Below are 56,641 nucleotides of genomic sequence, written 5' to 3'. Positions count from 1 at the left end.
ATTTGGATGGCGACACGAAGTCGTCTAAATAAAAAAAGCACCTTATATATAAGGTGCTTTTTTTATTTATCCATTATGGTTTGAATATCTGGTTTAAAATAATTCGGTCCCTTTAAGACTTTTCCATCCTCACGATAGATAGGTTTTCCGTCAGCTCCAAGCTTGCTCATGTTACTACGTTGGATTTCCTCGAAGACTTCTTCAATCTTATATTGCATTCCGTGTTCCAAGATGGTGCCGCAAAGAATGTACAGCATGTCTCCCAATGCATCGGCCACTTCAATTAAGTCACCTTCATTAGCGGCCTCCAGATACTCTTTATTTTCTTCATCCATTAAATTGAAACGCAGTTGATTCTTTTCCGGGCCTAAATCCGCAATAGGCTCTTGGGCAACACCAAGCCCAAAGGAATTGTGAAAGAGTTCTACCGCTTTTATTTTACTTTCCATTACACATATTTTGATTTAGCTTTGCGTAAAAATATAAAATATGTTCAGCACCGGGCAGTTAATTTTTGCAGCGCTTTTTGTCATAGTTTTTATTGTAATCATCTCGTTATCATATAAAAAGGATAAAAAATTGCATAAAAAAAATTATAAAGGTGTTGCATGGGTGTTAATTTCTTTTGTGACTTTCATAATAATCTTGTTTTTGATCAAACACTTTCTCAAAAATTAACGCTGGCCTTGCATTCGCAACAAAAATGAAGCCTTTCACAACTAAAATGTTGCTTGAATACGTAAACTATAGGAAAAAACGTACTTTTGCTTAACATTAACCTAGCGCAACAAATGACAACATTTTTCAGCCTTCTTTTCATTTTGCTTGCAATTAATGCAATTCTGTTGATTTTTAGTGTCAATGGAGCTGGTGAAAGGTTTAAAAAACCAATTCAAAGAATTTCAGAGACCTCGATTACAAAACTTCTCCCCCGCGAAGCCTCTGAAACTGAATACAAGGAAGCAGTTTAGTTTGTACCTTTAGGGTATGAAACAGGCTTTTCTTGTTTTTTTGGGTGGGGGATTTGGCAGCGTTCTTCGCTTCTTAATTTCCAAACCCTTAAACATAGTATCCCCTAATTTCTTCTTTGGGACTTTTTTGGTAAATATTTTTGGTTGTCTACTTATAGGGCTCATTTTAGGTCTGTCCGCCCGAGGAAATGTCCTATCCACTAACAGCACTTTATTTTTGGCCACCGGCTTTTGCGGTGGGTTCACCACATTCTCTGCGTTTGCTTTTGAAAAACACTTTCTTTTAAGAAACAGCGAACTCCTACATTTCTCCATTTATATGATTTCCAGCATTGCCGTAGGTGTTTTGGCAGTGGTTTTGGGATTATGGCTCTCTAAGTTGGGAGAATAGTTATAATTTTCATTTTTATAGTTAATTTTTGTTAAAATCTAAACATAAATCACCAAAATCATTGATTTAGGTGCAAAATCATAATGCGTTTAATCTAAACGTTAAGAAAAAAACAAAAAATTTTTAACAAACCATACTTTAAAATCCGATACCCCTAAAATATGAGGGGTATTTTTTTTATAACGATAAAAATCTAATCAATACCCTCCTATTTTATAAGGCCTTGGTTGAATTACTCTATATTTGGGACATCAATTAACTACTTAATTATGAAAAAAGTCGAGGCAATTATTAGAAAATCCAAATTTGATGAGGTGAAAAAAGCCCTCCATCAAATTGAGGTTAATTTCTTCAGCTACTGGGATGTAACCGGAGTTGGGAATGAGAAACAAGGGCATGTGTATCGAGGTATTTCTTATAGTACCAGTGATATACAGCGAAGGTATTTGGTTATCGTGGTATCCGATGACTTTCTGGACAAAACTGTAAATGTATTATTGGACACAGCCAGTACAGGCAATGTGGGAGATGGAAAAATTTTCGTCTCAGATGTGATTCAAGCATACAGAATAAGGACCAAGGAAAGCGGAAGTGCTGGAATCAACTAAAGTATAACCAAAAACTTAAAAACTTAGATTATGATTGTACAAGAACAAGAAGCGATAGATAAAGCCGTTGAAGCAATCACCGGCGATATGGGTGCTTTGTGGATTACCATAGCAGCCGTTTTGGTATTCTTCATGCAAGCAGGGTTCACTCTATTGGAAATAGGATTTACCCGCAGTAAGAATACCGGTAACATTATTATGAAGAACGTAATGGACCTCGCCGTAGGTTCCGTAATGTTCTGGGCCGTTGGATACGCTATTATGTATGGCAGCGATTTAGTTGGTGGTGGATTTTTCCGCAGCAGTCCAAGTGATCAGGGCTACCTATTTTTTAGTGCCGATGATTGGTATAACCTATTCTTCCAAACGGTTTTCTGTGCTACAGCTGCAACCATTGTTTCTGGAGCCATCGCTGGAAGAACAAAATTTTCAACGTATTTAATTTTCTCAGCAGTATTGACTACTCTCATTTACCCAATCTCAGGTAGCTGGTACTGGCCTTTTGATGACGATGCTTGGTTAAATGTTGCCGGGTTCGTTGATTTTGCCGGTTCTTCCGTGGTACACGCCGTAGGTGGTGCTGCTGCTTTGGTAGCTGCCATATTGGTGGGCCCGCGAATTGGAAAATATGTGGATGGAAAAGCACAGGCTATTCCTGGTCACAATATGGCTTTTGGCGCCTTGGGTGTGTTCATCCTTTGGTTGGGATGGTTCGGATTTAACGGAGGATCTCAATTAGCTTGGGGTGGAAGTGATACCGTTGGTGCAACCAGCGTAATCATCAACACTAACCTAGCTGCTGCTATTGGTGCCATAGGAGCCCTATTCTTTACATGGGCAAAATATGGTAAGGCTGATATTTCCATGACCTTGAACGGAGCCCTGGCCGGGTTGGTAGGTATAACCGCCGGTTGTGGTGCTGTTAACGCATGGGGCGCGTTGGCCATAGGACTTCTATGTGGTATTGTAGTGGTATTGTCCATCGAGTTCATTGATAAGAAATTGAAAATCGATGATCCTGTGGGTGCCATTTCAGTACATGGTGTATGTGGTTTCTTAGGAACTGTATTAATTGGACTATTTGCTTTGGATGGTGGATTGTTCTACGGAGGAGGAGCAAAACTTCTTTGGGTACAGACCTATGGTTCCTTGTCCTACATCTTATGGGCCGCTGCAGCTTCATTCATTGTATTGTTCATCTTGAAGAAAACCATCGGACTTCGCGTTTCTGAGAAAGAAGAAGTTGAAGGATTGGATATTCATGAGCATGGTATTGAAGCTTATCCTGAGCACATTTCCCAAGACAAATAAAATTCAAACACAACTCATTATAAAAGGAAACGGAGCGTTTGGCAGAACGCTCCGTTAAATAACCTTTTCAAACACAACTCACTAGTAAACATCACCGTCCTAAAACAAGGACAACTTAAAATGATTATGATATGAAAACGATTATAAAAACAAATTTCGTAAAAAATTTAGCTTTCGCCGCATTGGCATTGATTTCTGTTAGTGCTTTTGCACAGGAAGAGGAAGAAACTCCAAAATTTAGTTTCAGCGGTTCCGTTGATGCCTATTATAGAACTAATTTAACGGCCCCTAACGGAGAGGATGCCATAGCACCTGGGTCTTCTTTTGCCAATCTTGATGGTTTTGCCCTTGGTATGGCCAACATAATTGGAGCTTATGAAGGTGAAAAAGTAGGTTTTGTTGCTGATTTGGTCTTTGGCCCTAGAGGTACGGACGCTATTTTTGCTTCTCCCATGTATTCTGCAACCGGTGACATTGTTAACCAATTGTACGTGTACTGGAATGTAAGTGATGCTGTAACGTTGACATTTGGTAACTTCAATACGTTCTTGGGATACGAAGTTATTTCTCCCGTAGCCAACTTTAACTACAGTACCTCTTATCTATTCTCCTATGGTCCTTTTAGCCACACAGGGTTAAAAGCTGATTTTGATTTGGGAAGTGATTGGTCTGCTATGTTAGCCGTTATGAATCCAACTGATTTGACTGAATTGAACGGAACTGGCGATTATGCCGTAGGTGCCCAGTTGGGATATTCAGGACAATTCTTGAACTTCTTGTACAGCCAAGGTGGATTTGAAGTAGATTATACAGGTGGATTTGATGTTTCGGAAGATTTCTTCTTGGGAATCAATGCCGCCCACTTTAGCCAAGAGGATGATGGTGGAAGCTTTACAGGTGTTGCCCTTTACCCACAATTGGCCACTTCTGAAAACTTCACTATTGGTCTAAGAGGTGAATATTTTATGACCGGTGATTTCTTTGGTGATGCTGCTGGAATTGGTTCCGATGCTGATGGAGATGGAAGCGTTTTTGCCGTCACTCTAACAGGTAGTGCAACTATCGGAGATTTGATTCTTAAGCCAGAAATTCGTTTGGATAGCTCTGCTGAAGATGCATTCATTGACAATGACATGGACCCAACCGGAAGCTTGGCCTCTGTATTGTTTGCTGCAATCTACTCTTTCTAGGCCCAAGAAATTTAAATTTTAATGCTAATAGAAAGCCTTACTCCTTCGGGATTAAGGCTTTTTTAGTCTTTTAAAAAGTTTTTCACTCCTGCTCTCACATTAGTTCTCAAATAATTTTGCCTTGGCACTAGAGGGCAGGAGTACTTTTTATTATACACACAATACGGATTGTAGGCCTTATTAAAGTCAATGACCAAGGTATCGCCCTCGGGAATGGTCAAATCAATATAACGCCCACCGCCGTAGGTTTCATTTCCGTTGGTCTCATCCAAAAAGGGTAAAAACAGATAATCTTCATATTCGTCCTGATCTAGCAAATCCAAACTTTGGTATACTTCCAACTGGTGTTCGGCCCCATTCAACGTAAAATGGGCAATGCCGTAGACCACTTCCTCTGTTTTTCGTTCAGTTGTAGTGGGATTTAAAAAGGGTACCGCATCCGGAGTGCGCACAAATCTAGCCTTAACCACATAGGACGTATCCGGCTCAAAAAAATCCAGGCTCTCAAAATCCTTACGAAATCTATCCGGTAACGGAGAGGTTTCAGGGTCTTTAAAACTTTCGTTTTGTTCATTCTGATATGCTAAAATATCAGCAATCAATTCAGATTCCGATTGTTCTGCTACTGTTTCATCATGATATTTCTTCCCTCTTCCGCAGGAGAGCATTATCAAAACTAAAATCAAAAATGGATATTTCATGCGCGTGATTTTACAACAAAATTAGTAGAAATCATTCTTAATGCTACCTTAGCAACATGATGATGAAAAAAGTACTCCTATTTAGTTGCCTCGTACTCCTTTCTGCCTGTTCAGAAAAGAAAACAGCCGATGAGCCCACCAAAACTGTTGCGCGAACGTTGCCCAACTTACAACCCAACCGTTACAACACGGCATTTTTGATAATGGACGGCGTCTTCAACACCGAATTCACTGCTCCTTTTGATATTTTTCAACACACCCAATACCGGGAAGGCATCAAGGCCATGAATACCTTTACTGTGGCCAATACATTGGAGCCTATCACCACGTTTGAGGGGGTTAGAATCCTTCCTGACTTTGATTACACCCAAGATTCCATCCCTGATATTGATATTTTGGTCGTCCCCAGTGCGGAGCATCATTTGGATTCAGATTTACAGGATACCCTTATGCTGAATTTTGTGAAAAAAGTGGCCAAAGACGCCCTTTTTGTCACTTCGCATTGCGATGGCGCCTTTGTTTTGGCCAAAGCTGGACTCTTGGATGAGGTGGCTTCCACTACGTTTCCAAGCGATATTTCAACTTATAGGAAGATGTTCCCCCAACTGAACGTGAAGGATAGTGTGCTATTTGTGCACGATGGCAAATACATCACTTCCGCGGGCGGAGCCAAAAGTTTTGAAGCTGCTCTTTATCTCTGCGAGTATTTATACGGTAAAGAAATTACAGAATCCATCGCTGGCGGATTGGTCATCGATTGGAATTTGGAGGATGTTCCTAAATTTATTGCTCAATAATTTCGTATCGGGAATCCTCAAGATATTTTTCAACCACTTTATTGAACTCTGGCGTGATACGTAACAGGGCAGTGTCTTGCAAATTGTACAACTTGTCCTTATCCTTGAACCCCCGTTTGAGGGCCTCTTCCAAATAAAACAAGGCCGTTCCAAAGTCCTCGTTCTTGGCGCTCAGAGAAACCGTTTTCAGGTAAAACTCAAAATCATCAGGGTCCAAGATGGTCTTGAGCATATATAAAAAGGCCAAAGCATCCTCATCAATCATCTGACCAGACTTCACTAGAGCAATATTGTCCTCAGCCAAAGCATTCAAGAAGCCCACTAGACGATAGCCCATTTCCTGTTCATGGATATTGGAACCATTAATCAACTTATCCAACTCATCCATCTGGTAGTTCCACCACCCCAAATTCTTAAAGTTATGGGCAAACATATCTTCCTCCATGTCGTACTGATAATTCTCCTTCATCAATATCTCCTTGGAAAAAGCTGCATTCTCAGCACGGCGCATAGCTCTAAACTGTTTGTCCCTACGCAATTCTTTTTGGACTTCTCGAAGAGAATCCAGATTCTTGTGGGCGCCATACATGGACATCATTTCTCCCATATATTGTTCGGCCCAAATCAACTCTCCCGAATTTTTCAAGAGATTTACTTTGGACAAATCTTCATTAAAGGCATTTTCCACATACATGGAATCTTTGGGAATCAATTTTCTGCCCATGGCGGCCAAGGTGAACAGTTGTAGTCCTTTTTGCAGAAAGGCGACATCGGGCCAGGCACTATTTTGATCATGCAACAATACTTGATTGGGAAATTTATATCGATCCAACAATTTCTCATCATCCAACATGGTGGTATAGTTGAAATCATTTTTACTGACCATACCAATAAAATGGAATGGACGTCTCACATTCAATAGGTCGGTATTGGTCAAGGATGCTCCCATGGAAATGGCACCATTTACCCCTTTAATAAAAATCGGTACCAGGCCTGCAAAACGCCCCCCAGCGGAAGCACCTGCAGTATATACCCGACCCGCTTGAATGGGCAATATATTTACTATTTCTTCCAACACATTGTTGGTCATAATCATATTGGTGGTCAATGATACCGTGTCCTTTACCTTTGGTGCTGCCAAAATATAGCCCTCCTCCTCGGCAGGACCCACAAATATGGAAACTGCCTGTCTTTCTCTGCCCTCCATGTCGAAAATAAGAAGTAAAGGCCATTTTTTATCCGTAGTAAAATCACGGGGCAAGTACAAGGAATAAGCACTGGATAAGGAATCTTGAACAGCAATGGAGTCCATAATCTCTCCCTTTTTAAGTACCCTTTGTTGTGCTGAAGTCGAAGCCAAACAAACCAGGGAGAGAAAAAATAGTAGATGTGTTTTTTTCATAATTCTTTCATAGCAAAAATCTGGCCAAAACAATTCTTTGTTCCAGTCCCCTAAAGTTAATGGATTTTTACTTGCTTTTAATTCCACTCTTTATGGGCGCGTGGGCAACCACGTTTGATAATACAATGTGTGTTCTGCACTCGCCATAGACAATAAGCTCATCGATAAACTTTTCCAAGTGGGATTGATCCCGAAGCACCACCTCCATAATTATGTTCTCGTTCCCAGTAATTCGATAACAATTAACCACTTCTTCAAGTGATTTCACCTTATCCAAAAAGGGTTTCAGTTTTCCCATAAAGGCCCGCAACATGATGATTGCCTTAAACTGATGTCCTGCTTTCACATAAGAGATCTTTGCCCCGTAACCTTCAATAATTCCAAGGTCTTCCATCTTCTTTACCCGTTCGGCTACAGCGGGCGGTGTAAGGCCAACTTCGCGGCCAATATGGGAAAAAGACTCCCTTGCATTCTTTTGCAAATGACCCAAGATTTGCCAATTCAGCGCATCTATCTTCATATTAAAGGAAATTACACGTTAAAATTTTAATTTTAAAGGTATAATCTATTTTTCAATTTCAAAACAAAAGTTGAAATATTCAATTCATATGTAATTTTAGTATTCAAAATTGCTTTGAAAACATGGAGAGAAACTCTCTAAATTCCTTGGTCGTTTACCGCAAATCGTTGGCCCTTCGCGATATGAGCGAAGCTGTGGCCGCTTATTTCTCGCACAATCGGGAAAAATTGTCGTGGCGAAAAATTGATAGTTTTCGTGATGACATCACTGCATCCTTGATGAATGATGCTTCCCTAATCACAAAAGAGATAGAGCAAGCAGCGTTAAGCAATTCCTATTCTGTTCGGATGCGAAGCTTGACCTTCATCAATATAATGACCCGAAATATTTTGGCCTATTGCAATGGTTTGGAGCGTGATGGTGTCAAAGAAAAAGAGTATCTGAACCTACTCCGAAGGGAAATCAAAATCTTCAGAACTTCCTTTAAAAAATGGAGAAAGTCATTTCACAACAGAAACGATTAAGCTCTTTTTACATATTTCTTCTATATTGCCCGCCAACCTCGAATAGGGCTTTGGTGATTTGCCCCAATGAACAATATTTGGTCACTTCCATCAACTTCTCGAAGATATTTTCATTGTTGATCGCCGTTTGCTGCAATTGTTTTAACTGCTTTTCGGCTCTTTCTTTTTCTCGCTGATGCAAATTTTGAAGGGTCCTGATTTGATTTTTCTTTTCTTCTTCTGTCGCCCGAATGACCTCCGCAGGTAAAATGGTCGGAGAACCTTTTGAGCTTAAAAAGGTATTCACCCCAATGATTGGATAATCCCCCGAATGCTTTAAAGTCTCATAATGTAAACTTTCTTCCTGTATTTTGGAACGCTGGTACATGGTTTCCATGGCGCCCAACACACCACCGCGTTCCGTGATTCGGTCAAACTCCAACAAAACTGCTTCTTCCACCAAATCGGTAAGCTCCTCAATAATGAATGAACCTTGAATGGGGTTTTCATTTTTGGCCAACCCCAACTCCTTATTAATGATCAATTGAATGGCCATCGCCCTACGCACTGATTCTTCCGTTGGTGTGGTTATAGCTTCATCATAAGCATTGGTGTGCAAGGAATTACAATTGTCATAGATGGCATACAGTGCCTGTAAAGTCGTTCGGATATCATTAAAATCAATTTCTTGGGCGTGCAAGCTTCTGCCCGAAGTTTGAATATGATATTTCAACATTTGTGCCCTTGGGTCGGCCCCATACTTTTCTTTCAGAGCCTTGGACCAAATTCTTCGTGCCACCCTACCGATAACGGCATACTCAGGATCAACCCCATTGGAAAAAAAGAACGAAAGGTTCGGACCAAATTTATTAATGTCCATGCCCCGACTCAAATAGTACTCCACATACGTAAAACCATTGGAAAGGGTGAACGCCAATTGCGTAATGGGATTCGCCCCCGCCTCAGCGATGTGGTAACCCGATATGGAGACAGAGTAAAAATTCCGGACTTGCTGTTCAATGAAATATTCCTGCACATCTCCCATCAACTTCAAAGCAAATTCTGTTGAAAAAATACAGGTGTTTTGTGCTTGGTCCTCTTTTAAAATATCAGCTTGCACGGTACCTCGAACTTGATTTAGGGTTTCGGCCTTGATTTTGGTATAGGTCTCTTCAGATAATACCTGATCACCCGTAACACCTAGAAGCATAAGTCCCAATCCATTATTCCCTTCGGGAAGCTCTCCGTAATATACTGGTCTAGTTGTCTTTTTTTCTTTAAAAAGCGCTTTAATTTTTTCCTCAACTTTTTTCTCCAAGCCATTTTCTTGGATATACTTCTCGCAGTTTTGGTCAATGGCCGCATTCATAAAAAAGGCCAAAAGCATGGGCGCAGGACCATTGATAGTCATACTCACCGAAGTCATGGGATTACTGAGATCAAAACCAGAATACAATTTTTTGGCGTCATCCAAACAACAAATGGACACCCCAGCATTTCCAATTTTGCCGTAAATATCCGGTCTATGGTCTGGGTCACTTCCATAAAGGGTAACCGAATCAAATGCCGTGGACAGTCTTTTGGCCGGCATATCCAAACTCACGTAGTGAAATCGTCGGTTGGTTCGTTCGGGGCCTCCTTCACCCGCGAACATTCGGGTTGGGTCCTCACCTTCCCTTTTGAACGGGTACAATCCAGCTGTGTATGGAAACTCTCCCGGGACATTTTCTTGTAAAATCCACTGGAGAATATCGCCCCACGCCTTGTATTTGGGCAATGCCACTTTGGGTATCTGGCTATGGGACAACGATTCCGTGTGGGTTTTAATATTCACCTCTCTATCGCGTACGTTAAATGAGTACACATCAGATTTATACCGATTTACTTTTTCTTTCCATTTTAAAAGGGTGTCCCAATGCTGGGGCAGCAAATTCATTTTGATTTTATCGAACTCTTTGATCAATAAACCCACCAAACCCTGTTCCTCTTCTTTCTTGATTTTGGAAAGAATCCAATCCTCATTCAATCCGGACTTATCCACGAGTTGTTCCTCAGCCTTCCCTGAATCCAGTTGTAAAATTGAAGAAATGGTCAAGAAAATACCATACAGCTGTTGTGCAATTTTGGATTGTTCTTTAGCCTTGTCATCATAAGACCTGTTGTTTTCAGCTATTTCGGATAAATATCGTGTTCGCGAAGGTGGAATGACAAAGATTTTCTCCGCCATTTCCTCACTAACTTCAAAAGTGGAGACCAATTTGGAGTTTGCTTTTTCCACCAGCGTATCCATCACCTTTCTGTATAGGTTGTTCATCCCCGGGTCATTGAATTGCGAAGCAATCGTACCATAAATAGGCAACTCATCATCCTTGGCGTGCCACAATCCATGGTTCCGTGCGTACTGTTTTTTTACATCTCTAAGCGCATCCAAAGCTCCCCTTTTATCAAACTTGTTGATGGCCACCAAATCCGCAAAATCCAGCATATCAATTTTCTCCAATTGGGTTGCCGCGCCAAACTCGGGTGTCATTACATACAGTGAAACATCGCTATGTTCCAGGATTTCGGTATCGGATTGCCCTATTCCCGAAGTCTCCAAAATAATTAGGTCATAATTAGCCGCTTTGAGCACTTGAACAGCTTCGGAAACATGTTTGGACAAGGCCAAATTGGATTGTCGGGTGGCCAGTGAGCGCATGTACACCCTTTCATTGTTAATGGAATTCATCCGGATGCGGTCTCCCAACAATGCACCTCCCGTTTTTCGTTTAGAGGGGTCTACGGATATGATGCCCACATGCTTTTCGGGAAAATCAATCAAAAAACGGCGTACAAGTTCATCCACCAAACTGGATTTTCCAGCACCGCCGGTACCTGTAATTCCAAGCACGGGAACCTCTTTTTCCAAGCTGCTTATTGCACCTACATACTTTTCGAATTCCTCATGTCGGTTTTCAGCAAGGGAAATCAAACGGGCAACGGTATTGGAGTCTTTTTCAGGCAGCAAACCTTCCAACCTTTCGTCTTTAGGTATTTGCAAATTGGGAACGGCAGTATCGCATCTTTCCACCAAATCGTTAATCATCCCCTGCAACCCCATTTCACGGCCATCATCTGGAGAATAAATCCGTTCGATGCCATACTCCATCAGCTCCCTTATCTCCTCAGGAAGGATAACCCCGCCACCACCACCAAAAATTTTGATGTGGCCTGCACCTCTCTCCTTCAGCAAATCGAACATATACCTGAAATATTCGTTGTGCCCCCCTTGGTAAGAGGTCATGGCAATAGCATTGGCATCTTCCTGAATGGCGCAATCCACCACTTCCGCTACGCTTCTATCGTGCCCCAAATGAATCACCTCAACCCCAGTGGCTTGGATAATACGTCTCATAATATTAATGGCAGCGTCATGACCATCAAAGAGTGAGGCAGCTGTCACTATCCTTATTTTATGTTTGGGCTTGTAAGGCTTCTGTTGTTCCATTTGCAATAAAAGGTCTGTTTTCGCCATGCAATTTACAGAAAATGCAAGTCAAATTTGATTTTGTTCAGGATATTACAAAAAATTCAAAAACCTTGGCCTTCCTTTTTTGAATGCCCTAATTTTACGCGGCCAAAAATATAGTATGAAGCTTACCATTCTCATCCATTGCCCAGACCAATCCGGTATTATACGATCTGTAACCACTTTTGTGCATCAGCAAGAGGGCAATGTGGTTTATTTAGATCAACATGTAGACAAGCAGGTGGGTGTATTTTTCATGCGATTGGAGAGTGAGTTTGAAAATAAAGTTTCTTTGGAGGCTTTTAAAAAAGGATTTGAACAAGAGTTGGCGCAACAGTTTCAGATGGAGTGGGATATTTATTTGGGTGCCTACCGACCCAAAATGGCCATCTTTGTATCGAAATATAACCATTGCCTATATGATTTGTTGAGTCGATACAATTCTGAGGAACTTTCCGTGGACATTCCTTTTATTTTGAGTAATCATAGAGATTTGGAATATGTTGCGGAACAGTTTCAGATTCCATTCTATCATGTACCCGTTACCAAAGATACCCGGGAAGAAGCAGAGGAGAAACAACTGGAATTGCTCAAAAAACACGAGGTGGACTTCATTGTATTGGCCCGATACATGCAGATTGTGTCCCCTAAGCTGATTGACGTGTATCCGCAGAAAATCATCAATATCCATCATTCATTTCTTCCGGCTTTTGTGGGGGCCAAACCCTACCATGCTGCTTTTGAACGTGGTGTAAAAATTATTGGGGCCACTAGTCATTATGTGACCTCAGAACTGGATGCCGGACCCATTATTGAACAGGACGTGACGGCAGTTTCGCATTCACACTCCATTAAAGACTTCATAGCCAAAGGAAGGGATTTAGAGCGGATTGTACTTTCACGGGCCGTGCAGCTCCATGTGGCCCGTAAAACCATGGTCTACAATAACAAGACCGTTATTTTCTCTTAATTATATCGAATAAAAAAGCAGTTTTTTACCGTTTCTACCTAAATTTCAGTCGAACTATAAAAAATTTACCATGAAACGAACACTGCTATTCGTACTGGTTTTTCAACTGGTTGCTTGTACAGAACTGCAACAAGTAGTGAACCAATTGCCCCAAGGCCCCACTGGAATTGGAAATGCTGAAATTGCCCAAGGACTGAGAGAAGCATTGAATATGGGCATTGAAAAACAAGTGAACAAACTGGCCCTGGAAAATGGCTTCTTTAGAAATGAATTGGTTAAAATTCTCCTTCCGGAGGAACTTCAGAAAGTAGACAAAACCCTACGTGATGTGGGCCTTGGCAATTTGGCCGATGAAGGTTTACGAATCATCAACAGAGCAGCGGAAGATGCTGTTGGCGAGGCCACTCCCATTTTTGTTGATGCCGTAAAGGGAATCACTTTTAATGACGCGCGCCAAATTCTTTTGGGAAGTAACAATGCGGCAACGCAATATTTGGAGAATTCAACAAAGACCCAACTGTACAACAAGTTCAATCCTATCATTAAAAATTCATTTCAAAAAGTTGGTGCCGACCAAATCTGGAGCAACATCATTACCAGGTATAACAACCTACCACTTACCAACGATGTAAACCCAGATTTAACGGATTATACCACCAATCAAGCGCTTGAAGGCGTCTATACCATGATAGCTGTTGAAGAGCAAGAAATCCGCACTAAAATTTCTTCACGAACAACAGATTTGTTAAAAAAAGTGTTTGCTCTTCAAGATTAATCATAATTTTTTCAGAATAGTGCAATAAGTTGAAAATCTTATCGTTATAAAATCAATTAATCGAGACAATTATAACAAATTCCTAAAGTTAAATTAACCTTGACCTGAAGGTTAAACAGGAATTTTGTCACAGAAATTATCTGAGTTAGCATTTTTTTGAGTTAGTTAGTTTAAACCGGTGTTCGCACCGGTTTTTTTGTTGTAGAAAATGCTATTGTGGCTTGTAAAGTCCATCAAATGCGGTGGTGGCTTCTTCGCCTTGGAGCACTTCCCAATGTTGTCTCACGGTTCCATCGTCGTTTTTGGTCCAAGTAATACGGTTTCTGTAGGTTTTGCCATCATCTCTTGTAAATTCATCTGAAGTTAAAATCATCTGGTTACCCTCCCGATTTCCTTTGAGCTTTAGATGTGCCCCTGTATTATCCACCCATAATTGTTCCCATTGGTTCGTTCGTGAATTGTAGAAGTTCAAGCTGGTTCCTGTGTACCCTGGTGTGGCACTGGTCCAGTTTTCGCGAATAACGCAACCATCTTCCTCCCTACTGATCTTACTGGTTCCAGCTGCTGCCCCATTGGTTAAACTGGTTACCTCCCAATCTCCTATCCAAAAGTCGAAAGCTTTCTGATTCTCTGAACAGCAATTACAGCTTGAACTATCTTGACCATTCACCAACGCAAAGGCGAACAAAGCAGACATCAATAAAAGTTTTTTCATCTCATACCATTTGCGCCTTGCCCAGCACAAAGCCATTCTTTTAAAAGTACGTTAATTTTTCATATACAAATGGTAAGGTTGAGGTGAAAAAGGCAGTGATACTGTTAATTTTTAGATAAATAACCTGATTTCTAGACGTGTACCCCACTTTCGTATAATCCATCGCTCACTTTTCAACGTATCTTTGGTATAACAAATCTTGAGTTATGAACAATCAATATTGTAGAGTAGGGACAGTAACTCCAATCACTAGTGGAAGCCAAGCGATTACCATTTTGGAGTTCAGATATAAAAATTTTATTGAGAAAGCGGCCAACGTATCCAATGCCGATACGCACTTGGTTGAATTTTTCAAGCGAAAGGCACAGAGCATCAAAAAAGTATTGGAAAGCTTAGGATAGGTCAGTTGTGGATTTTTTCCAACTCAACCTCCATTTCAGCTTGAATTTTTTGGGCCTCTTTCGTCGCAGCTTCTGCAAAGTCATCGCCGGTTGAAGCGTACAATATTCCGCGGGATGAATTGACCAACAAACCTACATTTTTGGTCATTCCGTAGGCACAGACTTCCTGCAAGCTGCCACCCTGTGCCCCTACCCCCGGAACCAATAAAAAACTTTCCGGAATTATTTCTCGTATTTCCTTTAGATACGTTGCTTTTGTAGCCCCTACAACATACATCAATCGTTCGGCATTTTTGTAAGTTTTGGAGACCTTTAGCACTTCTTTGTAGAGCTCCACCCCTTCTATTTCTTTTGTTTGAAAGTCGAAAGCTCCTTCATTGGAGGTCAACGCCAATAAGATGGTGTGCTTGCCTTCGAATTCCAAAAAAGGTTCCACGGAATCCTTACCCATATAAGGAGCAATTGTAATTGAATCAAAACTGAGAGCTTCAAAAAAAGCCTTGGCATACCGTGTGGAAGTGTTGCCAATATCTCCTCGTTTTGCATCTGCAATCGTGAAGATTTCCGGGTGCTTCTCATTCAAATAAGCCATGGTACGTTCCAAAGAGTTCCAACCTTGCAAACCATAGGCCTCATAAAAAGCAATGTTTGGTTTGTAGGCCACACAATAGGGATGGGTTGCATCAATAATGGCCTTGTTAAAAGCAAAAATAGGGTCTTCCTCCTTTAAAAGGTGTTTTGGAATTTTCTCCAAATCGGTATCCAAACCGACACAGAGAAAGGATTTCTTTTGATGGATTTTGGAAATTAATTGCTCTATTTTCATTATTATGGGTTCTCGACTGCGCTCGAACTGACTACTGACTACTGAAAATTAAAATATCTCCGAAGCTTCCTTCAACTTCTCTGTGTTATCCACCATCATCAGTTCATCTATGATTTTTTGGATGTCGCCGTTAATAATATTTTGTAAATCGTAAAGCGTAAGGCCAATTCTGTGGTCCGTTACCCTTCCTTGTGGATAGTTGTAGGTTCTAATCTTCGCCGAACGGTCACCGCTGCTCACCTGGGAATTTCGTTTTGCTGCATCTTCAGCCTGTTTTTTGGCCAATTCCATGTCATATAAACGTGAACGTAAAACCTTAAAGGCTTTATCTTTGTTCTTGTGCTGTGATTTTTCATCTTGACATTGCGCTACAATCCCTGTAGGAACGTGCGTCAACCGAACAGCGGAATAGGTGGTATTCACCGACTGTCCCCCTGGGCCCGACGAGCAGAAATAGTCAATCCGGACATCCTTTGGGTCTATCTGAACATCAAAGTCCTCGGCCTCTGGAATCACCATGACCGTTGCGGCGCTAGTGTGCACCCTTCCTTGCGTTTCGGTCTGTGGTACACGCTGTACACGGTGGACGCCAGCTTCAAACTTTAAGGTACCATACACATCTTCCCCAGAAACTTCAAAGTGAATTTCTTTATAGCCACCACTGGTTCCCTCATTCAAATCAATGATATTGGTCCCCCAACCTTTTGATTCGCAATACTTGGTGTACATCCGAAACAAATCCCCAGCAAAAATACTGGCTTCATCGCCTCCGGTCCCTGCCCTGATTTCCATCACCACATCCTTTTCATCCTCGGGATCTTTGGGAATCAAAAGAAACTTGATTTCTTCTTCCAATTTAGGCATGGCTCCTTTGGCTTCGTCCAACTGCATTTTGGCCATTTCCACCATTTCAGCATCACTGCCATCGGCAATGATTTCCTCCGCCTCATTGATATTATTGGTAAGTTCTATGTATTGGTCCCGTTTATAGACCAATACTTTAAGATCTTTGTATTCCTTGTTCAGCTTAACATATCTTTTTTGGTCCGATATGATATCTGGCTGAATGATAAGGTCCGCAACCTCATCAAAACGTTGCTTTACAATATTAAGTTTATCGAGCATATCTCCATCCGCTAAGACTGCGAATTTACAATATTTGATTGGAATTTTTTTTCTATTGAATGGGTCAGTTACTTATAAAAGTTGTTCCCAGAGTAATAATGAATGCATTCAGTCCATCACTCCTATCATATTGACTGAAGCGCAAATCGATGGTCTTTAAACCGAAGTTAAAAATTGTGGCCCTTGTAAAAATATCCTTGTACTGGATGCCGAAACCATATTGATGGGCATCATATTCAGACAAATCGTAATCTGAAGTATAGAAATCATAGCTGGACAAGGCCGTTTCCTTGGGATAAAAATAATCTGCCGCAGTTTGGGTATAATAGCGATAGGATGGGTACAGCGTAAACCTATCCGTCAACTTAAAAGGTGTTTCCAAACTGGCCGTATGCGAAGTGATTCCCCAATCATCCCAATAAAAACGGTAATAGGAACGTAGCACCAACAAGTCGTTCACATAATAATTCAACCGACCACCCACAGGTACTTTCAATCGGCTATCTGGTAATTGTTCCACATTATCGGCCAATTGAAAATCATCAATAAAAAAGTCATTGGCATCAGCTAAATACACCCGTTGAAACGGGGTGCTCAACAATCCGGTTTGTGTCACAAGGTCCACAAAAAGGGCTCCTTGTAACTTCTGACTCAAAATTTGCGAAAAACTCAAGGATAGGGTGTACGAGTTTCTGTTCTCCTTACCAAACTCCGAAAAATTGGGATCATAGGTCCCGGTTCCCGTAATTCGGTCATCAAAAAAGCCAGCACGAAGTTCAATTGGATAAATGGCGTTCCATTTGTCCAGAAAAACACGCCCACTAAGGGTAAGTTCGGTATTCTTTTCATTGAACAATCTTGTATAACTCCCTCCAAAGCCAAAGGAAAAATAGTCATATTCGGAAGAAAAATAAATGTTGGCACTCCAAATGGAATTGCGATCATCTGAACTATGCTGGTAGCTGGGGTTGATATAGGCCAGTAAATCTTTTCGAGATTCGCCCGATGAAGCATCGAATGGTGTTACATTGATTCCACCATCCAATGGATTTACATTACTGGAAGAGGCAGATGTGTAGGCCGATAACCCCACATCCACCGTGAGGATATCATCCGCATTCATGGGCATCCGTAAAACGATTGATGACGTTGCATCGGTTAATTCCTCAGTACCTTCGCCACCGGTAACAGCAGCGTTTTGGCCATCTTGATTGTAATAACTGAACAGCATGTCAACCTCACTGGTTTCCAAGGCTCTTTTTTTATAGGAAGTATCCGTCTGCTGTGCCCCTCCAGAAACCATTGCAAGCAGACAAAGAGTACATGTTATTAATTTTTGTAGTCTTTTGGGTGGTGGCGAGGTTTGGTTTTGTTTGGTCATGGGAACTCATTGCTTTAATTACATCCGCAGCCGCCGCCCGTTTTACCACCATTGGCCCCGGATGAAGCTTCTCTATAAATTTGGAAATTGGTTTCAAAACGCTCAGATGGTCTCGCACCGAGTTGCATCTCAACATCATTGACATACACTTTTTCATATTCCCGAACCGCTACGCATGAACTGGAGAACAGCACTAAAAAGAGAAGAAAAAAAACAGCTTTTCCCATGCAGTAAATTTACTGATTCGTATCGAAAATGATTCCCGAACTCTTATGAATTTTATTGTCGGAGTCCACAACCACTACCTCCACCCCATCCATCTGATTGATCATGTGAATACCCGTATCCCTACCCATAATAAAGACTGCTGTGGCTAGAGCATCACATAATTCTGCCTGCTTTGCAAAGACAGATACACTGTTTATCCCTCTTGTGGGATAGCCTGTCCGCGGGTCAATGATGTGTGAGTATTTTTTTCCATTTAGGGTGATGTATTTTTCATAATTGCCCGATGTGGCCACTGAAGATTCCACTATGGGCAACCAACTGAACACTTTATCCTTACTCAAGGGATTAGCAATGCCTACCAACCATTTTTCTCCGGTTGCTTTTGTACCCCAAGTGGTGAGGTCGCCGGAAGCATTGATGATACCCCCCTTGACCTGTTTGGAGGTCAGGAGTTCTTTGGCCTTGTCCGCCGCATAGCCTTTACCAATGGCTCCAAATCCAATCCGCATACCCGGTTCACTTAAAAAAACAGTTTGTGCATCGGAATCCAATATTATTTTCTTGTAGCCTATTTTGGCAATAGATTTTTCAATATCCTCGTCAGTTGGCATACGGTCCATACTGCCATCGAATTTCCAGATGTTGTCCATGGACGCATAGGTTATATCAAAAGCCCCATCGGTAATCTCAGAGATTTTTATGGAGCGTTCAATCAACCTAAAAAACTCGGGACTTACTTTTACGGGTTTTATTCCCGCATTCTTTATGACTTTGGAAGTTTCCGAGTTTTCATCCCATGAGGAGATCATCTTTTCAATTCGCTCAATTTCGGAGACCGCCTCATCAATATCCAGATACCCAATTTCCTCATTTGGAGCTACCACGGTAATCTCAAACCGGGTCCCCATGAGTTTCAGGGTCTTTTTTACCGTAATATCCCTATGCATCAACTGTCCTTGCGACAGCATACACAACAAGCTGCAAAAAAGGACCGTTAACATTCTCATTTTACAAATCCGTTGAGGGTAGCAATATATTTTTTGGGAGATGTTTTTACATGGAAACCAGTTTTGCCCAAAACGGTCTCGTTTTTATCCAAAACTACAACCAATGGAAAGTATCCTTTTGGATTGTATTTTTCGGCCAGGGTCTTGTTGACCAATGATTTTTCTTCGGGAAGTTGATTCTTCTTTTTTTTGGGGAAATCGGCATTGTAAAGCACATAATTGGAAGAAGCATAGCTTTTAAATTCATCAGAATCCAAAATGCTTCGTTTTAACCGGATGCAAGGTGCACACCAATCAGACCCAGAAAAAACCAAGACAATGGGCTTATTTTCTTTATTGGCCAAATCCAGAGCATCATCGAAACTATTCTGCCATTTTTGGGCATGAATGGCTCCAATTAGGGATAAAAATGCTATGGTCAAGACCTTTTTCATACGATTTGGGCCAGTCTGATTACTCAAAAACCCGCAAAATGGAGCCACTGAGTTCTGTGTTGTAAACTTTTAATTGTCTTGCCGGATTACTATCAACTTGGTTCAAGGGAGTGCCATCTTGATCAAAACGGGAACCATGGACATCACAGTAGAAAATCCCACCATTTTGATTCACAAAACGGACTTGGTCATACGATTCATGACTACAAACCTGACTTGCAGCTACATATTCCCCATCCAAGTTTTTCGCGATGACAACTAAATTCTTTAGAATAAAACCTCCATTGGGAACTAAGGCTTGGGCTTCCTGAGATGTCAAGTCCACAGTAAAGTCCACTCCAGTGGGTTCTTCAACAATGTTACCGTCAATTTCATCTTTAGAGCAGCCGTGCAGGCAAGGAAAAGTAAGGGCAAAAGCAGCGCCTGCACCCAAACTTCTTAGAAATTCTTTTCTTTCCATAGCGAGAGGTTTATAGAAAGAACGTTAAAATGTACTGATTCGTATGCTAATATTCAAACTTACCATACGTACTTTGTATGGTCAATCTCTTATTTGGCGAGGCTTCTACGCGCCCAATAACCTGCGCATCAACATTAAAACTCTCGGAAATAGCAATGATGTCATCGGCAACTTGCTCATTCACATAAAGTTCCATACGATGGCCACAATTAAAGACTTGGTACATTTCTTTCCAATCGGTGCCAGATTGCTCCTGTATGAGCTTAAAAAGTGGAGGAATCTCAAATAAGTTATCCTTTATGATGTGTAGGTTATCTACAAAATGAAGAATCTTGGTCTGAGCCCCACCACTGCAATGCACCATACCATGGATTTGCTCTGAATTGTGTTGCTCTAATATTTTTTTGATGATGGGCGCATAGGTACGGGTTGGCGATAGTACCAATTTCCCGGCATCCAATGGGGAGCCTGGCACTTCATCGGTCAATTTTGTTTTTCCGGAATAGACCAATTCTTCTGGAACAGAGGCATCATAGCTTTCCGGATATTTTTTGGCCAGATATTTTCCAAAGACATCATGGCGGGCAGAGGTAAGTCCGTTGCTGCCCATTCCCCCGTTGTATTCAGTTTCATAAGTTGCCTTTCCGAAGGAAGCCAATCCTACAATGACATCACCAGCCTTTATGTTTGTATTATCAATGACTTGGGAACGTTCCATACGCGCCGTTACCGTGGAATCCACGATAATCGTTCGTACCAAATCGCCAACATCCGCTGTTTCACCTCCTGTTGAGCGAATGGTAATGCCATGTTTTTCCAAATCGGAAATCAATTCCTCCGTACCATTGATGATGGCAGAAATCACCTCCCCTGGAATCAGGTTTTTGTTCCGACCTATAGTGGATGACAGCATAATATTGTCAGTAGCACCCACACAAATAAGGTCGTCCACATTCATGATCAGCGCATCTTGGGCAATGCCTTTCCAAACTGAAGTATCGCCGGTTTCCTTCCAATACATGTACGCCAAGGAAGACTTGGTGCCTGCACCATCAGCATGCATTACCAAACAATGGTCCTCACTCCCTGTTAAATAATCTGGGACTATTTTGCAAAACGCTTTTGGAAAAAGGCCTTTATCAATGTTTTTGATAGCATTGTGCACATCTTCCTTTGAGGCAGAGACCCCTCGTTGTGCATATCTTTTACTGGTGTCCGACGACATAATCTTGGTTTGGGCAAAAATAGCGGAAAACCATCAATTCATTGATAGGTTGTTACGCTCTTTTAAAAACTACCTTGGATTTGAAACCTTTACTTTGTAAACAATATTTCCCGGTATTTTGTGAAGGGCCATAAGTCATCCGCAATCAATTTTTCCAATTTATCGGATTGCTCCCGAATGGTATCAAAATAGGGTTTTACATTATTGCAATAGGCTTGGGCTTTCTTGTTTATGGTAGAAAGGCCATTGGCCCTCTTACGGGCATCCGTCATTTCATCGGTCAGTTTCTTGATTTCAAGGATATGTTCTCCCACTTGTTCCAAGAGGTTCAATTGACTTTCGGCCACTTTCTTGTGAGCTGCTCCATAGACTTCCTTCAATCCACCGATATTCTCCAACAAAAGATTCTGGTAACGTATGGCGGCAGGAACAATGTGATTATACACCATTTCGCCCAATACTCTACCTTCAATCTGAATATGGAAAATATAAGCTCCCAGCTCCACTTCTTGCCGTGCTTTGAGCTCAACATCGCTCATCACATCCATCTCCTTAAAAAGTTCAACACTTTCTTTGGCCGTGATTACTTGTAAGGCCTCTGGTGTATTTGTATTGAAGCTAAGCTTACGTCTTCTAGCCTCTTCTTGCCATTCCATGCCATAGCCATCACCCTCGAACCGGATTCTTTTGGAGGTTTTGATATATTCTCGCAACACATTAAAGACGGCTTCGTCCTTTTTTAGATTTTTCTTGTCAATCAAAGCATCTACCTCCTTTTTAAAGTCGGTGAGCTGTTTGGCCATTATGGTATTGAGCACGGTCATGGGCTTGGCACAGTTCATTCTGGACCCAACGCCCCTCATTTCAAACTTATTACCCGTGAATGCAAAGGGAGATGTTCGGTTTCTATCCGTGTTGTCCAATAAAATCTCGGGAATCTTCCCGACCACATTCAGTTTGAGTTCTGTTTTTTCCTCTGGAGAAAGCTTTCCTTTGGAAACACCTTCCAATTCATCGAGAACATCACTCAATTGTTTGCCAATGAAAATAGAAAGAATTGGCGGGGGTGCCTCATTGGCCCCCAACCTGTGGTCGTTGCTGGCTGATGCAATGGAAGACCGCAACAATTCCTCATAGGTGTCCACCGCTTTGATGGTATTGACAAAGAACGTTAAAAATTGGAGATTCTTCATGGGTGTGGTACCCGGGCTCAGCAAATTCACCCCAGTATCGGTTGCCAAAGACCAGTTATTGTGCTTTCCTGATCCATTTATTCCCGCAAACGGTTTTTCATGGAACAATACCTTAAAATGGTGTCGACTTGCCACTTCTTCCATCACATCCATCAACAAGAGGTTATGGTCCACGGAGAGATTGGCTTCTTCGAAGACCGGTGCCAGCTCAAACTGGTTTGGCGCCACTTCGTTGTGTCTGGTTTTTACAGGAATACCAAGTTGGGTACATTGTTTTTCCAAATCACTCATAAAGCTCAAAACCCGTGGTGGAATGACTCCAAAATAGTGGTCGTCCAACTGCTGGCCTTTTGCCGAGAAATTTCCAACCAGCGTCCTGCCGGTCATGGTCAAATCCAATCGAGATTGTGCCAATGCCTTATCTACCAAAAAGTATTCTTGCTCCCATCCAAGGGTTGCATATACCTTCCGTACGTTTTTATCGAAATACTGAGCCACACCCGTAGCCGCCTGATCTACGGCATGCAAAGCCCTCAGCAGGGGCGCCTTGTTATCCAAAGCTTCCCCGGTGTATGCTACAAAAATTGTGGGTATACAAAGGGTAGTTTTATATAGAAACGCAGGTGACGTTGGGTCCCATGCAGTGTAGCCACGAGCCTCAAATGTATTTCGAATACCTCCACTCGGAAAGCTGGATGCGTCTGGTTCTTGTTGAACCAACTGGGCGCCACCAAACTTTTCCATGGCCCGGCCCTCGGGGAGTACATCAAAAAAGGCATCATGTTTTTCTGCCGTGGCCCCTGTTAAGGGTTGAAACCAGTGGGTGTAATGGGTTGCTCCCATAGATAAGGCCCAGGCCTTCATTCCCTCAGCTACTTGGTCTGCTATTTTTCTATCGATTTTGTTCCCTTGAAAAATAGCTGATTTAACATTGTCAAAAGCCTCCTTGGTCAGGAATTGAAGCATTTTTTCTTCATTGAACACCTGTCTCCCGAACAGTTCAGATCGTCTACCGGATTCATCTATATTCTTATATTCTCTTTTTTGGCTTGCTGCCAAGGCTTGAAATCTTGTTTTTGGCATGTTCGTTTGTATTGATTCCGCAAAGCTACAATTAACAATTTAATAATAAATCCTCTAAAAAATACTTTTTTTTCATTCAACCCTACCTAAAATATGGGGTTCTATAAATAATAGGGTGTACTTTGTGATTTTAACCCTGCAAAATGCATATTATTCAATGAAAAAACTATTTTTGTCAATCGTGAATTTGAGAACAAATAACTACCAGAATTATGAGCAAATCTAAATTAGAGTATCTATGGTTGGATGGTTATGAACCAACAGCCAACATTAGAAGCAAGACAAGGATTGAGGAAGATTTCAGCGGGAAATTGGAAGATTGCCCACTTTGGTCTTTTGATGGTTCATCCACAAAACAGGCCGAGGGTGGTTCTTCTGACTGTTTGCTAAAACCTGTTGCCATTTACCCAGACCCTGCACGAAAAAATGGATATTTGGTAATGACTGAGGTTTTAAATCCAGATGGAACTCCTCACGAAAGTAACTCAAGAGCTACGATCGATGATGAAAATGATGATTTCTGGTTTGGTTTTGAGCAAGAATACTTCATTATGGATACTGCCACATTGTTGCCGCTTGGTTTCCCTGTTGGTGGTTACCCTGGACCTCAAGGTCTATACTATTGTTCTGTAGGTGGAAGAAATACTTGGGGAAGAGATCTTGTTGAAGAGCATGCTGATCTTTGTTTGGAAGCTGGTCTTCAGTTTGAGGGAATCAACCAAGAAGTTGCTGCTGGACAGTGGGAATTCCAACTGTTTGCTAAAGGTGCCAAAAAGGCTGGTGATGAAATTTGGGTAGCCCGTTACTTACTTCAAAGATTGACAGAAAGCTACGGATACTATATTGAGTACCACCCAAAACCTATTAAGGGAGATTGGAACGGATCAGGAATGCACGCAAATTTCTCCAATACTCTGTTGAGAACTTGCGGATCTAAGGAAACTTACGAAAAAGTATGTGAGGCTTTCCGCCCTGTAACTAAAGAGCATATTGCTGTATATGGGGAATTTAATGATGAGCGTTTGACCGGTAAGCACGAAACGGCTTCAATTAGAGATTTTAGCTATGGTGTTTCCGATAGAGGTGCATCTATTCGTATTCCAATTTTAACTGTTGAAAAAGGTTGGAAAGGTTGGTTGGAAGACAGAAGACCTGCCTCCAATGCAGACCCATACAAAGTAGCGGCAAGAATCATCAAGACTGTGAAGTCAGCTGATGTATAAAATGTATATAAATTAGTTGTTGATTATAGATGAAACCGTCCCTGTTTTAGGGGCGGTTTTTTATTTTATGGTCATGTAAACAAAACTCACATAAAAAAGAAGCAACACCAGACCGTCCCGCCATCCCAAACGCAATCCTTTAGGAAAAAACACTAGGGGCAATATCAAGAAGGAGATGCCCAGCATCCAAAAAATATCACTGGAAAGCAAACCTTGATCCATTACGGTGATAGGGGTTATGATGGAGGTAATCCCAAGTACCGCCAACAAATTAAAGATGTTTGAACCAATCAGGTTCCCTAGGGATATGGCTTTTTCCTTTTTCAACACCGCAATCACCGAAGCAGCCAATTCTGGGACGCTTGTCCCAACGGACACCACCGTTATACCAATGACCCTATCACTCACACCAAGTGTTGAGGCCATGCCCACTGCGCCATTGATCAGCAATTCCGAACCACCCCAAAGGGCCGTGCCCCCTATACCTAAAAAGAATACAATTTTATATAAGGGAAGCGGCACATCGTCCTCTGGCATTTCATCCACAACAGCAGGTTTCTGAAAACGTAGCAGATATACCAAAAACAGAAACAGCAAGGAAACAAGAACAATCCCTTCATACTGCTGTAGCTGCCCATCAAAATAAATAAAGCCACAAAAAAGCAATGATGCGGCCATCATAACAGGCCAATCCGTGGTGTAAAAACTTTTGCGAACATCAATACTGCCCATAATTACAGTGATTGCCAATACCAATCCAAGATTGGCTATATTGGACCCCACTACATTCCCTAAGGCCAGGTCTGGAAATCCATCCAAAGCAGCTTTAACGCTCACTATAAGCTCTGGAGCTGAAGTGGCAAAAGAGACCACCGTCATTCCTATTACAATTTTGGGAATCGCCAATCGTAACGATAAGGCAACCGCAGATTTTAACAACCAATTTCCTCCAGCTATAAGCAGCACCAATCCAAGAACAATAAAAAGTAGGTTTTCCAAAGAAGCTCAATTTATGGCAAATATAGAGGAAGATTCACGGCTTTAAAGGGGAAGACGGAAAAAGAATAAACTACATTTTTAGTAGATTAACTATAAAAATAGTTGCTTAACTGATAAATTAGTTTTACTTTGGTCTATATAAAATCCATGTCATGCAAAAATTGACGAATAAAGAAGAGGATGTAATGAAAATTCTTTGGCGCTTGGAAAAAGCATTCGTCAAAGAAATTATGGCAGAGCTTTCGGGTGATAAGCCCCATTACAATACCTTATCCACCATTGTCCGAAATCTAGAAGAAAAGGACTATGTGAGCCATGAGGCATTTGGGAACACCCACAGGTACTATCCACTAGTGACAAAGGAAGCGTATCGGAAAAAATTCATCAATACCACCATCATGGATTATTATGATAACTCCTATAAAAGCTTGGTGTCCTTTTTTGCCAAGGAAGAGAAAATTTCGGCAGATGAACTTCGGGAAATTCTTGAACTCATTGAAAAAAATAAATAAATGGAAGATTTTGCATTCTACATTCTGAAGTCAGCAGGAATATCAACCCTATTCCTTATTTGCTATACCCTTTTTCTGAAAAAAGAAACATTCTTCAACGAAAATCGAGTATTTCTTCTATCCGGTTTGGTTTTGTCTTTCCTAATCCCTCTCATCGGTATCAAGGAAATTGTATGGCTAGAACCCATTATACTACCTTTCAATAGTGCTAGCAATCAACTAGAAGGAGTTTCGGATAACACCTCAACCGTTTATTGGATAGCAATCCTAATAATGGTTTATGGTTTGGGAGTTGCTTTTCTATTTGTCCGCTTGATCGTAAATCTCCTATCCTTAAAACGAATAGTTGTGAAGGCAGATTGCCAGAAAGAAGACGGCATCAACTTTGTTGAAACCCAAAATAATACCACTCCTTTCTCCTTTTTCAACTACTTAATCTATAATCCAGAAACACTGACCAAAGCAGATTTTGCCACCATTGTTGCCCATGAGCGCATGCACATCAAAGGACGTCATACCATAGACATTCTTTTGATGCACGCCATAATCATCCTTCAATGGTTCAACCCCTTTATCTGGCTTTATAAGGCTAGCGTGGAGCACAATCTTGAGTTTATTGCAGACCGAGGTGCCTTAGCATCGGGGCACGATAGAATTCGCTACCAGAACCTCATGTTGAAAACCATGGTGGGTGCAACACATCCGTATTTTTCCAACTCATTTTACAATTCAATCATCAAAAAACGAATAGTCATGTTAAACAAAAAAAAATCACGGAAAAGCAATGTATGGAAATTTGGGATTGTACTTCCTTTATTGGTAGGTTTCATTGTAAGTTTTCAAACTACAACGGTGGCACAAGTAAAAGTGACAGGGTATGGTTTGGATAATAATCGATTTGAAGATGTTTATTCCATAAACAAGAATTCAACAGATACTGAAATCGCTGAAATAAATAATTCCATTGAACAGAAAGGGGGTACTTTTACCCATTCGTTAAAAAGAAACGCCCAGGGAGAAATCGTTGAACTTGAGTTGCAAATAAAAAATAAAGGCACTGGTCAATTCACAAGTACTGTTCCCTTTTCGGAATGCTATTTTGGAACGCTTAAAGGCGGTGGTATTTTCGTGGCTGGTAATAAAGAAGCCTATGAAGGGATGAAAAACCCAAAACCTCTGAGCAAGGAACCATCAGTAAGAATCAATGACAACAGCAATGGTGTCACCATACGATCTTCCTCCGGTGACAAACCCCTAATTGTTATAGATGGGGTGGAAAAACCAAAAGCGGTTATGGGCGATTTAGGGCTGGAACCTGAAGAAATCCAGAGCATCAATGTTTTGAAGGATAATATGGCCTTAGAAAAATATGGTGAAAAAGGAACAAACGGCGTGGTTGAAATAACTACCAAAAAGAAAAATTAATTTTAGTAAAAAGACTCCAAAAAATTACTCGGCCAACCTTCTTGGTTGGCTTTTTTTATGCCCTCCTCCAAAACGAGATTGCCCAAAAAGGCCCATTTTTAAACGAAAGCTCCCTTGGTTTTCAAAAACAGCTCCAAAAACCCCCTACAAATATTACATTATGTAATATATATTTCAATTTAACATTACATATTACAACTTCACTCAAGACGATAGTAAAATAGTATAGCAGTATCTCATTTAAAAAGCTACAATCTTGTATGCAAATGCATAGATTTTGATGTAAATCCTTGGAGACATGAGTTTTATCATTTTATCTTCAAAAAACAATATCGATTTAACCCGATTATTAACAACCATTTAAATCAAACATTCCATGCTTTCCATTGTAAAATTTCTTGTCTTTTTGCTATTACATTTGATAGAAACCATTCTTTTGTAGTACATGAAGATTCTGTCCTCTTTGTTATCTTCCGTATCATCCGTGGGAACTGTATTTTTCATTTTATTAAAACTTTAGCACTCAAATTATGACTTGTGGGTTCGATTTAGTTATTTTACATATGTAACAGAACAAACCAAAAAACGTGAAAAAAATAACAATTTTACTCATGGCCCTAACGGCTATGATGTCATGTAAACCGGAACCTAAAAAGGAGGAAGTACCCGCCCTTAATGCAGAGTTTGAAGCCGTGTTAAAGGGATATTATGAAGAGGGCTTGAAATTAAATCCCATCAATGCCACCATGGCGGGCGATCATAGGTACGACGATTCATTTCCTAATTTGCTTTCCGATGCCTACCAAGCAGAGAAGAAAGCCTATTATGAGAATTATAAAAACAAACTATCAGAATTTCCAGATGAGGAGCTTACCGATAGCCAGCAAATGAGCAAAGCAATCCTGGAATGGGAATGCAACATCAATTTGGCAGAGTTTGACTACAACGCTGACCTTACACCGGTTGATCAAATGTGGTCCCAAAATCTTTTCATTGGGCAATTGGCCAGTGGTGCCAGTGCGCAACCCTTTGAAACTGTTGAGGATTACCAAGAATGGATGCAACGCGTGGATGAATACTTGGAATGGCTTGCCAGTACCGAGGACAAGATGCGCGAAGGCATTGAGAAAGGGCATGTTCTACCCAAGTCCTTAATCGTAAAAGTATTACCTCAGTTGGAATCCCAAATGGAAGAAGATGTAGAAAAACATCTGTTTTACCAGCCTATTCAAAATATGCCTGCTGATTTTTCAGAGGAAGAAAAGACAATGCTCACTGAGGCATATTCAAACATGATCACCAACAAGATTGTTCCTGCATATGCCAAATTGCACAATTTTATGAGCACTGAATATCTTGATGCAGGAAGGGAATCCAGTGGTATTCAAGGAGAGCCAAATGGTGATGCCTATTATGCGCATCAAATAAAAAAATACACTACAACCAATATGACCGCCGAAGAAATTCATGAATTGGGATTGAGCGAGGTGGCCCGCATCCGTTCCGAAATGGAGAAAATAAAGGAAGAGGTTGGTTTTGAAGGTGACTTAAAAGCATTCTTTGACTATGTACGGAGCAATGAAGAACTCATGCCGTTTACCGAGCCAGATCAAGTTATCGCACATTTTAATGAAATCCATGAGCGCATGAAACCACAATTGGAAAAGTTGTTTGATACTAAGCCCAAAACTCCTTTTGTGGTTCGAAGGACAGAAGCGTTCCGTGAAAAATCAGCCAGTGCGGAATACAATCCCGGCTCCTTGGATGGTACCCGTCCAGGAGTATTTTATGTACCCATCCCTGATGCCTCAGAATACAACATCTATTCCGATGAATCCCTGTTTTTGCATGAGGCTATTCCAGGTCATCATTATCAAATTTCATTGATGCAGGAAAATGAGGAATTGCCAAAATTTAGAAAAACCCTTTGGTACAGTGGTTATGGTGAGGGTTGGGCCCTTTACACCGAATCTTTGGGGAAAGAATTGGGACTATATACCGATCCCTATCAGTATTTTGGGATGTTGGGGGCAGAAATGCACCGGGCCGTCCGCTTGGTAGTGGATACCGGATTGCATTCCAAAGGATGGACCCGCGAGCAGGCCATCCAATATTCTTTAGACAATGAAGCCGAATCTGAAGCCAGCATCATCTCTGAAATTGAGCGTTATATGGCCAATCCGGGACAGGCTTTATCCTATAAAATTGGTCAGTTGAAGATTCAGGAGTTACGCAAAAAAGCGGAAGATATGCTTGGGGACAAGTTTGATATTGGCCAATTTCACAACCAAGTCTTGGAACCCGGGTGCGTACCATTGGCGTTGTTGGAAGATAAAATCAACAGCTGGATTGAGGCCAGTAAATAACACCAGTACAGAGAAGCTATCTAGAAAGCTTGATTAAAACGGTGTCACATCGAGCGCAGTCGATATGTATTTCTAACCTAGTACTCCACAAAGGTTCTCGACTGCGCTCGAACTGACATTTTATGCTTTTCTGGACGGCTTCTTTTATTATGTTAAGCTAGACAGATAGCAACATCTTGGTTATATTTGTAATGACCAACACAGTGGACCATGTTCTATAAGATTCTTGCCAAAATCAATAAAGCCATTCTTCCCTCCTACACCAAACGGGGATTGGATTTAGCAAAAGCATCAAAATTACAATTGGCGATAATTGGATGGCGGTACTATATCACCACAAGGGCGCTGGACAGTTAGTATTGCAGCAAAGACTCAATTTGATATCCATTTAGCTTTTCGGCCCCGTTCAAAAAAGTAAGCTCGATCAAAAAATTACACTGAACCACTTCTCCTCCTAATTTTTCAACCAGCTTGCAAACCGCACTGACTGTTCCTCCCGTTGCCAAAACATCATCATGAATCAATATCTTCTCCCCTTTTTTAATGGCATCGGTATGGATTTCCAAAATTTCAGACCCGTACTCTAACTCATAGGCCTCTGAAACTGTGTTATAAGGTAATTTTCCTTTTTTTCTTACGGGAACAAAACCTGCTTGGAGCCGTGCTGCCAACATGGGTGCAAAAATAAAACCCCTACTGTCCACCCCAACCACCTTATCAATCTTTAAGTTTGTAGTGAAGTTGTACAACGCATCACACGCTTTTTTTAGTGACTGAGGATTTTTTAAGAGCGGTGTAATATCCTTGAAGGTCACACCAGGCTTTGGAAAGTCTTCAATATCGCGGATGTAGGCAGCAAAATCCATAAATAATTTTAGATGAGGTGGTTTTGTAGTAAAGGTAAAAAGAAATATATTTGCAGCCCTGTTAAAAGGACGCGTGCCCGCCCGTGCCGAAAGGCACATTCGGACGGGGCGCAAAAATGAAATTTTGATGTTCTTTGTGTATGTACTGTACAGTCCTGAGTTTGAACAATTTTATGTTGGTTTAACGACTGATATTGATAGACGGCTGACGGAACACAACAATGGAAAAAACCAATCGACAAAGGCTTTTATTCCTTGGAAGATGGTTCACAAAGAAAACTTCGAAACCCTACTGCAAGCCAGAAAAAGAGAAAAGTACTTGAAATCAGCTGCTGGAAGAAGGTGGAGAAAATTACATATTAGGCCGCGTGGCGCAACTGAATAGCGCATCTGATTACGGCTCAGAAGGTTGCAGGTTTGAATCCTGCCGCGGTCACTGAAAATGAAGGAGTTGGAGAGGAATTTTCACCAACTCCTTTTTTATTTGGCCAACGTGCCAACACTTCTAGTATTTTCTACGTTTTCTTTTTCTCATTTTGTTGGCCTCTGCATCTCCCTTAAACCTTTCCTTGACTGGATCCCACTGCAAAGGTCGGCCCAATTCATAAGCAATATTGGCCACATTACAGATGGTTGCCGAGCGATGACCCGTTTCTACATCGCATATAGGTTGGTTCCGGGTCTTTATGGCGTCTAGCCAATTTTGATAATGATTTCCCCTGTCGTTGAAGAGCGTACTTGGGTCACCACCATTGGGCATCAATATTTTTTCGGGTCTAGTTTCCAAAAAAGAACGGCTTACATCCAATTCTCCTTCGGTGCCTATAAATCGTACCGCCCAGCTTCTCCCAAAGTCTTCATGCACCATTTCAATACCGTTTTCATAAAACATGCGTAAACCCCGCACAGCTTTGGGGTCTTCTGGCGGAATATATTCAACAGGGCCTGTTCTGTCCATGCCCAAGCACCATTGGGCAATATCGAACATATGCGTGCCCCAATCTGCAAGTATACCGCCTCCGGTCTCTTTGAAATCGCGCCATGCTGGATACCCTTCAACTTCTTTTGGAGCAATGGTATGATGGTAGGTCAATAAGGGCGCTGGGCCACACCAAAGATTCCAATCTACTCCCTCTGGAGTCGGCTCGGCAGGAAGATCATATACTCGGTAAGGGTCTCCCACATTTACTAATACTTTTTTGATTTCCCCCAGTTTTCCTGAACTGACCATTTCTTGCGCCTTTCTGAATTTTTCCCAGGAACGCTGCATACTACCAACTTGAAGTACTCTTTTATTCTTTTTCACTGCATCAACCATGTCCCTTCCGTCTTTAATGGTGTTGGTCATGGGTTTTTCACAATACACATCCTTTCCTGATTTCAAAGCATCTATGGATTGTATGGCATGCCAATGATCGGGAGTAGCTATGACAACTGCATCAATATCATTACGTTCCAATAGCTCTTTGTAATTTATATAGGTGGATACTCCATTGTACTTTGTAATGTTTCTTTTTTCGGCATAATATCCTTCCACAACACTTTTGAACCAATCTTGTTTTGAGGTCCAAACATCGCTTCCGGCCACAATTTGAGCAGAATTAGTGTATGATAAGAATTGATTTGCCAATATGCCTCCTTGTTTCCCCAGGCCTATATATCCTAAATTAATTTTATCGCTGGGTGCAATAAACCCTTGGCCCAAAACATGCCTGGGAATAATAGTAATGGAACCTACTGCCAGTGCCGAGGTTTTTAGAAAATTCCTTCGCGAATTGATTGTGGTTTCATTCACTACTCCCTCCTTTTTTTTCATTGTACCTATTTTAAATTATCGTTTATGCTTCAAATTACTCTCCACCAGAAGCACCCATATCTTGGAAGCCAACATGTTGAACTTAGGAAGAAAAACTAACCATCTATCTTTTTTGCACTGAAATTATTTACAGTGCCACATTCAAAATTCAGATAAGCGCCCTAACGTAAATTAATTTTTATGTTTGCTCGATTTAGTCCCTGTATTTTTAATGTCCTCTTGAACCAATCGTTTTGGCACTACGTAATCTTCTATCAAGTGATTTTTATTCAAAAAAAGGTATACCAGGTGTGGCATATTTTCGCATAGCCTCCTCATTGATCTCCACGCCAAGTCCAGGTTTGTTTGGTACGGGTATGTAACCGTCCTTGGTTAAAAAATCACCCTCAAAATTGACAATTTCCTTGAACATTTCACTTTCATGGAAGTAAATCTGCCATTCAAGAATAAGAAAGTTGGGTACTGCGGCACAGACATGGGCCGACGATATTGCTCCAAGATATGAGGCGACCATATGCGGTGCAAAAGGCGTATTATAGGTATTGGCCAAATTGGCTATACGCAATCCTTCACCCAAACCTCCACATTTTTGAAGGTCCGGCATAATAACGTCCACTGCACCAATTTCAAAGGGATGTCTAAAGCCATAGGTCAAGTACCAATTCTCACCCCCGCAAATAGGAGTTGTAGTTGATTCACGAATACGTGCATACGACTCTGGAACCTCAGCAGGCACAGGTTCTTCCAACCACATAAGATTATAAGGTTCCAAAGCCTTAGCTATTTTCATGCCCGAAGCTTCATCAAATCTACCATGGCAGTCCACACAAATATCTATGTTAGGCCCCACAGCTTCACGCACCGCAGCAATTTGGTCCTCCATACGCCTTAGTTCAGGAATACTTACGCTCCAGTTGTACAAATCCAATTTATTGGGGTCCTGGCGGTCATCGATATCAAATTTCACCGCAGTGAATCCGTATTTGTCCACATCTTCCTTTGCTCTTCTGCCCATTTCCTGTGGCTCAAGCCGACTTCCGGCCGTATCGCAGTAAACTCTGATCTTATCCCGAAATTTACCGCCCATTAATTGGTAAACGGGCAATCCCAGTGCCTTGCCCACCAAGTCCCACAATGCTGTTTCCAAGGCTGTCATTACACACACATACATACCTGCTTGAGCTCCTTTAAACAGACCTCCCCTGCGCATTTCTTCTTGGAGTCGATTAATGTTCAATGGATTTTTGCCAATCAAGTGGTTTTTCGCCAAGTGGTGCACAACGTGGTATGTTCCGTAAACCCCATCAACACCCTGGCCATGACCAACGATATCCTGATTGGTATAGATTTTTACAAAAAGGCTGTGTTCATTTCGGATAAACCCGCATTTCACAGCTGTAATCTTAAGATCGGAAGGTGCCGATGATTTTGGTGTTTTTTCAATGGAGCATGCCAATCCATTATAGGAAGTGGCCAATAGTGCACCGCTAATACCCAAAGTAGTTCTGGACAAAAAAGAACGGCGCGACGTCTTTTTGCCAACGGACGAAGAAAATAGTTTCATTGATTTTGATTTTGATTTCGATTTTGATTTGTCAACAACTAAATATACTAAAAATGAAAATAGATTTTCAATAGAAGGCCAGTATACTCATCCTAGCTAAAACCATACATCGTTTGTAAAATCCAGACATTCATGTCTAGCCATTCAGAACAAGTAAGCGATGATGAATATATAGTTCAACAAAAAACGCCTTAGTTTCGACGTTCTTTGTTTCGCTTTTTTCAAAGCAGAGCTTTTAAATAAATTTTGAGAAGTCACTGGAGCTCATCTTTAAAGGATGTCTTTTTCAAGAACATAATCATCCATTACGTAGCCATTACCTATATCCTGTACAATGGAGTCCACGCTGACGAATCCCATGTTATCGTAAGCTTTAATTGAGTTGGAATTGTACTTGTTGACGGTCAATCTTATTTTAGGAATTCCATGTTCGCGTGAATACGATTCCATAAAAGTGATTGCTGTTTTAGCAATTCCATTTCCCCGAGCTGATTTTAGAACGTAGAGCTTACTCAAAAAGAGAAAGTCTTCATCCATGTCAAAAGAAAAATAACCCACAAATTCCTCTTTAAATTGGAGCAAGTAATAAGCAATCCCCTTTTCCAATTGGTCTTGAATTGCTTTGGTCGACTGAAACTTGTTCAACATATAATTCACCTGTCCCAATCCAATTATAGGCGTATAATGTTCGGTCCAAATAGTTCTGGCAAGTTCTACCACCGTCTCAATACTTGCCATTGACTTTACGGACACAATATTCGTCATACTACTAAACAACTTGGTTGCCAATTTTGAAAGTCAAATTAAGGGAAAAACCTGAAAATCTGTGGAACAAAAAGATTCCAGACTTATTTTAACACCTATTCTATCTCTTTAAAGGGAGCTCTACGCGTTTACAATGCACGGGTAGTTACCCAAAAGCCACCATTTATGGTCTTCCTTGACCAAGACTATCAAAGATTCAAACTGTAATTCTTTGCTTTTTAATCGCACCCTTGCGTAGGCCAAATCTTCCAAGATCTCCAAATGAATTGTTTCCATGGTTCTGGGAGTTCCACCAAACGTTCCCTCTTTGACCAAACCGATGTACTGCTCCTTATTCAAATGAAAGATTCCCTTTTTGGCAAAAAAGCCAGACTGAACATTTCGATAGTTCTTGTGAAGGGTATTGGTCAAAAGTTCAACATCACTAGTATCACCTCCTTTTATAAATGCATTTAGGGTTTCCATTACTTTTTTAGATTGCCTATTGGACTGCTTTATTGCGGTTGCTTGAATTTCAATTTTCATTCTTGGGTCCGAAAGCCCGGCAGCTATCATTGTGGCAGCTGGCTTGGATTTGCCAAAGTATTTTCTCAAGATGGGCCAACACGCTTCAAAATCACTGGCATCTGGGAGGATATAAGTGATCCTGATGACGTCCTCCAATTTGGCACTGGCTTTTTGAAGCGCATTTTGGATGTTTCTAATGCATTGATCAGCCTGAACCATCACGTCATCTGATATGGTCATCGTTTCATAATCAAATCCTGTAGTTCCCGAAACAAAAATCCAATCATCGCAAACCAAAGCCCTTGAATACCCAATTTGTTCTTCAAAGGTTGACCCGGAGGTAATATGTTGTTTTTCCATTGGTATCATTTTTTAATTTTTAAAATAGATTTTGCTATTACTTTGTTTTCAATATCATCTGGGCTGAATCCACCAAAAAACTATCATATTTGTTATATAGCTTTTGATATTTTTCAGGATTTATGGGGTCTTCACCCAATATTTGGTGCAAGCCTTTAAAAAACCCTTCCCTTTTCATTGAAGGATTAAAAACAAGCATCAACCTAACTATCTCATCAGAATCGTTTTTAAATCCATGTGGTGTAAATCTGGGAACAAAAACCACCGCTCCTTTTGAAAGCTGCTTCTTTTCAGTGCCATGCATTACAGTTAACGTACCCTCTGTTACTATAAAAGTTTCATCCATAAACCGATGGTAGTGTAAATTGGCGCCAATGGTCTTGGGCTGTAGAACAATCTCATAAATACCCATCTGGTCATTGGTAAGGTCGCTGGTAATCTTGTATGTGAATGAGCCACTGCCGAGTTGCATTTTCTCTCCTTCACCTGGATGTATGATATGGGAATTGTCCACCAACATATCTTCAAGATAATTTTCTGTCATGTTGTCCATTGTTAATTTCGATTGAAGCATTGTGTTATTTGTTCTCTTGCGGATTTAAATCGGTTTGCGGAACCTTCATGAGCTGTGCCGTTTATGGAGAAAGTAGCTACATCTACAATACCAATAAAATTTAAAATTCCTTGAAGGTATCTTTCCACCCCGTCCGGGGATTCCCCGTTTATAGACATGCCTCCCCTGGACACAATTACGGCTGCATTTTTCCCGGATAGCAATCCTCTTCTGGTATAGTTATTTGGGTCATAGCCAAAAGTTTTATTGATGCGAACCACATGGTCTATATAGGCTTTTAAGGTGCTTGGGGTGGAATAATTATAAACCGGTGAGCTTATCAATACGGTATCTGCCAACTCCAATTCATCAATCAACACATTGGATATATGCAGGCCGTTATCATCCCCTTCCGTAGTATTGAATGCAGAAAAAACAAATCGGGTAAGGTGCGGTATCTCAAATTTTCCCAAATCCCGATAGACTACCTTCGATTCGGGATGGTGTTCCTTCCATACAGCTTCGTAATGGTCCGCGGCTTTTCTGCTGAAGGAATCCTTCAAGTTAAAACTTGAATCAATTCTTAAAAGTGTTTTCATACTTCTTCGTTTTTCCTAATAGACAAATGAAGAAGCGTTTTCGTGACAAGGATGAGGAATTTTCAGTTGATGTGCCGATCCAGATAGGCCAATAATTTTGTAATATGCTGGTTGGCCACAACTCCTTTGGGTTGGTGAAGGTTCCGTAATTTTTCAGGGTCTACAATGGAATAGATAGCGGACAACTTGTTATCGGCATTAAAATTGAACACCATACAGCTCATTGTTCTATTATGGGTCTTAAACCATAGGGCAGGTTGATGGTTGACATAGGCAAAGGTGAATTCTTTGCCGTCCAGAAACATACCGTAAACATATTGCAGCAATTCTGCGGTTCTTTGTTTGCCCTCCGTGATTCTAGTGACCACTTTAACCGAGTCACCACCATCTGCCATTAAACAGATGTCCTCGGCGAAAAGGGACTCCAACGTATCAGTATCGGCTGTCATTAAGGCATCAACATAAGGATTTAAAGAGTCTTTTGGTGGTAAATCTTTTTTAAAGGAATTGTTTTTCAACTTTTTTCTGGCTCTTACATATAATTGCCTACTGTTGTCTTCAGATATGTGGAGAACATCGGCAATGTCCCCGTGCCCATAGTCGAACCCTTCCCTAAGAATAAATACTGCCCTTTCTTTGGGGTTGAGTTCCTCAAAAAGTACCATCAAGGAATAATTGGCCACTTGTTCTTTGATCAAGGGGGCATCAGCTGACTCAGTTGCTATGGGTTCCGGCAACCAAATTCCATATTTGGAAAATTTACTGCTCCTTTTCTTAAAATTTATGGAAAGATTGATTACCATTTTTATAAGGTAATTAACCTCGTTCTCTACTTTGGATTTGTCCAATGTGATATATTTTTCCATTACATCTTGAACAACATCATGGGCATCCTCCAAAGAACCCACAATATTATAAGAGTAGGTAAGTAGCTTGGAATATATGGACTTTGTCATAGTATGCTTTTAAAATCATAGGAAAAACCATAGACCTTCCCCATATTAATGACAATTGAAAAGTGACTTATGTGACAAGGTTCCACAAAATAATTTACAATACTTATTGAGCCATAAAAAACTACACCTAAGCATTTTTACGGCCAATTATAGTACCCCATACTTTATTTCATCAATCTAGATAGTGTCTCGGGTCGCATTGCCAAAAATGAGGCCAAATGCTTTCTAGGAATTCGCTTGACAATTTCTGGTTTGCTATGTTCCAAAAAAAACTCCAATCGTTTTCTACCATTGGGTATGCGGGCCAAATACACCCTATGTTCGGCCATGACATAATATTGTTCCAACATAATCCGATATATCTGCCTTATTTCAGGGAAATTATCAAGACAATACTTATAATCTTCATATTCTAAATAATCACAATGGGTGTCTTCCATAGCCTGTATATACTCCCTAGTCTTTTCATGCTTAAAAAAACCAGTAATAGAGGTAAAAATCTCATTCTCGGAATCTATCCACGTTGTTATATCCGTCCCCTCACTTACAAAATAACCTCGCACCAAACCTTTTTTAATCAGATACAGTTTATCACAGATTTCTCCTTCCCTGCTTATTAGTTCGTTTTTTCTGAAAGAAATATTCTTGATTTTTTCCACCAAAAAAGATTTAAGGCTTGGGCTTAGTGGATAAATGGCATTAAGATAGAGTAAAATGAAGAGGTTCTTCTCAATTTTTTGTGTGGATGACATTCTACTATGGTTTGTTTCTATTACAAATGTCTTATTCTGAATATCACAAGACATTTGATTATTAGCACTGGTCTGGTTATTTTTTGCCTAAATGGTGTATGCTAATCAAAAATATCCACTCCATACATTGGTAGCAAGCGATCTTTGAAATTTTATGCTAAACGACTCATTCAATGGGTTAAAATACATTCTAGCTAGGGTTGAACACCCAAGATAGAATCCAAAAGTTTTTTAGAATTGATCAACTCTGTTTCCAACCGTTGGTTTTCCTCCATATATTGTAAATGCAACTGTTCAATTCTTCGTTCAAACTCATCTGCTGGGACATAATCTGGCTCCAAGAACGAGCTGTTTAAAATACTGATTAGGGTGAACAGAAAACTAATGCCAATTGCAGAAATAAGGATAATAAGCAAGGTTTTTTCCCTTTTCAACCTGGGTGAGCTTTTTTTCAGAAGTTGCTTTTCGTCCTTGCTCAATTTTCGGGTACTGGACAACTGCTCAACGAATACATCCCACTTCTCCTCTTCCTTTACATACATATCCTTAAATCCGCCTTCTTCCAAAAAATCTTCGGTGCTAGGGGTAGAGGCCAGCATAAAAATATCCATTCCATTCCCGCTCATCACATCCAAAAGTTCCATATCATACTCTTGGATTTCCTTGATCAGTTTTTCCACAAATTGCAGGCTATAGTTTGGGCGTAAAAATTCATCATACAATGTCTGTATTTCAAAATAATCCGTGCGCTCAAGAGCATATTCCAAAAAACGATCTTTTAATTCAGCCTTAAAGAATTCGCTCATTCCTATAAAAGAAGATTAGATATTGGTTTTTTGATTGTATTGCTGTCCCTGCAAATTTAGTCTATATAATGCCTGTTACCTGTAATTTCAATGTAAAGAATTTATCACCTCAAAATTTGTGGCAGTAAAGTGCTGGTAAAATGCTTTTACGAATTTCAAAACCGTTCCGGAAAATTAGACAATCTCGGCATTTAACCCAGCTTGCAACAATTTGGAGCATTTTGGTTTTAAATAGGAATATTCCCCGGTTTTTACGGTACATTTACCGTTGTAGTGCACAATAAGGGAGCATTGTTCTGCCTGTTCCGGAGTATGTTCGCAGACATCGATCAATGTTTCAATGACGTGATCAAACGTGTTTACATCATCATTAAAAAGTACAATTTCATTTTGCTTAACCGTCTCCTCTTCCAGAAGAAGGTCTTCCAAGCCTTTTTCTTTTGTGCCCATAATCGTGGAGTTAATGCCTTTCTAATTTACATATTTTACTGAAATCCAGCGGTTCTTCTCCAGTTTTTTTTCAAATTCTAAACCATTGGCCTTACATTTTGAAGAAATGGCATCTAAATCCTCCAAATAAAATCCACTTAGAAAAAGTTGGCCACCTGCATTGAGGCATTGGGCATAAATGGGGATGTCTTCCAGCAGTATATTTCGGTTGATATTGGCCAGGATTACATCGTATTTTTTTCCCTTTAGTAAACCCCTGTCTCCTTGAAAAGCTTGAATATCAGAACAATCGTTACGTTCCACATTTTCTTGGGTATTCAAATAGCACCATTCATCAATATCGATGGCATCCACAGGCCCAGCTCCCCTTTTTTTGGCCAATATGGCCAATACCCCGGTGCCACAACCCATATCCAAGACGGATTTACCTTTAAAATTGTTTTCAAGGATATGCTCCAACATCATATGGGTGGTCTCATGGTGACCCGTTCCGAAGCTCATTTTGGGTTCAATGACAATGTCATATTCCACATCGGCTGCCGCATGAAAAGGTGCCCGAACCATGCACCTATCCCCTACTTTTATAGGATGGAAGTTTTTTTCCCACTCCGCATTCCAGTTTTGTTGCTCAATTTCTTTACGGGTCCAAGTGATGTCAAAATCGGAATGCTCCAGAACGAATAAATCATCTAGAATACCTTCCTTCCATTCCGATTTTAAGATATAGGCCAACACCCCCGAATCGTTCTCTACAAAACTTTCGAAGCCGGCTTCACCTAATTCCGCAATAAGAATGTCCGCCGCGGGCTGCAGCGGATTTATTTTAAAATCGTATTCCAGATACACCAATGCCATATGGCGCTAAAGATTAAATCGCTTCAATAATGGCGACAAAATCATCTGATTTAAGGGATGCTCCACCGATCAACCCACCATCCACATCAGGTTTGGAGAAAATATCAGAAGCATTGTCCGGCTTTACACTACCTCCATACAAAATGGAAACTTCATCGGATACGGAACTGTCGTAGGCTTCGGAAATAGTCTTTCTGATAAAAGCGTGCATCTCTTGGGCTTGCTCAGGTGAAGCAGTTTCGCCTGTGCCAATGGCCCAAACCGGTTCGTAGGCCAAAATGATGCTTTTCCAAGCTTCGGCGTCCAAATCGAACAGGGCATTTTTCAATTGACTTTCCACTACAGAGAAATGATTGTCAGACTTTCGGTCTTCCAATTCTTCGCCAAAGCAGAAAATGGTCTTCAATCCTTTTTCTACAGCTGTTTTCACCTTTTTGGCCAAAAGTTCATCAGTTTCACCAAAATAGGCACGACGCTCGGAGTGACCTAGAATAACGATATCCACATCGATGTTCAGAAGCATATCCGCCGAAATCTCACCGGTATAGGCACCACTCTCCGCAAAATGCATATTCTGGGCCGCTACTTGTATGGTAGAAGCCTGAAGACTTCTTTTTGCTGCGGCCAAATTCACGAATGTTGGTGAAACAATAACTTGCGCTTTGGTGTCGGGCAGTTTTGCAGAAAGCTCAGCTAATAAAGCCTCTGTCTCTTCCAAGTTCTTGTTCATTTTCCAGTTTCCTGCCACTATTTTTGTTCTCATGTTGTTGGTTTTTCTTGTGTTCTATTATTAAAAAGAAAGTTTGTCAATATCGTTGTAGTGTACTTTTTGTTGAATGGTTCCGTTCTTCAATACCAATACTGCTGGATTGGAACGGACGATAGTTTTTAAGGCTGTCTCATCGGTAAAATAAAAATCGAAAGGTAATTTGTATTGCTTTTCAATCTTGTTGGCCAATTCATCGTTGGAGGCCGACATACCAATCACTTTATATCCATTTTGCTTGGCTTTTTCGGTTACTTGGGCCACTCCTGAAAAAGTGTCATAGTTGCTTTTAGCCAAATCATAAGCGATGACCATGACCAATTTATCTTCGCTCAAAAATTCAAAGGCGAAATTTTGTCCATCCTTTTCAATGGTGAAATCATGAATAGGCGGTTCATAGCCTTCCTGTATTTGTGTAGTTTCAACATCCACAAATTCCCCGTCCACGGAGGGATATTCCCCATTGGTTACAATTATTTGGTCCTCCCCGTTTACTTTGAATCGCCATGCATATTCGTAAATGGGCTCAGGGGCCCCTTCGGGAACGGTCATCCCATCTTCAATGTTTGCTCCTATTTTGTAGGGCCTAAAATCCACTGACGGTAAATGGTTCAATACATGATTGGCAAACAAAATACAGGCCAATAGGGCCACTCCACCCACAATCCAGTTGGTTTTTGTATTGAACAGCGGTGTGATGTACTTCTGTCCAAAAAATAAAATCAATATCAAGACCAAAAGAATCACATCCTTTGTAAAGGATTCCCATGGCGTCAATTTTATGGCGTCACCAAAACAACCACAATCGGTTACTTTGTTGAAATAGGCGGAATAAAAGGTGAGGAAAGTGAAGAAAACAATCATCGCCAAGAGGCTCCAGACGGTAATCTTGGGTTTAAACCCTATCAATAAAAGGACGCCCAATAGTACCTCAACAATAACCACAAAAATGGAAATTCCCAAAGCGATGGGTTCCAAAAAAGGTAAATCCAGAACAGCAGGGCTAAAATATTCCTCCAATTTAAATGAAAACCCAACGGGGTCGTTCAATTTTATGAGTCCACTAAAAATGAACAACACCCCAACGATAACTCTTGAAATCCAAACCAAATAGTTCATATTTTTTCAAAATAAAATTTCAACTTCCAACAACTTAAATAACAATACCGACTTGGTTTGACACGAATCCCACTAATTTTCACAAATGTATTCATCTCCATAGGTAGTGGCATTCTACGATTTGGGATTTGCTGATAGATGTATTAACGCAAACACTGCATAATTGACCATATCTTGATAATTGGCATCCACGCCTTCGCTTACCAAAGTGGCTCCTTGATTATCCTCAATTTGTTTTACCCGAAGGACTTTCTGTAAAATAAGGTCGGTCAAAGAACTCACCCGCATATCGCGCCAAGCCTCTCCATAATCATGATTTTTATCCTCCATCAACTTTTTAGTGAGGGCCACTTCCTCATCGTACAGGGCAATGGCCTCTTCAGCGGTTAAATCGGGTTGCTCCACAATTCCTTTTTTAATTTGTATGAGCGCCATAATGGAATAATTGATGATTCCAATAAACTCGGATTGTTCCCCTTCGTCCACTTTTCGAACCGCATTCTGTTGCAGGCTGCGGATGCGCTGTGCCTTTATAAAAATCTGGTCGGTAAGGGAAGGAAGCCGCAAAATACGCCATGCGGTACCATAGTCTTGCGCTTTTTTTAAAAACAATTCCCGGGAGGTTTGGATCACCGCATCATATTGTTGGGAAGTCTGCTGCATGTATTGTTGCTAATTTGCGTAAATTTCGTCCAAATGAGCGTGCTAAAAAAGCACTTCGTCAAAGATAATGAAACACAAACGAAGCAGGTATTCTTTATGACCATAAACTGCAAAGGTGAACTTATAGATGTATCAACCCCAAAAGTAATGGGCATCCTGAACCTGACCCCGGATTCATTTTACGATGGTGGAAAATATAAGGATGAAGTCGCTATTCTGAAACAAGTTGAGAAAATGCTCGAAGATGGTGCTACCTTCATCGACATGGGTGCTTACAGTTCCCGGCCTGGGGCTGAACATGTTGATGAAGATGACGAGCTCAAACGCATGCTTCCCATTGTAGAATTGATTTTGAAGCATTTTCCGGACACTTTGATTTCGGTAGACACCTTCCGGAGCAAGGTCGCTGCAAAAAGTCTGGAACGCGGTGCGGCTATCATCAACGATATTTCTGCAGGAAATTTAGATGCCGAAATGTTCAACACAGTGGCCAAATATCAGGTTCCTTATATTATGATGCATTTGAAAGGAACTCCGCAGTCCATGCAAAAAGAGGCTGTTTATGAAGACTTGATCAAAGACCTTCGATTTTATTTTTCGAAGAAAATGAAGGATGCCACATTCAAAAAAATAAACGACATCATTATTGACCCCGGCTTTGGATTTGCAAAAACCACTGAGCAGAACTATACCCTTTTGAACCATTTGGACTTTTTCAAGGCTTTTGAAGTTCCTTTGTTGATTGGGTTAAGTAGAAAATCCATGATCCATAAAATCTTGAACTCAAATCCAAAAGAGGCCTTGAACGGGACCACCACCTTACATACCATTGCACTTTTAAAAGGAGCCAATATTTTACGCGTACATGATGTAAAAGAAGCTGTGGAATGCATTAAACTTGTGGAAGTGCTAAAAGCGAACGCACTATAATTTTTGGTTCTTCTATTTTTGCTAATTTTACAAAAACACCGCGGTTGGAATTTTTAAATTTTCTCGAGTTTAAAATCACAGACATCATCGACATTGTGCTCGTGGCCGCGCTGCTCTACTACATCTACAAGCTGGTCAAAGGCACGGTGGCCATCAATATTTTTATTGGTATCGTTATTGTTTGGGCCCTCTGGAAGCTCACGGAACTCCTTCAAATGAGAATGATCAGCAGCATGGTCGGTGGGTTTATGAACATCGGGCTTATTGCTCTGATTATTGTGTTTCAGCAAGAGATACGGAAATTCTTACTGATGATTGGTTCCACGAATTTTGCCTCCAAACGGAATTTCATTCGTCATTTTAAATTTTTAAAGCAAGAAGCTGTCCCTACTGTTACAGACGTGGAGGCGATTGTTGGAGCTTGTGAACGAATGGGAAGTACCAAGACCGGAGCCATCATTGTTATAGAGCGCAATAACTCCCTGGACTTTATAAAATCCACTGGGGATGCCATGAACATTGAAATCACACAACCCATTTTGGAAAGTATATTTTTTAAAAACAGTCCATTACATGATGGGGCTGCGGTGATTCAAGATAATTTTATTACCGCTACGCGGGTGATTTTGCCTGTTTCCAATGACCGAAACATTCCCCTCCGATTTGGTTTACGTCATAGAGCAGCTGTGGGTATCACCGAAAAAACGGATGCTATTTGCCTTGTGGTCAGTGAAGAGACGGGGTCCATTTCATATATCAAGAATGGGGAATTTGTTCCCTTTAAGACCTTTGAGGAACTCTCACAGCAAATTAAGAAAGATTTGGAGTAATGGATTGTAAGAACTGCCATACCAGCCTAAGGTCAGACTTCAGTTTTTGTCCCACCTGTGGCGGTAAGGTCATTCGCAAAAGACTTACTTTAAAAAATGTCTGGGAAGATTTAAGTGTTCAAGTCTTTAATCTTGATAACACCTTACTTAAAACCTTTAGGCATCTCTTCACCAAACCAGAATCCGTCATTAACGGTTACATTTTGGGAACCCGAAAAAAATACATGAATCCCATTAGCTATTTTGCCATTGCCATAACGCTGGTCGGAGTTCTGTTTTATGTGCTTCGAAAGGTGTACCACGTTGACCTTTTGAGGGGTACCATTTCAAATAATTCAGAAACACCAAATCTGGATTTTGTATTCGACTATCAAGGTCTTATCACTTATTTGATCGTTCCTGCATATGCCTTAATGACCTGGTTCCTTTTTTTTGACAAAAAAAAATTGAATTATACCGAGCATGTGGTTGCCAATGCCTATATCACTGGGCAGGTTTCTTTTGTTCAAGTGATTATTTCCCTACCTCTATTTGGATTGACGGACATTAGATATGATCTTTTCACCTGGTCCTTCTTGCTTCTAACCATATCCTATCAATTCTATGTGTTCAAAAAAATATACAAAATCGGTTTTTGGAGTACTTTTCTCCGTGGTTTCATATACCTTTTTCTCTTTGTTCTGCTCATGATGGTCATTGGAACCTTGATCATTGTAGTTTCTTTGACCACCGGACGGCTGTCCCTTGAGGATTTTAGACCATAAGAATCAGGCTACTTCCTCTTCCAAAAACTGGGCCGTGTACAAGTCGTTGTAATACCCGCCTTTTTTCAGCAATTCTTTATGGGTTCCAATTTCTACAATCTGTCCTTCATCCATCACAATGATCTTACTGGCTTTTTTGATGGTCGCAAGTCGGTGTGCAATAATAATTGACGTTCTTCCTTCGGTAATCTTATCGGTGGCCTGTTGAATCAATTGTTCTGAATAGGTATCCACTGAGGATGTTGCTTCATCCAAAATCAAAATACTGGGGTTGCTCACATAGGCGCGCAAAAAGGCAATTAATTGACGCTGTCCGCTGGACAACATGGTTCCCCTTTCCTTTACATTATATTGATAGCCGCCCGGTAGGCTTGAGATGAAATCGTGCACCCCAATTTGTTTGGCTGCCCCTTCAATCTCTTCTATTGAGATGTTTTTGTCACGGAGTGATATGTTATTGGCAATGGTATCGGCAAAAAGAAAGACATCTTGCAGTACAATCGCAATATGTGATCGAAGGGATTGCAGGGTGAAATCATGAATACTGACCCCATCAATCAAAATTTGGCCTGAATTGATTTCATAAAAACGGTTGAGCAGGTTGATGATGGTCGATTTTCCCGCACCTGTGGCCCCCACAATAGCGACAGTCTCGCCGGCTTCTACCTTAAAGGAAATGCCATGAAGCACCTCTTCATCCTTGATGTACCCAAACCGCACATCCTTAAATTCAATATCGCCCTTCACATCATCTCTTACCAAGGAACCCTCATCCGCTATGTGGCTATCGGTATCCAAAATCTTGAAAACCCGGTTGGCCGCCACCATTCCCATTTGCAAGGTGTTGAACTTATCCGCTATCTGACGAAGTGGACGGAACAAAAGGTCCATCAAAAAGAAAAAGGCTACGATGGCTCCTTTATTCTCCAGACCTATATTTTCAATGTTTTGGATGACCCCAAAATAGACCACTAACCCTATTCCAATGGAATTGGAAATCTCGGCAATGGGGAAAAATATGGAGTTGTACCAGACTGTTTTCAACCAGGCATTTTGATGCTTTTCGTTGATTACACGAAACTTTTCCTTCTCTATCTCCTCTCGGTTGAATAGTTGAACTATTTTCATTCCAGCTATACGTTCTTGTACAAAGGAATTGAGGTTGGACACTTGTGCCCTAACTTCAACAAAAGCTACCTTCATGGCCTGTTGGAACAATCGAGTCGCGACCAAAATCACAGGGAGAATGGCAAATACGATCAATGCCAATTTCCAGTTCATGATTGTCATGATGATGGCTGCTGAAATCATCTTGAGGACATCGGCCACAATCATAAAAAAGCCTTGACTAAAAATCTCTCCGATGCGCTGCATATCAGCTACGGCGCGCGTTACCAAAACACCAATGGATGAATTATCGAAATAGGTCATTTTAAAGCTCATCATTTTTTGGAAGAGCCTTACTCTAATATCCTTAATTACCGATTCCCCCAAAAGGTTTGCATAGTAGTTAAAAGCCAACTGCATGGTCACTTGCCCGATAAGCAGAACCAACATCAACATTACAGCTGAAAACAGGGCTTGTGAGTTCTTGCTGTCCAAGGCTTCATTGATAATGTCCTGCACCAAAATAGGGATTCCCACAGCAAAGCCAGCGGATAATATGGCAGCAATGGCCACCACCCAAAAAATAAGCCTGTAGGGCTTTGTATGTGCAAAGACCCGTTTGAACAACCGATAATCAAACGCTTTGCCTATTTCGTCACTTTTGCTCATTAAATATTTCTTTTGGATACAAAACCTTGGTCAAATATAATCCTTTTGCGGGGACGGATACCCCGGCTTCACTTCTGTTCTTGCTTGCGATGATGGTATGGATTTCTTCTGGAGCCATTTTGCCCACACCTACGTCCAATAACGTTCCCACCACGGCCCGTACCATATTCCGAAGAAAGCGGTCCGCGGTTATAGTAAAAACCAATCTATCTTCCTTTTCCTCCCATTTGGCATGCCGAACATCACAGATATAGGTCTTCACATCTGTATTGGACTTGGAAAAACATTCAAAATCTGAATGTTCAAGTAAAAGGGATGCTGCTTGATTCATCGCTTTTAAATCCAATGGATATTTCACAAAATGGGCAGAATCGGCATAAAAGGGGTTCTTTTCCTGTACCACCCAATATTCGTAGGTGCGTTCCTGGGCATCAAATCTGGCATGGGCCTCTTGAGACATCCTGCAAATCTGTTGAACTGCAATATCTTCGGGCAAAAATGCATTTAAGCGGTAGACCAATTCCTCTAGATCTTCAATTTCATTAAAATCAAAATGGGCAAACATTTCCTTGGCGTGCACACCGGTATCGGTCCTGCCGGCACCAACGACTTCCACTTTTTGTCGCAATAGCGTGGACAGGGCTTTCTCCAATACCTCTTGCACGGTTAAGGCGTTGGGTTGGTTCTGCCATCCGTGGTATGCTTTCCCGAAATAGGAAAATTGGATAAAATATCTCAATGGGATTCCTTATTTTTAAGTCGTTAAAGATAATTCAATCCCTCCCAACAGGAATCCAACCTTTATTTTTTAGCATATTTTTAGCGTTATGACCAAAATTCTATTGCTTTCGGACACCCATGGCCATATAGATTCCACCATTTTAAAATACGCAGCCCTGGCCGATGAAATCTGGCATGCAGGTGACATTGGCAGCCTTTCTGTTACTGATAAATTAAAGGCTTTGAAGCCGGTCAGAGGGGTGTATGGGAACATTGACGACCATATTATCCAAAAAGAGTTCCCGGAACACAATCGGTTTATGTGCGAAGGGGTCGATGTCTGGATCACCCATATTGGCGGATACCCGGGCAGTTACAATGTTAGGATGAGAGACGAAATCAGAATGAATCCACCGAAACTTTTTATTTCTGGGCACTCACATATCCTGAAGGTGATGAACGACAAAAAACTGGGCTTGCTCCATATGAATCCGGGCGCATGCGGAAAGCACGGATTTCATCAGGTGCGAACCATGCTACGGTTTGTGATTGATGGAAAAAACATATCCAATTTGGAAGTAGTGGAGCTCGGAAAACGGTAAAAACATAAAAACCCCGGCCAAAGCCAGGGTTTTTTCGCACTAATACTACTAAGATGTTAGGTTCAACGTAAGCGATCAACAGATTTTACAAGATCTTCATCCTTTTTGATAGCCCTGTTGGCCAGGACCAGAAAAACGATAGAAAATACAGGAATCAGCATCCCAATACCCTTCTCAGAAACAACAGCTTCTCCGGATAAGCTTAGCGATCGATAAACGAAAAATCCTAGTAAAAAAAGATTCAATATCATATTCAATCTGTTTACCACAAATTGATTTTGTCGCTTCTTGTACATAAAAATGGAAAAAACCGCCAAAACTGCGGATGCGTAAAACGCAATACTGATCCACAGTTCGTTTTCGGCATAGATTTCCTTTCCATCCACATCAATCCATAAATTCAGAAAAAAAGGCAGCACACCTGTTAAAAGGGCAACAACCACTAAAAAAAACGTCTGAATTCGTTGAATCATTGTGCAAATTGATTTCAAAACGCAAAAATAGGCGTCTTTTTGAGAAATGAAGCGTAATTCTTGAAAAATAATTTGTATACTTGTGACGTTATTAGCGAAGCACTTACCTAGGAAATCTTTCCTCCAGTAGCACTCAAATAACTTTACTTCAATATTTTCAGATTAAGACACGTTTAATTTATTCATTATTTAATGTTCGAGATTTCAGATCTAAAAGCTAAAAAGCTTCCTGAGTTGCAAGAAATTGCCAAGGATCTTAATGTTCCCAAATTCAAATCTTTGAAAAAGCTGGACCTTGTATACCAAATACTGGACGTCCAAGCTTCCAACCCAAAAGCCGTGGCAGAAAGTGCCGCAGCTCCACAGAACAACGGAACCCCTGCACCAAAACCAAAACGACAAAGGACCCCAAGACCCAAAAGTGAGCCAAAAAATAAGGCCCCTGAAACGGCAGACACACAAGCTAAGGGAGATTCCAACGAGAAAAAAGAAGATTCTAGGGCACAACAGCCCCAGAAAAAGGAGAGCAAATCCAATACCTCCCAAAAGAATCAGAACCAAAACAACACCAAAAGAAACAACCAGCACCAAAAAGGTGGTGGCCACGACAAAAAGAACAGCAATTTTGACAAGGACTTGAGGAACCGATATAAGGAGCCCGAGTTTGAGTTTGACAGCATCATTGAGAGCGAAGGTGTATTGGATATCATGCAGGATGGCTATGGATTCCTGCGTTCTTCTGATTACAATTACCTTTCTTCGCCGGATGATATTTATGTATCGCAGTCGCAGATCAGATTATTTGGATTGAAGACAGGTGATACGGTTTTGGGCAACATTAGACCTCCAAAAGAGGGTGAAAAGTATTTCCCGCTGATCAAAGTGAACAAAATTAATGGCCTGGACCCTCAAGTGGTCCGTGACCGTGTATCCTTTGAGCATCTTACGCCTTTGTTTCCAAAGGAAAAATTCAAATTGGCCGAACGGCAGAGCACCATTTCCACACGGATTATGGACCTCTTCTCCCCTATTGGTAAAGGACAGCGTGGCATGATCGTATCCCAGCCAAAAACGGGTAAGACGATGTTATTGAAAGATATCGCAAATGCCATTGCAGCCAACCACCCAGAGGTGTACCAAATCATTCTTTTGATTGATGAACGCCCTGAAGAAGTTACCGATATGCAACGTAATGTGCGTGGTGAAGTTGTTGCCTCTACGTTTGACAAGGAAGCTACGGAACACGTTCGTGTGGCCAATATCGTTTTGGAAAAAGCAAAACGTTTGGTGGAATGTGGCCATGATGTGGTCATACTTTTGGATTCCATAACTCGTTTGGCTCGTGCTTACAACACCGTACAACCTGCTTCCGGTAAAGTATTGAGTGGTGGTGTGGATGCCAATGCATTGCACAAACCAAAACGTTTCTTTGGTGCGGCCCGTAATATTGAAAATGGAGGGTCTCTTTCCATTATTGCCACGGCTTTGACAGAAACAGGCTCAAAAATGGACGAGGTAATCTTTGAAGAATTTAAGGGTACGGGCAACATGGAGCTTCAGTTGGATAGACGAATTTCCAACCGAAGGATTTTCCCTGCCATCGACCTTATTTCTTCTTCTACACGAAGGGACGACCTATTGTTGGATGAAAATACCATTCAACGCATGTGGATCATGCGCAAGTATTTGGCAGATATGAATCCTGTGGAAGCCATGGAATTTATGGAGCAGCGCATCAAACAGACCAAAAATAACGAAGAGTTTTTACTTACAATGAACGAATAAATTAATTCATTGATTTACAGTTAATTATAAGCCCTTTGGAATTTTTCAAAGGGTTTTTTCTTGAATAATATTAAAGAAAAAACCTATCTTTAAATCAGTTTCCTCAAAACCGAACTTTAAAACACTTCAACTATGAAAAACCTCAAAAAAGTTGCCGCCATCATACTTGGCGCTTTTTTATTTACGCTTGGCGCATGCCAACAAGGCCCTAAAAAAGAAGAACCTGCTGAATCCAAAGCCGCGGTAGAACAAGAAAGGGTATCACCCCCGGAGGGCATTATTTCTTTGGAAGAGTCAAAGTCCCTTTATGACAATTACACCAAAAACCGCTTAGGCATTATTCAACAATACGAAATGGAGCGTAAACCTGAAGAAGAATTTGAAGCCGCTCGTTTCACCTCGTTTACCTACGCCGACATGAAACACTATATGGCCTACATTGAACAAGAGGCCAAGGAGGCCGAAGTAGATATTTCTTCCTTACGTTTCTATTTTGCCAACTATCCAGATAAAGCCGATTTCCCAGATGGAAGCAAAATTGTACACCCTAGGCAAAACTCCATATTTATTGTGCCCACCATGAAGGTTGACGGCAAGGATTATGGGTTTTATATAGGAGGAGATGGCAAGGCAAAGCTCATCAAAGATGCCGTTGGTGAAACTGCAGTGGGTAGTACAGCAAAAAATCAGGAGAAATCCTATGCAAGTTTTGTACCCAATATTGCAACGTCTGCAATGTTACAAGATGGTAAAAGTCTCAATAAGAACCACGGTTCCTCAGGCCCTCCGCCTGATGGAGATTTTTAAAAAGAGATGCCTAAAGAGCTAATCAGACTCTTAACAGAGCATTTTTACATACCACTATATCTAATCACTTGGATAATTGCGGTTTTTAGGTACAAGAGGTTTTTTGATACACCTCTTAAGTACCTTCCCATGCTTATCATTTACACTTTTTTTACTGAGCTGCTGGGCTATTTTATCAAGTACAATGATGATTTTTTGTTTTTTTCTGATGATCGATATGCTTGGCACAATGTAATCATATACAATGTGTACCAATTGATTTTCTTTCTATTTTTCTATCGTGTCTACCGTAGAACTCTTAAAAAAGCATCTCATAGAACATGGGTGAAGTATGGAGGTTATCTTTGTGTTTTGGCCTATGTAATTAATTCCTTTATAACCAACCCATTGCACAACCGGTTAAGTTATGCCCATGTAGTTGGATCACTCATTTTAATCGGTATTCTTGTTTTTTATTTTTTGGAGAAAAAATCAGAAGAAAGTATGTTTTCCCAAATAAAAAATTTAATGTATTGGGTAAGTATTGGTCTGTTTGCCTTTTATAGTATCTTCCCTTTATTTTTGATTTTTGGAAATATAAGCATTGAGGTACAATTCTATTTTAGACGAATTTTGCTCTCCATGATCGGTGTAATGTACGGCTGTTTTATTATTGGTCTTTTGTTTGGAAAGAGACAAGCCTTTCGGTAAAACGCTGAACCCTTAAAAATTAACGCCCCAAACATTGGGGCTTTTTTTATATATTCAACCTAAATGCCATTTTCTTAATTCCAAACCACCAAAGTGTAGATGATAGAGGAAATCTTAGAAACTTTAAATACGGATTTTATAATTCTCCCCTTTTATCTGATCACGTGGCTGATTGCGGTTATCCAGTACCGCACCTATTATGATACTATTTTAAAATACCACCCCATATACCTTATGTATACCCTGCTTACCGAGTTGTTGGGGTATTTGGTGAAGTACACAGATAGCTTTCAATTGGTATCTGATGATAGGTACCACTGGTACAACGTAATCATTTACAATATCTATTCCGTGGTTACGTATATGTACTTCTTTTACATCTACTGGAATGTTTTAAGTTCTGAAAAACACAAAAAATGGGTAACGTATGGAGGATGTATGAGTATGGCAAGTTTCCTCATCAGTTTGTTCTTTCAGAATCCCAACTACTCCCATTTGTACATTGCAGAGCTCATTTCCGCGTTGATTCTGTTGTCGGTGATAGCTTTATATTTTAAGAAAAAATTTGAGTGGCACAGTTTCAAATCGCTGAGATACAATTTAATGTTTTGGACGAGTGTGGGGTTGGGCATATTCTACGCTTATTTTCCATTCACTTTATTGTTCCTGTATTTGGGGCCGGACTTATATACGAAACTTCATCTACATGACTGGCTAATTGCCCTCATCTTTGTACTATACGGAACTTTCTTGGTAGGGGTGCTGTTCCACAGAAGGAAAGATTTTCAGTAGGTTCATCAACTTTGCACCAACAAAAAAGCCCCAAAAATGGAGCTTTTCATATTTTAAAAGGAACAAAGGGATTACATTGCTGCAACCTTGCTCATCAATTTACTTTTTAAGTTGGCGGCTTTATTGGTGTGAATGATATTCTTTTTCGCCAGTTTATCAATCATCCCAACAACAGTGGGCAACAAGGCTTCAGCAGCTTTCTTATCCTCCTCGGTGCGCAATTTTTTGATGGCATTACGCACGGTCTTGTGCTGATATCTGTTACGCAAACGAACCGCTTCGTTTCTTCTGATTCTCTTTAATGCTGACTTATGATTTGCCATTGTCTTAATTTATACTTTCTAATTTCTTTTTTTGTAGCCCGTAGGGGAATCGAACCCCTGTTACCAGGATGAAAACCTGGCGTCCTAACCCCTAGACGAACGGGCCTTAATTTAAGTACGAAGTTAAAACCACAAAGGACGAATTCAATACTTCAACCTTCGTATTTTAACCTTCACACTTTCTTCGTAGCCCGTAGGGGAATCGAACCCCTGTTACCAGGATGAAAACCTGGCGTCCTAACCCCTAGACGAACGGGCCATTAAGGTTGCACAATTGCGGATGCAAAAATACAACTATTTTTAAGTCTTGCAACAGTAATTTTTATTTTTTGGCACACTGTTTAATAGGCCTTTGCAAACAACACCCTCTGGGTGGATGGCTTTCCGGTCACCATGCATTTTCCATCTTCCTGTTTTGCGTCCAAAGGAATGCAGCGAATGGTTGCTTTGGTCTCCTCTTTTATCTTATCCTCGGTTTCCGATGTACCATCCCAATGTGCGGATACAAATCCACCTTTTTCTTCAATCACCTGCTTAAAATCCTCGTAGGAGTCAACTTCGGTAATATGCTGTTCCCTATACGCCAAGGCTTTATTGAAAATATTTTCCTGAATCTCATCCATGAGGGAGACCACTTTGTCCACCACCCCATCTGCCTTGACCGATTCTTTTTGAAGCGTATCTCTTCGGGCCACCTCATAGGTTCCGTTCTCCAAATCGCGCTGCCCAATGGCCAAACGCACCGGAACCCCTTTTAATTCGTATTCATTGAATTTGAAACCTGGCTTATGGGTATCCCTTTTGTCATATTTTACGGAAAGACCCTTAGCACGAAGTTCCTTTACCAAGGGTTCCACTTTCTCAGAAATGGCATCCAATTGGTCCAATCCTTTGTATATGGGCACAATCACCACCTGAATCGGTGCCAAATTAGGAGGGAGCACCAATCCATTATCATCACTATGTGTCATCACCAAAGCTCCCATCAGTCTAGTGGAAACTCCCCACGAGGTTGCCCAAACATATTCCTGTTGCCCTTCCTTGTTCGCGAATTTCACATCAAACGCCTTGGCAAAATTTTGGCCCAAAAAGTGCGATGTACCAGCCTGAAGCGCCTTTCCATCTTGCATTAAGGCCTCAATGCAATACGTCTCTTCGGCTCCGGCAAAACGTTCGCTCTCCGTTTTGGTTCCTTTGATCACAGGAACCCCCATGTGTTTTTCGGCAAACTCCGCGTACAAGTTCATAATAAGCTCAGCCTCCTCCACTGCCTCCTGTTTCGTAGCGTGGGCGGTGTGGCCTTCTTGCCATAAAAATTCCGCAGTACGCAAGAAAAGTCGTGTACGCATTTCCCATCGGACCACATTGGCCCATTGATTTACTAAAATGGGCAAATCACGGTAAGATTGCACCCATCTTCTATACGTATCCCAAATAATGGTTTCTGATGTAGGGCGAACGATCAGCTCCTCCTCCAGTTTGGCATCTTCATCCACTACAATACCACTTCCATCCTCGGCATTCTTTAGACGGTAGTGCGTTACAACGGCACATTCCTTGGCAAAACCTTCCACATGGCTAGCTTCCTTGCTCAAGTACGATTTTGGAATAAAAAGTGGAAAATAGGCATTCTCATGACCTGTTTCCTTGAACATCTTATCCAACTGGCCCTGCATTTTTTCCCATATGGCGTATCCATAGGGTTTTATGACCATGCAACCTCTAACTCCTGAATTTTCAGCTAAATCCGATTTTACGACAAGTTCATTATACCATTTGGAATAATCTTCGGCTCGACTTGTTAAATTTTTACCCATCTACTGTAGTTTGGCACAAAACTTGTGTTTTTATTAGCAAGAATAATTCGGTAAAACTAATTATTTTTAGTATGTTCAACAATAAAAATTGCACAATGATAAAGTCTACACCCCTTCCAAAATTTAAGGTTTTTGCCATACTCCTTGTGGCCGCTTTCCTTGCGGCTTCATGCGGATCGTATCAGCAGGCCTCTTATTATGATGATGGCATCTATGCCAGCGGCAATAGAGTGGTCCATGTGGAAAAAAAATCTGCGGAGGCCGTTCGAATTGAAGAACGAGAAAGCAACATCTATGGTGATTATTTCGGCGCAAAGGCCGATGAATATGCAGAAATTCTAGATGATGAGATTTTCACCGATGTTGATAGCTATTCCAGTCAATCACAAAATGACACCATTCCTTACGGTGAACAAACCGATTATTTTGCCTACAACAACAATTATAACGGTAATCCCGGTTGGGGAGACAATCCTACCAATGTTTCCATTAATGTATATGACAACCGTTGGGCCTGGGGTGGCTTAGGTTGGGGGTGGAACGACCCATGGCTTTGGAACGCTGGCTGGGGATGGAATGCCGGTTGGGGCTGGGGAGGTCTCGGCGGGGGATGGAACAGTCCTTGGAGATGGATCCGTTGGGGCTGGGGTGGCTTCTACGGCGGCTGGAAGAATCCCTATTGGTG

General features: G+C 41.0%; 62 protein-coding genes, 3 tRNA genes and 1 pseudogene (1 of these 66 cut by a window edge). 28 read left to right on the top strand and 38 right to left on the bottom strand.

From position 1 onward, the window contains the following. Positions 1-28, top strand: the 3' portion of a protein-coding gene (locus AB1A65_RS08115) for a branched-chain amino acid aminotransferase (protein ID WP_366587632.1). The gene continues 1,040 nt to the left of window position 1, outside the view; only the last 28 of its 1,068 coding nucleotides appear in the window; its start codon lies off the left edge, out of view; the stop codon is at positions 26-28. Between the two features lie 34 nt (positions 29-62). Here AB1A65_RS08115 and AB1A65_RS08110 read toward each other — a convergent pair whose 3' ends face one another. Further along, entirely contained in the window at positions 63-449 is a 387-nt protein-coding gene (locus AB1A65_RS08110; RefSeq protein ID WP_366587630.1) for a nucleoside triphosphate pyrophosphohydrolase family protein, read from the bottom strand. 40 nt (positions 450-489) lie between these two features. On the opposite strand from AB1A65_RS08110, the gene AB1A65_RS08105 reads away from it, so the two are divergent. The 6 genes from AB1A65_RS08105 to AB1A65_RS08080 all read left to right on the top strand — a co-directional run bounded on the left by AB1A65_RS08105 (position 490) and on the right by AB1A65_RS08080 (position 4,471). Next, positions 490-678 (top strand): hypothetical protein, encoded by a 189-nt coding sequence (locus AB1A65_RS08105; RefSeq protein ID WP_366587627.1) that lies wholly within the window; start codon positions 490-492, stop codon positions 676-678. An 86-nt stretch (positions 679-764) separates the two neighbouring features. Then, on the top strand, positions 765-971 hold the full coding sequence (locus AB1A65_RS08100) for a hypothetical protein (RefSeq protein WP_366587625.1): 207 nt from the start codon (positions 765-767) through the stop codon (positions 969-971). 16 nt (positions 972-987) lie between these two features. Beyond that, a complete protein-coding gene (crcB, locus tag AB1A65_RS08095; protein ID WP_366587623.1) occupies positions 988-1,362 on the top strand; it encodes a fluoride efflux transporter CrcB in 375 nt (124 codons plus the stop codon). Between the two features lie 269 nt (positions 1,363-1,631). Continuing rightward, positions 1,632-1,970: a P-II family nitrogen regulator gene (locus tag AB1A65_RS08090; RefSeq protein WP_067037582.1), complete on the top strand. Its 339-nt coding sequence runs from the start codon at positions 1,632-1,634 to the stop codon at positions 1,968-1,970. Between the two features lie 30 nt (positions 1,971-2,000). Continuing rightward, a complete protein-coding gene (locus AB1A65_RS08085; RefSeq protein ID WP_366587621.1) occupies positions 2,001-3,281 on the top strand; it encodes an ammonium transporter in 1,281 nt (426 codons plus the stop codon). 131 nt (positions 3,282-3,412) lie between these two features. Beyond that, a complete protein-coding gene (locus tag AB1A65_RS08080) occupies positions 3,413-4,471 on the top strand; it encodes an outer membrane beta-barrel protein (protein WP_366587619.1) in 1,059 nt (352 codons plus the stop codon). A 62-nt stretch (positions 4,472-4,533) separates the two neighbouring features. Here AB1A65_RS08080 and AB1A65_RS08075 read toward each other — a convergent pair whose 3' ends face one another. Next, positions 4,534-5,172 carry a DUF1684 domain-containing protein gene (locus AB1A65_RS08075; protein WP_366587617.1) on the bottom strand — a complete coding sequence of 213 codons (639 nt, stop codon included), beginning with the start codon at positions 5,170-5,172 and terminating at the stop codon, positions 4,534-4,536. A gap of 62 nt (positions 5,173-5,234) precedes the next feature. Here AB1A65_RS08075 and AB1A65_RS08070 point away from each other — a divergent pair, with 62 nt between their 5' ends. Beyond that, positions 5,235-5,969, top strand: coding sequence for a DJ-1/PfpI family protein (locus tag AB1A65_RS08070; RefSeq protein ID WP_366588068.1), 735 nt, complete (start codon positions 5,235-5,237; stop codon positions 5,967-5,969). On the opposite strand, the gene AB1A65_RS08065 is transcribed toward AB1A65_RS08070, so the two are convergent. Both AB1A65_RS08065 and AB1A65_RS08060 read right to left on the bottom strand, forming a co-directional pair. After that, on the bottom strand, positions 5,956-7,281 hold the full coding sequence (locus AB1A65_RS08065; RefSeq protein WP_366587615.1) for an alpha/beta hydrolase: 1,326 nt from the start codon (positions 7,279-7,281) through the stop codon (positions 5,956-5,958). The genes AB1A65_RS08070 and AB1A65_RS08065 overlap by 14 nt on opposite strands. Positions 7,282-7,438: 157 nt before the next feature. Next, positions 7,439-7,891, bottom strand: a complete 453-nt coding sequence (locus AB1A65_RS08060) for an Lrp/AsnC family transcriptional regulator (protein WP_366587613.1) — start codon at positions 7,889-7,891, stop codon at positions 7,439-7,441. 122 nt (positions 7,892-8,013) lie between these two features. On the opposite strand from AB1A65_RS08060, the gene AB1A65_RS08055 reads away from it, so the two are divergent. Beyond that, positions 8,014-8,415, top strand: a complete 402-nt coding sequence (locus tag AB1A65_RS08055; protein ID WP_366587611.1) for a hypothetical protein — start codon at positions 8,014-8,016, stop codon at positions 8,413-8,415. 7 nt (positions 8,416-8,422) lie between these two features. Here the strand turns inward: AB1A65_RS08055 and AB1A65_RS08050 are convergent, their stop codons facing one another. Beyond that, entirely contained in the window at positions 8,423-11,881 is a 3,459-nt protein-coding gene (locus AB1A65_RS08050) for a methylmalonyl-CoA mutase family protein (protein ID WP_366588066.1), read from the bottom strand. Positions 11,882-12,023: 142 nt separating this feature from the next. On the opposite strand from AB1A65_RS08050, the gene purU reads away from it, so the two are divergent. Together purU and AB1A65_RS08040 are read left to right on the top strand one after the other, a co-directional pair. After that, complete coding sequence (purU, locus tag AB1A65_RS08045) at positions 12,024-12,872, top strand: formyltetrahydrofolate deformylase (protein WP_366587609.1); 849 nt, start codon at positions 12,024-12,026, stop codon at positions 12,870-12,872. A 70-nt stretch (positions 12,873-12,942) separates the two neighbouring features. Beyond that, positions 12,943-13,647, top strand: coding sequence for a DUF4197 domain-containing protein (locus AB1A65_RS08040; RefSeq protein WP_366587607.1), 705 nt, complete (start codon positions 12,943-12,945; stop codon positions 13,645-13,647). 211 nt (positions 13,648-13,858) lie between these two features. On the opposite strand, the gene AB1A65_RS08035 is transcribed toward AB1A65_RS08040, so the two are convergent. After that, positions 13,859-14,362: a hypothetical protein gene (locus tag AB1A65_RS08035; protein WP_366587605.1), complete on the bottom strand. Its 504-nt coding sequence runs from the start codon at positions 14,360-14,362 to the stop codon at positions 13,859-13,861. Between the two features lie 206 nt (positions 14,363-14,568). Here AB1A65_RS08035 and AB1A65_RS08030 point away from each other — a divergent pair, with 206 nt between their 5' ends. Beyond that, positions 14,569-14,763 (top strand): hypothetical protein, encoded by a 195-nt coding sequence (locus AB1A65_RS08030; protein WP_366587603.1) that lies wholly within the window; start codon positions 14,569-14,571, stop codon positions 14,761-14,763. 1 nt (position 14,764) lies between these two features. Here AB1A65_RS08030 and pyrF read toward each other — a convergent pair whose 3' ends face one another. The 9 genes from pyrF to AB1A65_RS07985 all read right to left on the bottom strand — a co-directional run bounded on the left by pyrF (position 14,765) and on the right by AB1A65_RS07985 (position 23,725). Further along, positions 14,765-15,589 carry an orotidine-5'-phosphate decarboxylase gene (gene pyrF / locus AB1A65_RS08025; RefSeq protein WP_366587601.1) on the bottom strand — a complete coding sequence of 275 codons (825 nt, stop codon included), beginning with the start codon at positions 15,587-15,589 and terminating at the stop codon, positions 14,765-14,767. A 48-nt stretch (positions 15,590-15,637) separates the two neighbouring features. Then, positions 15,638-16,714 (bottom strand): peptide chain release factor 1, encoded by a 1,077-nt coding sequence (gene prfA, locus AB1A65_RS08020; protein ID WP_366587599.1) that lies wholly within the window; start codon positions 16,712-16,714, stop codon positions 15,638-15,640. A 64-nt stretch (positions 16,715-16,778) separates the two neighbouring features. After that, entirely contained in the window at positions 16,779-18,095 is a 1,317-nt protein-coding gene (locus AB1A65_RS08015) for a DUF3570 domain-containing protein (protein ID WP_366587597.1), read from the bottom strand. Positions 18,096-18,109: 14 nt separating this feature from the next. Continuing rightward, a complete protein-coding gene (locus AB1A65_RS08010; protein ID WP_366587595.1) occupies positions 18,110-18,322 on the bottom strand; it encodes a DUF4266 domain-containing protein in 213 nt (70 codons plus the stop codon). Between the two features lie 9 nt (positions 18,323-18,331). Further along, a complete protein-coding gene (locus tag AB1A65_RS08005) occupies positions 18,332-19,291 on the bottom strand; it encodes an FAD:protein FMN transferase (RefSeq protein ID WP_366587592.1) in 960 nt (319 codons plus the stop codon). 35 nt (positions 19,292-19,326) lie between these two features. After that, on the bottom strand, positions 19,327-19,764 hold the full coding sequence (locus tag AB1A65_RS08000) for a thioredoxin family protein (RefSeq protein ID WP_366587590.1): 438 nt from the start codon (positions 19,762-19,764) through the stop codon (positions 19,327-19,329). A 19-nt stretch (positions 19,765-19,783) separates the two neighbouring features. Continuing rightward, entirely contained in the window at positions 19,784-20,224 is a 441-nt protein-coding gene (locus AB1A65_RS07995) for a Rieske 2Fe-2S domain-containing protein (RefSeq protein ID WP_366587587.1), read from the bottom strand. 46 nt (positions 20,225-20,270) lie between these two features. Continuing rightward, positions 20,271-21,449, bottom strand: coding sequence for an AIR synthase related protein (locus AB1A65_RS07990; protein WP_366587585.1), 1,179 nt, complete (start codon positions 21,447-21,449; stop codon positions 20,271-20,273). Between the two features lie 89 nt (positions 21,450-21,538). Further along, positions 21,539-23,725: a glutamine synthetase III gene (locus AB1A65_RS07985; protein ID WP_366587583.1), complete on the bottom strand. Its 2,187-nt coding sequence runs from the start codon at positions 23,723-23,725 to the stop codon at positions 21,539-21,541. Positions 23,726-23,937: 212 nt separating this feature from the next. Between AB1A65_RS07985 and AB1A65_RS07980 the strand changes: the two genes are divergently transcribed. Beyond that, positions 23,938-24,948 carry a glutamine synthetase beta-grasp domain-containing protein gene (locus AB1A65_RS07980; protein ID WP_366587581.1) on the top strand — a complete coding sequence of 337 codons (1,011 nt, stop codon included), beginning with the start codon at positions 23,938-23,940 and terminating at the stop codon, positions 24,946-24,948. Positions 24,949-25,008: 60 nt separating this feature from the next. On the opposite strand, the gene AB1A65_RS07975 is transcribed toward AB1A65_RS07980, so the two are convergent. Further along, complete coding sequence (locus AB1A65_RS07975) at positions 25,009-25,947, bottom strand: calcium/sodium antiporter (RefSeq protein ID WP_366587578.1); 939 nt, start codon at positions 25,945-25,947, stop codon at positions 25,009-25,011. A gap of 152 nt (positions 25,948-26,099) precedes the next feature. On the opposite strand from AB1A65_RS07975, the gene AB1A65_RS07970 reads away from it, so the two are divergent. The 4 genes from AB1A65_RS07970 (at position 26,100) to AB1A65_RS07955 (ending at position 30,607) form a co-directional block, all read left to right on the top strand. Continuing rightward, positions 26,100-26,459 carry a BlaI/MecI/CopY family transcriptional regulator gene (locus tag AB1A65_RS07970; RefSeq protein WP_366587576.1) on the top strand — a complete coding sequence of 120 codons (360 nt, stop codon included), beginning with the start codon at positions 26,100-26,102 and terminating at the stop codon, positions 26,457-26,459. After that, the gene (locus tag AB1A65_RS07965; RefSeq protein WP_366587574.1) at positions 26,460-27,884 is read left to right on the top strand and encodes a M56 family metallopeptidase; all 1,425 of its coding nucleotides are present in this window, start codon (positions 26,460-26,462) and stop codon (positions 27,882-27,884) included. A 626-nt stretch (positions 27,885-28,510) separates the two neighbouring features. Beyond that, a complete protein-coding gene (locus AB1A65_RS07960; protein ID WP_366588064.1) occupies positions 28,511-30,250 on the top strand; it encodes a DUF885 domain-containing protein in 1,740 nt (579 codons plus the stop codon). A gap of 210 nt (positions 30,251-30,460) precedes the next feature. Continuing rightward, positions 30,461-30,607 carry an SsrA-binding protein gene (locus tag AB1A65_RS07955; RefSeq protein ID WP_366587572.1) on the top strand — a complete coding sequence of 49 codons (147 nt, stop codon included), beginning with the start codon at positions 30,461-30,463 and terminating at the stop codon, positions 30,605-30,607. Here the strand turns inward: AB1A65_RS07955 and AB1A65_RS07950 are convergent. After that, entirely contained in the window at positions 30,604-31,116 is a 513-nt protein-coding gene (locus AB1A65_RS07950) for an adenine phosphoribosyltransferase (protein WP_366587570.1), read from the bottom strand. The genes AB1A65_RS07955 and AB1A65_RS07950 overlap by 4 nt on opposite strands. 127 nt (positions 31,117-31,243) lie before the next feature. On the opposite strand from AB1A65_RS07950, the gene AB1A65_RS07945 reads away from it, so the two are divergent. After that, entirely contained in the window at positions 31,244-31,501 is a 258-nt protein-coding gene (locus AB1A65_RS07945; RefSeq protein ID WP_366587568.1) for a GIY-YIG nuclease family protein, read from the top strand. Further along, a tRNA-Arg gene (locus AB1A65_RS07940) sits at positions 31,479-31,552 on the top strand. Before AB1A65_RS07945 ends, AB1A65_RS07940 begins: the two co-directional genes overlap by 23 nt. Positions 31,553-31,621: 69 nt before the next feature. Here the strand turns inward: AB1A65_RS07940 and AB1A65_RS07935 are convergent. The 14 genes from AB1A65_RS07935 to AB1A65_RS07870 all read right to left on the bottom strand — a co-directional run bounded on the left by AB1A65_RS07935 (position 31,622) and on the right by AB1A65_RS07870 (position 43,647). Continuing rightward, positions 31,622-32,932 carry a Gfo/Idh/MocA family oxidoreductase gene (locus AB1A65_RS07935; RefSeq protein ID WP_366587567.1) on the bottom strand — a complete coding sequence of 437 codons (1,311 nt, stop codon included), beginning with the start codon at positions 32,930-32,932 and terminating at the stop codon, positions 31,622-31,624. A 265-nt stretch (positions 32,933-33,197) separates the two neighbouring features. After that, positions 33,198-34,496 (bottom strand): mandelate racemase/muconate lactonizing enzyme family protein, encoded by a 1,299-nt coding sequence (locus tag AB1A65_RS07930; RefSeq protein WP_366587565.1) that lies wholly within the window; start codon positions 34,494-34,496, stop codon positions 33,198-33,200. A gap of 270 nt (positions 34,497-34,766) precedes the next feature. Further along, positions 34,767-35,261, bottom strand: a complete 495-nt coding sequence (locus tag AB1A65_RS07925; RefSeq protein ID WP_366587562.1) for a GNAT family N-acetyltransferase — start codon at positions 35,259-35,261, stop codon at positions 34,767-34,769. 120 nt (positions 35,262-35,381) lie between these two features. Further along, positions 35,382-36,128, bottom strand: coding sequence for a Rid family hydrolase (locus AB1A65_RS07920; protein ID WP_366587560.1), 747 nt, complete (start codon positions 36,126-36,128; stop codon positions 35,382-35,384). Between the two features lie 37 nt (positions 36,129-36,165). Then, a complete protein-coding gene (locus AB1A65_RS07915) occupies positions 36,166-36,681 on the bottom strand; it encodes a cupin domain-containing protein (RefSeq protein WP_366587558.1) in 516 nt (171 codons plus the stop codon). Positions 36,682-36,683: 2 nt separating this feature from the next. Then, the gene (locus AB1A65_RS07910; protein WP_366587556.1) at positions 36,684-37,280 is read right to left on the bottom strand and encodes an NAD(P)H-dependent oxidoreductase; all 597 of its coding nucleotides are present in this window, start codon (positions 37,278-37,280) and stop codon (positions 36,684-36,686) included. Between the two features lie 62 nt (positions 37,281-37,342). Continuing rightward, the gene (locus AB1A65_RS07905; RefSeq protein WP_366587553.1) at positions 37,343-38,236 is read right to left on the bottom strand and encodes a sigma-70 family RNA polymerase sigma factor; all 894 of its coding nucleotides are present in this window, start codon (positions 38,234-38,236) and stop codon (positions 37,343-37,345) included. 164 nt (positions 38,237-38,400) lie between these two features. After that, positions 38,401-38,988: a Crp/Fnr family transcriptional regulator gene (locus AB1A65_RS07900; RefSeq protein ID WP_366587551.1), complete on the bottom strand. Its 588-nt coding sequence runs from the start codon at positions 38,986-38,988 to the stop codon at positions 38,401-38,403. A gap of 194 nt (positions 38,989-39,182) precedes the next feature. Beyond that, positions 39,183-39,794 (bottom strand): hypothetical protein, encoded by a 612-nt coding sequence (locus AB1A65_RS07895; protein ID WP_366587549.1) that lies wholly within the window; start codon positions 39,792-39,794, stop codon positions 39,183-39,185. A 174-nt stretch (positions 39,795-39,968) separates the two neighbouring features. Beyond that, positions 39,969-40,244, bottom strand: coding sequence for an ATP-dependent Clp protease adaptor ClpS (locus tag AB1A65_RS07890; protein WP_366587547.1), 276 nt, complete (start codon positions 40,242-40,244; stop codon positions 39,969-39,971). 21 nt (positions 40,245-40,265) lie between these two features. Beyond that, positions 40,266-41,099 carry a 50S ribosomal protein L11 methyltransferase gene (gene prmA / locus AB1A65_RS07885; protein ID WP_366587544.1) on the bottom strand — a complete coding sequence of 278 codons (834 nt, stop codon included), beginning with the start codon at positions 41,097-41,099 and terminating at the stop codon, positions 40,266-40,268. Positions 41,100-41,112: 13 nt separating this feature from the next. Then, positions 41,113-41,862: a triose-phosphate isomerase gene (gene tpiA, locus AB1A65_RS07880; RefSeq protein ID WP_366587541.1), complete on the bottom strand. Its 750-nt coding sequence runs from the start codon at positions 41,860-41,862 to the stop codon at positions 41,113-41,115. Positions 41,863-41,889: 27 nt separating this feature from the next. Beyond that, complete coding sequence (locus AB1A65_RS07875) at positions 41,890-42,984, bottom strand: BT_3928 family protein (protein ID WP_366587539.1); 1,095 nt, start codon at positions 42,982-42,984, stop codon at positions 41,890-41,892. A gap of 114 nt (positions 42,985-43,098) precedes the next feature. Continuing rightward, complete coding sequence (locus AB1A65_RS07870) at positions 43,099-43,647, bottom strand: DUF1599 domain-containing protein (RefSeq protein ID WP_366587537.1); 549 nt, start codon at positions 43,645-43,647, stop codon at positions 43,099-43,101. 96 nt (positions 43,648-43,743) lie between these two features. On the opposite strand from AB1A65_RS07870, the gene folP reads away from it, so the two are divergent. The 3 genes from folP to AB1A65_RS07855 are packed head-to-tail and all read left to right on the top strand — an operon-like array spanning position 43,744 to position 46,171. Further along, on the top strand, positions 43,744-44,577 hold the full coding sequence (gene folP, locus AB1A65_RS07865) for a dihydropteroate synthase (protein ID WP_366588062.1): 834 nt from the start codon (positions 43,744-43,746) through the stop codon (positions 44,575-44,577). Between the two features lie 44 nt (positions 44,578-44,621). Beyond that, positions 44,622-45,407 (top strand): diadenylate cyclase CdaA, encoded by a 786-nt coding sequence (cdaA, locus tag AB1A65_RS07860; protein ID WP_366587535.1) that lies wholly within the window; start codon positions 44,622-44,624, stop codon positions 45,405-45,407. Next, positions 45,407-46,171, top strand: a complete 765-nt coding sequence (locus AB1A65_RS07855; protein WP_366587532.1) for a DUF3667 domain-containing protein — start codon at positions 45,407-45,409, stop codon at positions 46,169-46,171. Before cdaA ends, AB1A65_RS07855 begins: the two co-directional genes overlap by 1 nt. A 3-nt stretch (positions 46,172-46,174) precedes the next feature. Here AB1A65_RS07855 and AB1A65_RS07850 read toward each other — a convergent pair whose 3' ends face one another. Further along, on the bottom strand, positions 46,175-47,947 hold the full coding sequence (locus tag AB1A65_RS07850; RefSeq protein ID WP_366587530.1) for an ABC transporter ATP-binding protein: 1,773 nt from the start codon (positions 47,945-47,947) through the stop codon (positions 46,175-46,177). Continuing rightward, complete coding sequence (truA, locus tag AB1A65_RS07845) at positions 47,934-48,686, bottom strand: tRNA pseudouridine(38-40) synthase TruA (protein WP_366587528.1); 753 nt, start codon at positions 48,684-48,686, stop codon at positions 47,934-47,936. The genes AB1A65_RS07850 and truA overlap by 14 nt, the downstream gene beginning before the upstream one ends. Before the next feature lie 88 nt (positions 48,687-48,774). Here truA and AB1A65_RS07840 point away from each other — a divergent pair, with 88 nt between their 5' ends. Next, positions 48,775-49,269, top strand: coding sequence for a metallophosphoesterase family protein (locus AB1A65_RS07840; protein WP_366587526.1), 495 nt, complete (start codon positions 48,775-48,777; stop codon positions 49,267-49,269). 62 nt (positions 49,270-49,331) lie between these two features. On the opposite strand, the gene AB1A65_RS07835 is transcribed toward AB1A65_RS07840, so the two are convergent. Beyond that, the gene (locus tag AB1A65_RS07835; RefSeq protein WP_366587524.1) at positions 49,332-49,742 is read right to left on the bottom strand and encodes a DUF4293 domain-containing protein; all 411 of its coding nucleotides are present in this window, start codon (positions 49,740-49,742) and stop codon (positions 49,332-49,334) included. A gap of 192 nt (positions 49,743-49,934) precedes the next feature. Between AB1A65_RS07835 and rho the strand changes: the two genes are divergently transcribed. The 4 genes from rho to AB1A65_RS07815 all read left to right on the top strand — a co-directional run bounded on the left by rho (position 49,935) and on the right by AB1A65_RS07815 (position 53,816). Continuing rightward, positions 49,935-51,527 carry a transcription termination factor Rho gene (gene rho, locus AB1A65_RS07830; RefSeq protein ID WP_366587522.1) on the top strand — a complete coding sequence of 531 codons (1,593 nt, stop codon included), beginning with the start codon at positions 49,935-49,937 and terminating at the stop codon, positions 51,525-51,527. 132 nt (positions 51,528-51,659) lie between these two features. Beyond that, positions 51,660-52,334 carry a hypothetical protein gene (locus AB1A65_RS07825; protein ID WP_366587520.1) on the top strand — a complete coding sequence of 225 codons (675 nt, stop codon included), beginning with the start codon at positions 51,660-51,662 and terminating at the stop codon, positions 52,332-52,334. Between the two features lie 129 nt (positions 52,335-52,463). Next, positions 52,464-53,024: a hypothetical protein gene (locus tag AB1A65_RS07820; RefSeq protein ID WP_366587518.1), complete on the top strand. Its 561-nt coding sequence runs from the start codon at positions 52,464-52,466 to the stop codon at positions 53,022-53,024. Between the two features lie 99 nt (positions 53,025-53,123). After that, entirely contained in the window at positions 53,124-53,816 is a 693-nt protein-coding gene (locus tag AB1A65_RS07815) for a hypothetical protein (protein ID WP_366587515.1), read from the top strand. 71 nt (positions 53,817-53,887) lie between these two features. Here the strand turns inward: AB1A65_RS07815 and rpsT are convergent, their stop codons facing one another. The 4 genes from rpsT to proS form a co-directional block, all read right to left on the bottom strand. Next, positions 53,888-54,139, bottom strand: coding sequence for a 30S ribosomal protein S20 (gene rpsT, locus AB1A65_RS07810; protein ID WP_207096905.1), 252 nt, complete (start codon positions 54,137-54,139; stop codon positions 53,888-53,890). A gap of 34 nt (positions 54,140-54,173) precedes the next feature. Next, positions 54,174-54,245 (bottom strand) — tRNA-Glu (locus tag AB1A65_RS07805). Positions 54,246-54,326: 81 nt separating this feature from the next. Continuing rightward, a tRNA-Glu gene (locus AB1A65_RS07800) sits at positions 54,327-54,398 on the bottom strand. A gap of 82 nt (positions 54,399-54,480) precedes the next feature. Next, positions 54,481-55,956, bottom strand: coding sequence for a proline--tRNA ligase (proS, locus tag AB1A65_RS07795; protein ID WP_366587513.1), 1,476 nt, complete (start codon positions 55,954-55,956; stop codon positions 54,481-54,483). A 95-nt stretch (positions 55,957-56,051) separates the two neighbouring features. On the opposite strand from proS, the pseudogene AB1A65_RS07790 reads away from it, so the two are divergent. Beyond that, positions 56,052-56,641, top strand: a pseudogene (locus tag AB1A65_RS07790) (hypothetical protein); the annotation flags it as partial.

This window comes from Allomuricauda sp. ANG21, assembly GCF_040705235.1.
GTDB classification, from domain to species: Bacteria; Bacteroidota; Bacteroidia; order Flavobacteriales; family Flavobacteriaceae; genus Flagellimonas; species Flagellimonas marina.
The sequence above is the reverse complement of the archived record's forward strand: the minus strand, read 5'-3'. Positions and strand labels throughout refer to the sequence as shown.

Coding starts and splice junctions, on each gene's coding strand:
- AB1A65_RS08110 (WP_366587630.1), bottom strand. CDS start 449: ATGGAAAGTAAAATAAAAGCGGTAGAACTCTTTCACAATTCCTTTGGG.
- AB1A65_RS08105 (WP_366587627.1), top strand. CDS start 490: ATGTTCAGCACCGGGCAGTTAATTTTTGCAGCGCTTTTTGTCATAGTT.
- crcB (WP_366587623.1), top strand. CDS start 988: ATGAAACAGGCTTTTCTTGTTTTTTTGGGTGGGGGATTTGGCAGCGTT.
- AB1A65_RS08090 (WP_067037582.1), top strand. CDS start 1,632: ATGAAAAAAGTCGAGGCAATTATTAGAAAATCCAAATTTGATGAGGTG.
- AB1A65_RS08085 (WP_366587621.1), top strand. CDS start 2,001: ATGATTGTACAAGAACAAGAAGCGATAGATAAAGCCGTTGAAGCAATC.
- AB1A65_RS08080 (WP_366587619.1), top strand. CDS start 3,413: ATGAAAACGATTATAAAAACAAATTTCGTAAAAAATTTAGCTTTCGCC.
- AB1A65_RS08075 (WP_366587617.1), bottom strand. CDS start 5,172: ATGAAATATCCATTTTTGATTTTAGTTTTGATAATGCTCTCCTGCGGA.
- AB1A65_RS08070 (WP_366588068.1), top strand. CDS start 5,235: ATGAAAAAAGTACTCCTATTTAGTTGCCTCGTACTCCTTTCTGCCTGT.
- AB1A65_RS08065 (WP_366587615.1), bottom strand. CDS start 7,281: ATGGACTCCATTGCTGTTCAAGATTCCTTATCCAGTGCTTATTCCTTG.
- AB1A65_RS08060 (WP_366587613.1), bottom strand. CDS start 7,891: ATGAAGATAGATGCGCTGAATTGGCAAATCTTGGGTCATTTGCAAAAG.
- AB1A65_RS08055 (WP_366587611.1), top strand. CDS start 8,014: ATGGAGAGAAACTCTCTAAATTCCTTGGTCGTTTACCGCAAATCGTTG.
- AB1A65_RS08050 (WP_366588066.1), bottom strand. CDS start 11,881: ATGGAACAACAGAAGCCTTACAAGCCCAAACATAAAATAAGGATAGTG.
- purU (WP_366587609.1), top strand. CDS start 12,024: ATGAAGCTTACCATTCTCATCCATTGCCCAGACCAATCCGGTATTATA.
- AB1A65_RS08040 (WP_366587607.1), top strand. CDS start 12,943: ATGAAACGAACACTGCTATTCGTACTGGTTTTTCAACTGGTTGCTTGT.
- AB1A65_RS08035 (WP_366587605.1), bottom strand. CDS start 14,362: ATGAAAAAACTTTTATTGATGTCTGCTTTGTTCGCCTTTGCGTTGGTG.
- AB1A65_RS08030 (WP_366587603.1), top strand. CDS start 14,569: ATGAACAATCAATATTGTAGAGTAGGGACAGTAACTCCAATCACTAGT.
- pyrF (WP_366587601.1), bottom strand. CDS start 15,589: ATGAAAATAGAGCAATTAATTTCCAAAATCCATCAAAAGAAATCCTTT.
- prfA (WP_366587599.1), bottom strand. CDS start 16,714: ATGCTCGATAAACTTAATATTGTAAAGCAACGTTTTGATGAGGTTGCG.
- AB1A65_RS08015 (WP_366587597.1), bottom strand. CDS start 18,095: ATGACCAAACAAAACCAAACCTCGCCACCACCCAAAAGACTACAAAAA.
- AB1A65_RS08010 (WP_366587595.1), bottom strand. CDS start 18,322: ATGGGAAAAGCTGTTTTTTTTCTTCTCTTTTTAGTGCTGTTCTCCAGT.
- AB1A65_RS08005 (WP_366587592.1), bottom strand. CDS start 19,291: ATGCTGTCGCAAGGACAGTTGATGCATAGGGATATTACGGTAAAAAAG.
- AB1A65_RS08000 (WP_366587590.1), bottom strand. CDS start 19,764: ATGAAAAAGGTCTTGACCATAGCATTTTTATCCCTAATTGGAGCCATT.
- AB1A65_RS07995 (WP_366587587.1), bottom strand. CDS start 20,224: ATGGAAAGAAAAGAATTTCTAAGAAGTTTGGGTGCAGGCGCTGCTTTT.
- AB1A65_RS07990 (WP_366587585.1), bottom strand. CDS start 21,449: ATGTCGTCGGACACCAGTAAAAGATATGCACAACGAGGGGTCTCTGCC.
- AB1A65_RS07985 (WP_366587583.1), bottom strand. CDS start 23,725: ATGCCAAAAACAAGATTTCAAGCCTTGGCAGCAAGCCAAAAAAGAGAA.
- AB1A65_RS07980 (WP_366587581.1), top strand. CDS start 23,938: ATGAGCAAATCTAAATTAGAGTATCTATGGTTGGATGGTTATGAACCA.
- AB1A65_RS07970 (WP_366587576.1), top strand. CDS start 26,100: ATGCAAAAATTGACGAATAAAGAAGAGGATGTAATGAAAATTCTTTGG.
- AB1A65_RS07965 (WP_366587574.1), top strand. CDS start 26,460: ATGGAAGATTTTGCATTCTACATTCTGAAGTCAGCAGGAATATCAACC.
- AB1A65_RS07960 (WP_366588064.1), top strand. CDS start 28,511: ATGATGTCATGTAAACCGGAACCTAAAAAGGAGGAAGTACCCGCCCTT.
- AB1A65_RS07955 (WP_366587572.1), top strand. CDS start 30,461: ATGTTCTATAAGATTCTTGCCAAAATCAATAAAGCCATTCTTCCCTCC.
- AB1A65_RS07950 (WP_366587570.1), bottom strand. CDS start 31,116: ATGGATTTTGCTGCCTACATCCGCGATATTGAAGACTTTCCAAAGCCT.
- AB1A65_RS07945 (WP_366587568.1), top strand. CDS start 31,244: ATGTTCTTTGTGTATGTACTGTACAGTCCTGAGTTTGAACAATTTTAT.
- AB1A65_RS07935 (WP_366587567.1), bottom strand. CDS start 32,932: ATGAAAAAAAAGGAGGGAGTAGTGAATGAAACCACAATCAATTCGCGA.
- AB1A65_RS07930 (WP_366587565.1), bottom strand. CDS start 34,496: ATGAAACTATTTTCTTCGTCCGTTGGCAAAAAGACGTCGCGCCGTTCT.
- AB1A65_RS07925 (WP_366587562.1), bottom strand. CDS start 35,261: ATGACGAATATTGTGTCCGTAAAGTCAATGGCAAGTATTGAGACGGTG.
- AB1A65_RS07920 (WP_366587560.1), bottom strand. CDS start 36,128: ATGGAAAAACAACATATTACCTCCGGGTCAACCTTTGAAGAACAAATT.
- AB1A65_RS07915 (WP_366587558.1), bottom strand. CDS start 36,681: ATGGACAACATGACAGAAAATTATCTTGAAGATATGTTGGTGGACAAT.
- AB1A65_RS07910 (WP_366587556.1), bottom strand. CDS start 37,280: ATGAAAACACTTTTAAGAATTGATTCAAGTTTTAACTTGAAGGATTCC.
- AB1A65_RS07905 (WP_366587553.1), bottom strand. CDS start 38,236: ATGACAAAGTCCATATATTCCAAGCTACTTACCTACTCTTATAATATT.
- AB1A65_RS07900 (WP_366587551.1), bottom strand. CDS start 38,988: ATGTCATCCACACAAAAAATTGAGAAGAACCTCTTCATTTTACTCTAT.
- AB1A65_RS07895 (WP_366587549.1), bottom strand. CDS start 39,794: ATGAGCGAATTCTTTAAGGCTGAATTAAAAGATCGTTTTTTGGAATAT.
- AB1A65_RS07890 (WP_366587547.1), bottom strand. CDS start 40,244: ATGGGCACAAAAGAAAAAGGCTTGGAAGACCTTCTTCTGGAAGAGGAG.
- prmA (WP_366587544.1), bottom strand. CDS start 41,099: ATGGCATTGGTGTATCTGGAATACGATTTTAAAATAAATCCGCTGCAG.
- tpiA (WP_366587541.1), bottom strand. CDS start 41,862: ATGAGAACAAAAATAGTGGCAGGAAACTGGAAAATGAACAAGAACTTG.
- AB1A65_RS07875 (WP_366587539.1), bottom strand. CDS start 42,984: ATGAACTATTTGGTTTGGATTTCAAGAGTTATCGTTGGGGTGTTGTTC.
- AB1A65_RS07870 (WP_366587537.1), bottom strand. CDS start 43,647: ATGCAGCAGACTTCCCAACAATATGATGCGGTGATCCAAACCTCCCGG.
- folP (WP_366588062.1), top strand. CDS start 43,744: ATGACCATAAACTGCAAAGGTGAACTTATAGATGTATCAACCCCAAAA.
- AB1A65_RS07855 (WP_366587532.1), top strand. CDS start 45,407: ATGGATTGTAAGAACTGCCATACCAGCCTAAGGTCAGACTTCAGTTTT.
- AB1A65_RS07850 (WP_366587530.1), bottom strand. CDS start 47,947: ATGAGCAAAAGTGACGAAATAGGCAAAGCGTTTGATTATCGGTTGTTC.
- AB1A65_RS07840 (WP_366587526.1), top strand. CDS start 48,775: ATGACCAAAATTCTATTGCTTTCGGACACCCATGGCCATATAGATTCC.
- AB1A65_RS07835 (WP_366587524.1), bottom strand. CDS start 49,742: ATGATTCAACGAATTCAGACGTTTTTTTTAGTGGTTGTTGCCCTTTTA.
- rho (WP_366587522.1), top strand. CDS start 49,935: ATGTTCGAGATTTCAGATCTAAAAGCTAAAAAGCTTCCTGAGTTGCAA.
- AB1A65_RS07825 (WP_366587520.1), top strand. CDS start 51,660: ATGAAAAACCTCAAAAAAGTTGCCGCCATCATACTTGGCGCTTTTTTA.
- AB1A65_RS07820 (WP_366587518.1), top strand. CDS start 52,464: ATGCTTATCATTTACACTTTTTTTACTGAGCTGCTGGGCTATTTTATC.
- AB1A65_RS07815 (WP_366587515.1), top strand. CDS start 53,124: ATGATAGAGGAAATCTTAGAAACTTTAAATACGGATTTTATAATTCTC.
- rpsT (WP_207096905.1), bottom strand. CDS start 54,139: ATGGCAAATCATAAGTCAGCATTAAAGAGAATCAGAAGAAACGAAGCG.
- proS (WP_366587513.1), bottom strand. CDS start 55,956: ATGGGTAAAAATTTAACAAGTCGAGCCGAAGATTATTCCAAATGGTAT.